General features: G+C 68.0%; 51 protein-coding genes (2 of these 51 cut by a window edge). 23 read left to right on the forward strand and 28 right to left on the reverse strand.

Translation table 11 applies throughout. The features are described from left to right. A protein-coding gene (locus tag CBM2594_RS08065) for a SurA N-terminal domain-containing protein (protein ID WP_116356369.1) crosses the window boundary here: on the forward strand, positions 1-1,288 show its 3' portion. Its footprint begins 647 nt before the window's first position; 1,288 of the gene's 1,935 nt are visible here — the last part of the coding sequence; its start codon lies off the left edge, out of view; its stop codon occupies positions 1,286-1,288. A gap of 68 nt (positions 1,289-1,356) precedes the next feature. On the opposite strand, the gene CBM2594_RS08070 is transcribed toward CBM2594_RS08065, so the two are convergent. Then, a complete protein-coding gene (locus tag CBM2594_RS08070) occupies positions 1,357-2,043 on the reverse strand; it encodes a GDSL-type esterase/lipase family protein (RefSeq protein WP_116356370.1) in 687 nt (228 codons plus the stop codon). Here CBM2594_RS08070 and CBM2594_RS08075 point away from each other — a divergent pair. After that, positions 2,042-2,740, forward strand: coding sequence for an ABC transporter ATP-binding protein (locus tag CBM2594_RS08075; protein WP_062799100.1), 699 nt, complete (start codon positions 2,042-2,044; stop codon positions 2,738-2,740). The genes CBM2594_RS08070 and CBM2594_RS08075 overlap by 2 nt on opposite strands. 4 nt (positions 2,741-2,744) lie before the next feature. Here CBM2594_RS08075 and pgi read toward each other — a convergent pair whose 3' ends face one another. The 11 genes from pgi to CBM2594_RS08130 all read right to left on the reverse strand — a co-directional run bounded on the left by pgi (position 2,745) and on the right by CBM2594_RS08130 (position 14,376). Further along, positions 2,745-4,388 (reverse strand): glucose-6-phosphate isomerase, encoded by a 1,644-nt coding sequence (gene pgi, locus CBM2594_RS08080; RefSeq protein WP_116356371.1) that lies wholly within the window; start codon positions 4,386-4,388, stop codon positions 2,745-2,747. Positions 4,389-4,594: 206 nt separating this feature from the next. Beyond that, entirely contained in the window at positions 4,595-6,184 is a 1,590-nt protein-coding gene (locus CBM2594_RS08085) for an NAD(P)H-hydrate dehydratase (RefSeq protein WP_116356372.1), read from the reverse strand. 7 nt (positions 6,185-6,191) lie between these two features. Further along, positions 6,192-7,496, reverse strand: coding sequence for a D-amino acid dehydrogenase (locus tag CBM2594_RS08090; RefSeq protein WP_116356373.1), 1,305 nt, complete (start codon positions 7,494-7,496; stop codon positions 6,192-6,194). A gap of 45 nt (positions 7,497-7,541) precedes the next feature. Further along, positions 7,542-8,852 (reverse strand): TRAP transporter large permease, encoded by a 1,311-nt coding sequence (locus CBM2594_RS08095; protein ID WP_116356374.1) that lies wholly within the window; start codon positions 8,850-8,852, stop codon positions 7,542-7,544. Next, positions 8,852-9,403, reverse strand: a complete 552-nt coding sequence (locus tag CBM2594_RS08100) for a TRAP transporter small permease subunit (protein WP_116356375.1) — start codon at positions 9,401-9,403, stop codon at positions 8,852-8,854. The genes CBM2594_RS08095 and CBM2594_RS08100 overlap by 1 nt, the downstream gene beginning before the upstream one ends. A gap of 95 nt (positions 9,404-9,498) precedes the next feature. After that, positions 9,499-10,464 (reverse strand): TRAP transporter substrate-binding protein, encoded by a 966-nt coding sequence (locus CBM2594_RS08105; RefSeq protein WP_116356376.1) that lies wholly within the window; start codon positions 10,462-10,464, stop codon positions 9,499-9,501. Positions 10,465-10,587: 123 nt separating this feature from the next. Next, positions 10,588-11,952: an amidase gene (locus tag CBM2594_RS08110; RefSeq protein ID WP_116356377.1), complete on the reverse strand. Its 1,365-nt coding sequence runs from the start codon at positions 11,950-11,952 to the stop codon at positions 10,588-10,590. A 156-nt stretch (positions 11,953-12,108) separates the two neighbouring features. Continuing rightward, positions 12,109-13,224 (reverse strand): sensor histidine kinase, encoded by a 1,116-nt coding sequence (locus tag CBM2594_RS08115; RefSeq protein WP_116356378.1) that lies wholly within the window; start codon positions 13,222-13,224, stop codon positions 12,109-12,111. Between the two features lie 91 nt (positions 13,225-13,315). Next, on the reverse strand, positions 13,316-13,534 hold the full coding sequence (locus CBM2594_RS08120) for a DUF2188 domain-containing protein (RefSeq protein WP_116356379.1): 219 nt from the start codon (positions 13,532-13,534) through the stop codon (positions 13,316-13,318). A gap of 270 nt (positions 13,535-13,804) precedes the next feature. Beyond that, complete coding sequence (locus CBM2594_RS08125) at positions 13,805-14,125, reverse strand: hypothetical protein (protein WP_116356380.1); 321 nt, start codon at positions 14,123-14,125, stop codon at positions 13,805-13,807. A gap of 2 nt (positions 14,126-14,127) precedes the next feature. Next, positions 14,128-14,376 carry a hypothetical protein gene (locus CBM2594_RS08130; RefSeq protein WP_116356381.1) on the reverse strand — a complete coding sequence of 83 codons (249 nt, stop codon included), beginning with the start codon at positions 14,374-14,376 and terminating at the stop codon, positions 14,128-14,130. A 233-nt stretch (positions 14,377-14,609) separates the two neighbouring features. Between CBM2594_RS08130 and CBM2594_RS08135 the strand changes: the two genes are divergently transcribed. Continuing rightward, positions 14,610-15,212 (forward strand): winged helix DNA-binding protein, encoded by a 603-nt coding sequence (locus tag CBM2594_RS08135; RefSeq protein ID WP_116356382.1) that lies wholly within the window; start codon positions 14,610-14,612, stop codon positions 15,210-15,212. A gap of 189 nt (positions 15,213-15,401) precedes the next feature. Continuing rightward, entirely contained in the window at positions 15,402-19,448 is a 4,047-nt protein-coding gene (gene purL, locus CBM2594_RS08140; protein ID WP_116356383.1) for a phosphoribosylformylglycinamidine synthase, read from the forward strand. 83 nt (positions 19,449-19,531) lie between these two features. On the opposite strand, the gene CBM2594_RS08145 is transcribed toward purL, so the two are convergent. The 8 genes from CBM2594_RS08145 to CBM2594_RS08180 form a co-directional block, all read right to left on the reverse strand. Continuing rightward, positions 19,532-20,254 carry an Imm52 family immunity protein gene (locus CBM2594_RS08145; protein ID WP_116356384.1) on the reverse strand — a complete coding sequence of 241 codons (723 nt, stop codon included), beginning with the start codon at positions 20,252-20,254 and terminating at the stop codon, positions 19,532-19,534. A gap of 1 nt (position 20,255) precedes the next feature. Beyond that, positions 20,256-20,843, reverse strand: a complete 588-nt coding sequence (locus tag CBM2594_RS08150; RefSeq protein WP_198048114.1) for a Tox-REase-5 domain-containing protein — start codon at positions 20,841-20,843, stop codon at positions 20,256-20,258. Between the two features lie 545 nt (positions 20,844-21,388). Next, a complete protein-coding gene (locus CBM2594_RS08155; protein WP_116356386.1) occupies positions 21,389-21,688 on the reverse strand; it encodes a hypothetical protein in 300 nt (99 codons plus the stop codon). 42 nt (positions 21,689-21,730) lie between these two features. After that, positions 21,731-22,525 carry a peptidylprolyl isomerase gene (locus CBM2594_RS08160; protein ID WP_115680161.1) on the reverse strand — a complete coding sequence of 265 codons (795 nt, stop codon included), beginning with the start codon at positions 22,523-22,525 and terminating at the stop codon, positions 21,731-21,733. A gap of 4 nt (positions 22,526-22,529) precedes the next feature. Beyond that, the gene (locus CBM2594_RS08165; RefSeq protein ID WP_062799129.1) at positions 22,530-22,856 is read right to left on the reverse strand and encodes a BolA family protein; all 327 of its coding nucleotides are present in this window, start codon (positions 22,854-22,856) and stop codon (positions 22,530-22,532) included. A gap of 32 nt (positions 22,857-22,888) precedes the next feature. Beyond that, a complete protein-coding gene (locus CBM2594_RS08170; RefSeq protein WP_116356387.1) occupies positions 22,889-23,428 on the reverse strand; it encodes a septation protein A in 540 nt (179 codons plus the stop codon). A gap of 46 nt (positions 23,429-23,474) precedes the next feature. Beyond that, on the reverse strand, positions 23,475-23,930 hold the full coding sequence (gene msrB, locus CBM2594_RS08175; protein ID WP_116356388.1) for a peptide-methionine (R)-S-oxide reductase MsrB: 456 nt from the start codon (positions 23,928-23,930) through the stop codon (positions 23,475-23,477). A 111-nt stretch (positions 23,931-24,041) separates the two neighbouring features. Continuing rightward, positions 24,042-25,619, reverse strand: a complete 1,578-nt coding sequence (locus CBM2594_RS08180) for a protein adenylyltransferase SelO (protein ID WP_116356389.1) — start codon at positions 25,617-25,619, stop codon at positions 24,042-24,044. Positions 25,620-26,046: 427 nt separating this feature from the next. On the opposite strand from CBM2594_RS08180, the gene CBM2594_RS08185 reads away from it, so the two are divergent. The 16 genes from CBM2594_RS08185 (at position 26,047) to CBM2594_RS08260 (ending at position 45,293) form a co-directional block, all read left to right on the forward strand. Next, a complete protein-coding gene (locus tag CBM2594_RS08185) occupies positions 26,047-27,672 on the forward strand; it encodes a 3-(methylthio)propionyl-CoA ligase (RefSeq protein ID WP_116356390.1) in 1,626 nt (541 codons plus the stop codon). A gap of 170 nt (positions 27,673-27,842) precedes the next feature. Then, positions 27,843-29,093, forward strand: a complete 1,251-nt coding sequence (locus CBM2594_RS08190) for a branched-chain amino acid ABC transporter substrate-binding protein (protein ID WP_116356391.1) — start codon at positions 27,843-27,845, stop codon at positions 29,091-29,093. A 209-nt stretch (positions 29,094-29,302) separates the two neighbouring features. Next, entirely contained in the window at positions 29,303-30,250 is a 948-nt protein-coding gene (locus tag CBM2594_RS08195) for a branched-chain amino acid ABC transporter permease (RefSeq protein WP_116356392.1), read from the forward strand. A gap of 4 nt (positions 30,251-30,254) precedes the next feature. Further along, positions 30,255-31,568 carry a branched-chain amino acid ABC transporter permease gene (locus CBM2594_RS08200; protein ID WP_116356393.1) on the forward strand — a complete coding sequence of 438 codons (1,314 nt, stop codon included), beginning with the start codon at positions 30,255-30,257 and terminating at the stop codon, positions 31,566-31,568. Beyond that, the gene (locus tag CBM2594_RS08205) at positions 31,565-32,341 is read left to right on the forward strand and encodes an ABC transporter ATP-binding protein (RefSeq protein ID WP_116356394.1); all 777 of its coding nucleotides are present in this window, start codon (positions 31,565-31,567) and stop codon (positions 32,339-32,341) included. Before CBM2594_RS08200 ends, CBM2594_RS08205 begins: the two co-directional genes overlap by 4 nt. After that, positions 32,341-33,054: an ABC transporter ATP-binding protein gene (locus CBM2594_RS08210; protein ID WP_116356395.1), complete on the forward strand. Its 714-nt coding sequence runs from the start codon at positions 32,341-32,343 to the stop codon at positions 33,052-33,054. The genes CBM2594_RS08205 and CBM2594_RS08210 overlap by 1 nt, the downstream gene beginning before the upstream one ends. A gap of 652 nt (positions 33,055-33,706) precedes the next feature. Further along, on the forward strand, positions 33,707-35,788 hold the full coding sequence (locus tag CBM2594_RS08215; protein WP_116356396.1) for a 3-hydroxyacyl-CoA dehydrogenase NAD-binding domain-containing protein: 2,082 nt from the start codon (positions 33,707-33,709) through the stop codon (positions 35,786-35,788). A gap of 30 nt (positions 35,789-35,818) precedes the next feature. After that, on the forward strand, positions 35,819-36,463 hold the full coding sequence (gene pncA, locus CBM2594_RS08220) for a bifunctional nicotinamidase/pyrazinamidase (protein WP_116356397.1): 645 nt from the start codon (positions 35,819-35,821) through the stop codon (positions 36,461-36,463). A 47-nt stretch (positions 36,464-36,510) separates the two neighbouring features. Next, a complete protein-coding gene (locus tag CBM2594_RS08225) occupies positions 36,511-37,689 on the forward strand; it encodes an acetyl-CoA C-acyltransferase (protein ID WP_116356398.1) in 1,179 nt (392 codons plus the stop codon). 245 nt (positions 37,690-37,934) lie between these two features. After that, positions 37,935-39,797 carry an acyl-CoA dehydrogenase gene (locus tag CBM2594_RS08230; RefSeq protein ID WP_116356400.1) on the forward strand — a complete coding sequence of 621 codons (1,863 nt, stop codon included), beginning with the start codon at positions 37,935-37,937 and terminating at the stop codon, positions 39,795-39,797. 43 nt (positions 39,798-39,840) lie between these two features. Further along, complete coding sequence (locus tag CBM2594_RS08235) at positions 39,841-40,623, forward strand: SDR family oxidoreductase (RefSeq protein WP_116356401.1); 783 nt, start codon at positions 39,841-39,843, stop codon at positions 40,621-40,623. A gap of 120 nt (positions 40,624-40,743) precedes the next feature. After that, the gene (locus CBM2594_RS08240; RefSeq protein WP_116356402.1) at positions 40,744-41,181 is read left to right on the forward strand and encodes a PaaI family thioesterase; all 438 of its coding nucleotides are present in this window, start codon (positions 40,744-40,746) and stop codon (positions 41,179-41,181) included. A 93-nt stretch (positions 41,182-41,274) separates the two neighbouring features. Further along, positions 41,275-42,285 carry an NADP-dependent oxidoreductase gene (locus CBM2594_RS08245; protein WP_116356403.1) on the forward strand — a complete coding sequence of 337 codons (1,011 nt, stop codon included), beginning with the start codon at positions 41,275-41,277 and terminating at the stop codon, positions 42,283-42,285. 183 nt (positions 42,286-42,468) lie between these two features. Continuing rightward, positions 42,469-43,317: a class II aldolase/adducin family protein gene (locus CBM2594_RS08250; RefSeq protein ID WP_116356404.1), complete on the forward strand. Its 849-nt coding sequence runs from the start codon at positions 42,469-42,471 to the stop codon at positions 43,315-43,317. Positions 43,318-43,377: 60 nt separating this feature from the next. Beyond that, positions 43,378-44,280 (forward strand): SDR family oxidoreductase, encoded by a 903-nt coding sequence (locus CBM2594_RS08255; protein WP_116356405.1) that lies wholly within the window; start codon positions 43,378-43,380, stop codon positions 44,278-44,280. A gap of 65 nt (positions 44,281-44,345) precedes the next feature. Beyond that, complete coding sequence (locus CBM2594_RS08260) at positions 44,346-45,293, forward strand: alpha/beta fold hydrolase (protein ID WP_116356406.1); 948 nt, start codon at positions 44,346-44,348, stop codon at positions 45,291-45,293. A 51-nt stretch (positions 45,294-45,344) separates the two neighbouring features. On the opposite strand, the gene CBM2594_RS08265 is transcribed toward CBM2594_RS08260, so the two are convergent. Continuing rightward, positions 45,345-45,866 carry an O-acetyl-ADP-ribose deacetylase gene (locus CBM2594_RS08265; RefSeq protein WP_116356407.1) on the reverse strand — a complete coding sequence of 174 codons (522 nt, stop codon included), beginning with the start codon at positions 45,864-45,866 and terminating at the stop codon, positions 45,345-45,347. Between the two features lie 88 nt (positions 45,867-45,954). Next, positions 45,955-47,103 carry an iron-containing alcohol dehydrogenase gene (locus CBM2594_RS08270; protein ID WP_116356408.1) on the reverse strand — a complete coding sequence of 383 codons (1,149 nt, stop codon included), beginning with the start codon at positions 47,101-47,103 and terminating at the stop codon, positions 45,955-45,957. 357 nt (positions 47,104-47,460) lie between these two features. On the opposite strand from CBM2594_RS08270, the gene CBM2594_RS08275 reads away from it, so the two are divergent. From CBM2594_RS08275 to CBM2594_RS08285, 3 genes are all read left to right on the forward strand, one after another. Next, a complete protein-coding gene (locus tag CBM2594_RS08275; RefSeq protein ID WP_116356409.1) occupies positions 47,461-48,474 on the forward strand; it encodes an alpha/beta hydrolase in 1,014 nt (337 codons plus the stop codon). An 82-nt stretch (positions 48,475-48,556) separates the two neighbouring features. Beyond that, the gene (locus CBM2594_RS08280) at positions 48,557-49,540 is read left to right on the forward strand and encodes a tripartite tricarboxylate transporter substrate binding protein (RefSeq protein ID WP_116356410.1); all 984 of its coding nucleotides are present in this window, start codon (positions 48,557-48,559) and stop codon (positions 49,538-49,540) included. Between the two features lie 142 nt (positions 49,541-49,682). Then, positions 49,683-50,120: a YbgC/FadM family acyl-CoA thioesterase gene (locus CBM2594_RS08285; protein ID WP_116356411.1), complete on the forward strand. Its 438-nt coding sequence runs from the start codon at positions 49,683-49,685 to the stop codon at positions 50,118-50,120. 211 nt (positions 50,121-50,331) lie between these two features. On the opposite strand, the gene denD is transcribed toward CBM2594_RS08285, so the two are convergent. From denD to ltnD, 6 genes are all read right to left on the reverse strand, one after another. Further along, a complete protein-coding gene (gene denD, locus CBM2594_RS08290) occupies positions 50,332-51,306 on the reverse strand; it encodes a D-erythronate dehydrogenase (RefSeq protein ID WP_116356412.1) in 975 nt (324 codons plus the stop codon). Between the two features lie 28 nt (positions 51,307-51,334). Beyond that, positions 51,335-52,117 (reverse strand): 2-oxo-tetronate isomerase, encoded by a 783-nt coding sequence (gene otnI, locus CBM2594_RS08295; protein WP_116356413.1) that lies wholly within the window; start codon positions 52,115-52,117, stop codon positions 51,335-51,337. A 26-nt stretch (positions 52,118-52,143) separates the two neighbouring features. Next, positions 52,144-53,508: an MFS transporter gene (locus tag CBM2594_RS08300; RefSeq protein ID WP_116356414.1), complete on the reverse strand. Its 1,365-nt coding sequence runs from the start codon at positions 53,506-53,508 to the stop codon at positions 52,144-52,146. Between the two features lie 145 nt (positions 53,509-53,653). After that, positions 53,654-54,307, reverse strand: coding sequence for a 3-oxo-tetronate 4-phosphate decarboxylase (gene otnC, locus CBM2594_RS08305; RefSeq protein ID WP_116356415.1), 654 nt, complete (start codon positions 54,305-54,307; stop codon positions 53,654-53,656). Continuing rightward, positions 54,307-55,584: a 3-oxo-tetronate kinase gene (gene otnK, locus CBM2594_RS08310; protein ID WP_116356416.1), complete on the reverse strand. Its 1,278-nt coding sequence runs from the start codon at positions 55,582-55,584 to the stop codon at positions 54,307-54,309. The genes otnC and otnK overlap by 1 nt, the downstream gene beginning before the upstream one ends. Positions 55,585-55,596: 12 nt before the next feature. Continuing rightward, a protein-coding gene (gene ltnD / locus CBM2594_RS08315; protein WP_116356417.1) for an L-threonate dehydrogenase crosses the window boundary here: on the reverse strand, positions 55,597-56,387 show its 3' portion. The gene runs 130 nt beyond the window's last position; the window shows 791 of its 921 coding nt (coding positions 131-921); the start codon falls outside the window, past its right edge; the stop codon is at positions 55,597-55,599.

The following is a 56,387-nucleotide window of genomic DNA, read 5'->3' on the forward strand; positions in this document are numbered from 1 at the left end:
GAAGGCCTACTATGACAGCCACCAGCAGGCCTTCTCGGTGCCGGAGCAGGCCCAGGTGGAATACCTGGTGCTGTCGGGCGAAGCGCTGGCCGCATCGCAGGCGGTGACGCCGGAAGAGCTGAAGTCGTACTACGAAAGCAATATCGCGCGCTTCCGCGTCGACGAGCAGCGCCGCGCCAGCCATATCCTGATCAGCGCGCCGAAGGATGCGCCGGCGGCGCAGCGCCAGGCCGCCAAGGACAAGGCCGCCAAGCTGCTGGAAGAAGTGCGCAAGCACCCGGACACCTTCGCCGAGGTGGCGCGCAAGAATTCGCAGGACCCGGGTTCGGCCGAGAAGGGCGGCGACCTCGGCTTCATGGGCCGCGGCGCGCTGGTCAAGCCGTTCGAGGACGCCATGTACGCGCTCAAGGAAGGCCAGATCAGCGACGTGGTCGAGACCGACTTCGGCTACCACATCATCAAGCTGACCGGCACCAAGCCCGCGGAAACCAGGCCGCTGGAGGCCGTGCGCACGGAACTCGAAGCCGAGCTGCGCAAGCAGTTCGCCGACAAGAAGTTTGCCGAGCAGGCCGATGCCTTCGGCAATACCGTCTACGAGCAGGCCGACAGCCTCAAGCCCGCCGCCGACAAGTTCAGGCTGACCATCCAGACCGCCGACAACGTCACGCGCCAGCCGAATCCGGCGCTGGGCGCGCAGAGCCCGCTGAACAACGAGAAGCTGCTCAAGGCGCTGTTCAGCGATGACGCGATCAAGAACAAGCGCAACACCGAAGCCGTGCAGGTTGCGCCGAACACGCTGGTGGCCGCGCGCATCGTCGCGTACCGCCCGGCGACCGTGCGCAAGTTCGAAGAAGTCGAAGCCCAGGTGCGTGAAGGCTATATCGCCCAGGAAGCGGCGGCACTGGCGCGCAAGGATGGCGAGGCGCGGCTGGCCGCGCTGAAGCAGGCCGACAGCGCCGAGGGCTTTGGCCCGGCGCAGACGGTGTCGCGCACCAAGGCCGAGGGCATGACGCCGCAGGCCGTCGAAGCGGTGATGCGCGCCGATGCCGCCAAGCTGCCGGCGCTGGTCGGTGTCGACCTGGGCGCGCAGGGCTATGCGGTCTATCGCATCACCAAGGTCAGCCAGCCGGCACAGGCCAATCCGGCCCAGCGCCAGGCCGAGGCACAGCAACTGGCGCAGCTGGCCGGCCAGACCGACCTGCAGGCGTTCTATGAAAGCCTGAAGGCGCGCGCCAAGGTCAAGCTGCTGGCGCCGGCGGGCGCGACGCCGGAGCCAGGCGCCGAGTGATCCGAGCCAGGCCGGCGGCCACGCCGCACGCGTAAATCAAAAACCCCTGCCACGCGGCAGGGGTTTTTTCATGATCCTTTCGCGGCGCCGCGCTTGAGCAGCGGCTTGAGCTGCGGCCAGACCGTATCGAGCAACGCGGGCTGCGCCGCGGCGGTCGGGTGGATGCGGTCGGGCTGGAACCAGTCCTGCCGCGCGATCACCTGATCGAGGAAGAAGGGCACCAGCCGCACCTTGTACTCGCCCGCCAGCTTCGGATACAGCGAGACGAACTTCTCGGTGTAGTCCTGGCCATAGTTGGGCGGGATGCGCATGCCGATCAGCAGCACGCTCGCACCCGCCTTCTGCGCCGTGGTGACGAGGTTGCGCAGGTTGGCCTCGGTGGTCTGCAGCGGCAAGCCGCGCAGCGCGTCGTTGGCGCCGAGCTCGATCACCACGATGGCGGGGCGGTGCCGCGACAGCAGCTCGGGCAGGCGGGTCTTGCCGCCGATGGTGGTCTCGCCGCTGATGCTGGCATTGACGACGCTATAATCGAAGCGCTCTTGCCGTAGCCGGTCCTGCAGCAGCGTGACCCAGCCCGCGCCGCGCGCGATGCCGTATTCTGCCGACAGGCTGTCGCCCAGCACCAGCAGCGCGGGGCCGGTGGCCTTGGCCGGCGTGCTGGCCGGAGCCTGTGCCTGTGCCGCGGCCGATATCGCCAGCGCCATGCCGGCTGCCAGCAGCAGCCTGCGCCTTTTCCCTCGGATCCCTATATCCATGTCTTCTTCCATTCTTGCAGTCGAATCCCTCGGAAAGACCGTGGCCGACACGACCGGTTCGCTGACGATTTTGCACGACGTGACCTTTTCCGTCACGCCGGGCGAAACACTGGCCATCGTGGGCGCGTCGGGATCGGGCAAGTCGACGCTGCTGGGGCTGCTGGCCGGGCTGGACCTGCCCAGCACCGGCACGGTGCGGCTGCAGGGCCAGGACCTGTACGCGCTGGACGAAGACCAGCGCGCCGCGGTGCGTGGACGGCATGTCGGCTTCGTGTTCCAGTCGTTCCAGCTGGTGGGCCACCTGACCGCGCTGGAGAATGTGATGCTGCCGCTGGAACTGCGCGGCGAAACCGCGCAGGTGCGCGAGCGCGCCGTCGACATGCTGCAGCGCGTGGGCCTGGGCGCGCGCCTGGGCCACTACCCGCGCACGCTGTCGGGCGGCGAGCAGCAGCGCGTGGCGCTGGCGCGCGCGTTCGTCGCGCGCCCGGACATCCTGTTCGCCGATGAACCCACGGGCAGCCTCGATACCGCCACCGGCGAAGCGGTGATCGCGCTGATGTTCGAACTGAACCGCGACGCCGGCTCGACGCTGGTGCTGGTCACGCATGACCGCTCGGTGGCGTCGCGCTGCGGGCGCGTGCTGACCATCGATGCCGGCCGCGTGGCCAGCGACGAATGGATCGGCGCCGAGGTCTAGCCGGCTAGCTGGCCGCGCCCGCCTTCAGCACCGCGCGGGCGCGCGCGATCAGCGCGGCGGTGGAGGCATCGTGCTGGCCGGTGGCGGTGCCGGTCAGTTCGGCCTCGATCGGGCGGGCCAGGATCTTGCCCAGCTCCACGCCCCACTGGTCGAACGAGTTGATGCGCCACACCACGCCCTGCACGAAGGTGCGGTGCTCGTACAGCGCAATCAGCGCGCCCAGCACATTGGGCGTCAGGTCCTCCATCAGCAGCGTGTTGCTGGGGCGGTTGCCGTCGAACACCATATGCGCGATGCGCACGTCATCCTTCAGTCCGGTGGCGCGCAGCTCGTCGGCGCTGCGCCCGCGCATCAGCGCCTCGGCCTGCGCGAAGCAATTGGCCAGCAGCTTGGCGTGATGGCCCGGCAGCCGGCGCGGCGGCACCAGCGGCGCGACGAAATCCACCGGCACCACCTGCGAACCCTGGTGGATCTGCTGGAAATAGGCGTGCTGGCCGTTGGTGCCGGCCGTGCCCCACACCACCGGCGAGGTATGCGTGCGGATGGGCTGCCCGTCGAGCTGCACCGACTTGCCGTTGCTTTCCATCTCCAGCTGCTGCAGGAACGCGGGAAACAGCTCAAGCGAGGTGGAGTAGGGCGCCATGCAGCTGGTGGGCAGGTTCCAGAAGTTGCGGTACCAGATGCCCAGCATGCCGAGGATCACCGGCATATTGCGCTCCAGCGGCGCGCTGCGGAAGTGCTCGTCCATCGCGCGCCCGCCGGCCAGCAGGTCGGCAAAGGCATCGAAGCCCAGCGCCAGCGTGATCGACAGGCCGACCGACGACCACAGCGAAAAGCGCCCGCCGATCCAGTCCCAGAACTCGAACATATTGGCCGGGTCGATGCCGAATTCGCGCACCGCCTCGGTATTGGTCGAGACCGCGACGAAGTGCCTGGCCAGGTCCTGCTCGGCCACGCCGCTGGCGACAAACCAGGCGCGCGCGCTGCGCGCGTTGGCCATGGTCTCGAGCGTGGTGAAGGTCTTGGAGCAGACGATCACCAGGGTGCGCTGCGGATCGAGCCGCGCCAGGGTCTCGGCCAGGTCGGTGCCGTCGACATTGGAGACGAAATGCATGCGCGGCGCGGTGTGGCCGTCGGCATCGGCCAGGTGCGACAGCGCCCGGCACACCATGCGCGGCCCCAGGTCGGAGCCGCCGATGCCGATGTTGATGACATCGGTGATGCGCTCGCCGGTCGCGCCTTTCCACGCGCCGCTGCGCACGCGCCCGGAGAAGTCGCGCATGCGCGCCAGCACCTGGTGGATCGCCGGCATCACCGCTTCGCCGTCGACCTTGTAGCCGGCGCCGGCGTCGGCGCGCAGCGCCACGTGCAGGGCCGCGCGGTCTTCGGTGGTGTTGATATGCTCGCCCGCGAACATCGCGTCGCGGCGCCGGGCGACGCCCGCCTCGGCAGCGAGCTGCATCAGCAGCGCCATGGTTTGCGCGGTGATGCGGTTCTTCGAGTAATCGAGATAGAGGCCGGCGGCTTCCAGCGAGCATTGCGTGACGCGTTGCGCGCCTTCGCGATCGAACCAGTCGCGCATCTGGGCGTCGCGAAGGGTGTCATGGTGCCGCAGCAGGGCGTTCCAGGCGTGAAGGTCAGTGGGCATGCAGGACTGCGTGCAGGACTAGCAAGGTTGCAGGGCGCGAGCCGCGTGGCATTGCCGGCTTGCAAGGCGGAGCGGTAAGTATATCGCCAGCGATTGCGGCATCGCGCCTCGCGGCGGCGTCATATCGTTACCACTTGCAACATAGCAGCCGGGGTGCGGCGCGGGTATCGGGCGTTGTCTGACGGCAGGTGCGGCGAACGCGCGCTTCACGTGCGCGCTGCGCCCAGCAACTGGTTGAATATTCCGCGTGCCGGCGCATACAGTTCGCTGGCGGTGACGCCTGCCGGGCCCGTGCCTTGCGCGACCAGCACATCGGCGGCACGGCCATGGATCCACACCGCCGCCTGCGCCGCGGCCAGCGGCGCCATGCCTTGCGCCATCAGCGCGCCCAGCATGCCGGCCAGCACGTCGCCGGTGCCGGCGCTGGCCAGCGCCGCGTTGCCGGTGGGGTTCAGCGTCCACGGGCTGCCGTCGGGCGCGGCGATCACGCTGCCCGATCCCTTCAGCACCACCACGGCCTGCCATTGCGCGGCCAGCGCCGCCGCGGCGGCGGGCCGGTCGCGCTGGATCTCGGCCACCGGCACGCCCATCAGCCGCGCGGCTTCGAGCGGGTGCGGCGTCATCACGGTGGCTGCGCCGCGCGTGGCCAGCGCGCCGGCAAGCGACGGATCCGAGGCCAGCAGGTTCAGCGCATCGGCATCCAGCACCAGCGGCAGCGTCGTGGCCTGCAGCAGCCGCGCGAACTGCTGGCGCGCGTTGGCATCGGTGCCCATGCCCGGCCCGATCACCAGCGCCGACATCGACGCGAGCGCCAGCGCGTCCACCGCATGCAGCATCAGCTCCGGATGCAGCGGATCGAACAGCGGCGCCGGCTGCGCCAGGAAGCCGACATGCACCTTGCCCGCGCCGAGCCATTGCGCGGCGCGGGCGCCGAGCAGCGGCGCGCCGGTCATGCCGAGGTTGCCGCCGATGATCGCCAGCGAGCCATGCGTGCCCTTGTGGCTGCCGTGGTGGCGGCGCGGCAGCGCGGCGCTGAACAGCGCAGGGCCGTTCACCAGGCCCTGCGGTATTTCATGCGGGGGATAGTCCAGGCCGATCGGCGCGATGTCGACCGCGCCGGCGCAGTCGCGGCCGTCCAGCGTCAGCAGGCCGGGCTTGGCGGCGATGAAGCTCAGCGTGCGGTGCGCGCGCACGGCAGGCGTGCCGGCGCCGGTGTCGGCGTGCAGGCCGCTGGGAATGTCCAGCGCAAACACCGGCAGCCCGGCGCGGTTCAGTTGGGCGATCCACCATGCCATGGCGCCGTCGGCGGCGCGGTTCAGGCCGATGCCCAGCAGGCCGTCGATGAGCGCGGCGGTGCCGGCGGGCCATGGCGCATCCTGCGAGGTGTCCACGTCCGCCATCACAGTCAGCGGCACGCCCGCGGCCTGCGCCTGCTGCCACGCGGTGGCGGCATCGGCGGGCAGGCGCCGCGGATCGGCGGCCAGCCAGACCTGCACCGGGCGGCCGGCGCGGTGCAGCTGCGTGGCGGCGACCAGCGCATCGCCGCCGTTGTTGCCGGGACCCGCAAGGAACAGCAGCGGGCCGTCGGGCGCATGACGCGCGAGCCAGTGCGCCGCCGCCGTGCCGGCGCGCGACATCAGCGTGAAGGCCGGCAGCTGCGCCAGCGCGGCATGCTCGATGCGGCGGATGGCGGCCACGCCGTAGAGCGGCACCGGTTCCGGCGCGGCGGCATCCAGCGCCAGCCAGCCTTCACCAGGGTCCGTGGGCGCGATGGCTGGGGAGGCAGAGGTGGTCATGTCGGGCTTACTGGGTGGGCCCCAGCCCGTAGCGGTCCGGCAGCAGGCCCTCCATGTCGATCTCGGGGCCGCCGCTGCCGGATGCGCCGGCGCTGGCGGCAATCTGGTCAGCCGCAATCTTGCCCGATCCGCAGCTCATCGCCCAGCCCGTCGAGCCATGGCCCAGGTTCAGGAACAGCCCGGGCACGGCGGTGGGGCCGATCAGCGGCGGGCCGTCGGGCAGCATCGGCCGCGCCCCGGCCCACTGCGTGGCCTCCTGGTAGTTGCCGGCGACCGGGAACCAGTCGCGCGCCACCTTGACCAGCGTGTTCAGCGCGGCGGGGCGCAGGTCGAGCCGACGCGAGCCCAGCTCCGCCGTGCCGGCGACGCGCAGACGGTTGCCCATGCGCGTCATCGCGACCTTGTACGACTCATCCATCAGTGCGCCCAGCGGTGCCTGCAGCTCGTCGCGGATCATCACCGTCACCGAATAGCCCTTGACCGGATACAGCGGCACGCGCAGCCCCAGCGGGCGCAGCAGCGCCGCGCTGTCCGCGCCTGCGGCGACCAGCACGCGGTCGGCACTGAGCACCGGGGCCGTACCCTGGCCGCCAGTGCGGGACAGCTCGATCTCCAGCTTGCCGTCCTTCTCGGGCCGGATGCGCGTCACCTGTGTCTCGAAGCGGAACGACACCCCCGCGGCCTCGGCATGCCGGTGCAGCGCGCGCACGAACATCGGGCAATTGCCGGATTCGTCTTCGGGCAGGTGCAGCCCGCCGGCCAGCGGCGTGCCCGCAGCCAGCCCCGGTTCGATCTGGCGGCATTCGCTGGCGCTGACCAGCCGGTGCGGCACGTTGTTCTCGCGCAGCAGGGCGATCGCGGGTCCGGCCAGGTCCAGGTCGCGCGCGGTGCGGAACAACTGCAGGTAGCCTTGCGACTGCTCGTAGTCGATTTCCAGTTCGCTGCGCAGCCGGTGCAGGCAGGCGCGGCTGTAGAACGCCAGCCGCTGCATGCGCAGCTTGTTGGCCCGGTAGCGCTCCAGCCGGCATTCGCGCAGCCAGCGCGCGATCCAGCGCCACATGGCCGGGTCGGCGGCGGGGCGGAACAGCACCGGCGCCTCGCGCGCAAACAGCGTGCGCAGGATCTTGGCGGGCATGCCCGGCGCAGCCCAGGGCGTGACGTAGCCCGGCGCGATCACGCCGGCATTGCCGAAGCTGGCTTCCTGCGCCGGCGCGCCGCGGCGCTCGAGCACGGTCACGTCGAAGCCGGCCTGCCGCAGGTACCAGGCGGAACTGACGCCGATCGCGCCGGCGCCGATGACGATCACATGCATCGGTGTGGGAACCTCCGTGCGGGTCCATTGCCGTGGCGGCGCATGCTATTTGACTTCCTGCTGCATCACCGTGTCCGGCAGCCACGTGACCACAGCCGGCCAGATCGTGACGATGGCGATCGCCACCACCATCATCATGAAGAACGGCAGCGAGACCCGCGCGATGTAGTTGCTGTCCTTGCCGGTCATGCTCTGCAGCACGAACAGGTTGAAGCCGACCGGCGGGGTCACCTCGGCAATCTCCACCAGCAGCACGATAAAGATGCCGAACCAGACCAGGTCGAAGCCGGCCGCCTGCACCATCGGCAGCACCGTGGCGGTGGTCAGCGCGATCATCGAGATGCCGTCCAGCGCCGTGCCCAGCACGATGTAGATCACCGTCAGCACCGCGATCAGCGCCCACGGCGACAGCTGCAGCGCGGCCACCCACTCGGCCAGCGCGCGCGGGATGCCGGTAAAGCTCATGGTCACCGACAGGAACGAGGTCGCGCCCAGCACGAACATGATCATCGCGGTCAGCCGCGTCGCCGACATCAGGCTGTCCCAGAACGCCGCGCGCGTGAGCGAGCCGCCGGCCCACGCCAGCGCCAGCGACGCGACCACGCCATAGGCGGCGGCTTCGGTCGCGGTGGAGTAGCCGGTCACCATGATCGCGGTGATAAAGGCGATCAGCACGATGCACGGCAACAGCTGCCGGATCGACGCCAGCCGCGCGCGCCAGTTGAAGTGCTCCGACGCCGGGGTCTTGTCCGGGTTGGCCAGCGCCCAGACCACGATATAGCCCGAGAACAGCAGCATCAGCAGCAGCCCCGGGATAAAGCCGGCCAGGAACACGCGGATGATCGACACGTCCGCCGACACCGCGTACACCACCATCGTGATCGACGGCGGGATCAGGATGCCGAGCGTGCCGGCGCACGACAGCGAGCCCAGCGTGACGCGCTCGTCGTAGCCGCGCCGCGTCAGTTCGGGCAGCGCCGACTTGGCGATGGTGGCGCAGGTGGCCGCCGACGACCCCGACACCGAGCCGAAGATGCCGCAGCCCAGGATATTGACGTGCATCAGCCGCCCGGGCAGCCAGCTCAGCCACGGCGACAGCCCGCTGAACATCTGCTCCGACAGCCGCGTGCGGAACAGGATCTCGCCCATCCACACGAACAGCGGCAGCGACGCCAGCGTGTACGAGGCGCTCGACGACCACCACGCATTGGCCAGGCTGACCAGCGCCTCGCGGTCCGAGAACACCACCAGCCCGACCCACGACGTGACCGCGATGGCCACGGGGATCCACGCCCCCAGCGCGAGGAAGACGATCAGCACCAGCAGCAGGATCAGTGCGACGACGACCGTGCTCATCAGACCGTCTCCCCGAAATGGCCGGCGGCCAGCTTGGCTTCCTGCGCCAGCTGGTAGCGCGGCTTCTGCCCGCGCACCACGCGCAGCCATTCGTCTGCGACCGCCAGCAGGAAACCGGTACTGCCCAGCACCGCGAAGCTTTGCGGTATCCACAGCGGGATCACGATCTGGCCCTGCGAGACATCGCCGATCTCCCAGCTCTGCCAGGCAAAGGTGCCCAGCGCCCAGGCGGCATAAGCGGCAAACACCAGGCAGATGCTCAGCGAGACCAGTTCCAGCAGCCAGCGCCGGCGCGGGCCGACTGCCGACAGCAGCATCTCCACGCGCACGATGCCGCCATGCTGGAAGGTCTGGCCGAGCACCAGGAAGGCGGAGGCGGCGCACAGCCAGGCCACGATGTCGTCGCCGCCCTTGAAGATCACCGAGGTTTCACGCGACAGCGACATCAGGATCATGATCACGCAGACGGCGAGGATGCATAGCGCGCCGAGCGCGGCAAACAGGTCCAGCAGGCGGTCGAGCCAGCGCTTGGAGGAGGGGGCAGTTGGCATGATGGGCGGCGCAAGGGGAGGATGGGCGCCCTGCATGGCAGCCTGCGCGGCCGCATTGCAGGGCGCGGGAGATCGGTGGACGCGGGTCCGCGGGCTTACTTGCGGTAGGCGTCGAGGATGGCCTTGCCGTCAGGGCCCGCGCTCTTGGCCCAGTCGTCGACCATGGTCTGGCCCAGCTTCTGCATGTCGGCCTTGAGCTGCGGCGAGGGCGGCTGCACCGTCATGCCGTTCTTGGCCAGCGTCGCCAGGTATTCCTTGGTCTTTTGCTCGGATACCTGCCAGCCGCGCTTCTCGGCATCGGCGACGGCCTTGAGCAGCGCGTCCTGGGTGGGCTTGTCGAGCGCGGCGAAGGCCTTCTTGCTGACCACCAGCATGTTCTTCGGCAGCCAGGCATCGACCGCATAGAAGTACTTCACGCTCTCCCACACCTTGGTGTCGACGCCGGTCGCGCCCGACGACATGAACGAGTTGACGGTGCCGGTGGCGAGCGCCTGCGCCAGGTCGGCGGCCTGGATCGTGACCGGCTGCGCGCCGACCAGTTCGGCGATGCGCGAGGTGGCGGGATTGTAGGCGCGCCACTTCAGGCCCTTCATGTCGGCGGCTGAGTTGATCGGCTTGTTGGCGTAGATGCCCTGCGGCGGCCAGGCCACCGCGTACAGCAGCTTCAGCCCCTGCTTGTCGAGCACCTTCTCGGTGACCGGGCGCGAGGCCTGCCACAGCTTGTAGGCATCGGCATAGCTGGTGGCGAGGAACGGCACCGCGTCGACGCCGAACACCGGGTTCTCGTTGGCCAGCAGCGACATCAGGATCTCGCCCATCTGCACCTGGCCGGTCTGCACGCCGCGCTTGATCTCGTTGGCCTTGAGCAGCGACCCGTTGGGGTGCAGCACGATCTTGAGCTTGCCGCCGGTGGCCTTGTCGACGTCGGCGGCCATCTGCTGCAGGTTCTCGGTGTGCAGGTTGGCGACGGGGTAGCCGGTGGGCAGGTCCCACTTGGTGTCCGCCTGTGCCGCCACGGCGGCCAGCATCAGCGTGGCCGCGATCATTGCCTTGACTCGCATCTCGATCTCTCCTGGTGTGCGCGCGGGGGCGCGGTTGTACAGCGGGTTGCGTACTACCTGGTGCCACGCGCGGGCCCGGCCCGTGGGCGCGCGCGGCGCAAGATCAGCGGCGCGGCAGCGGGCTCAGTCGTCGCGCGGTGAGGGTTGCACGATGCGCTCCAATGCAAGCGCCGTGCCGAGCAGCCCGGCGTCGCGCATCGGTCCGTGCGACAGCATCAGGCCCACCGGCAGTTCGTCCGGCGCGTGGCAGGGCATCGACACCGAGCAGCCGTCGAAGAAATTGAAGGCCGAGGTATTGCGCAACAGCAGGGCATTGACGCGGAAGAAGTGCGCGTCATCGGTGCGCAGCGGCGCGATCTCGGGCGCGACCATCGGCACGGTGGGGCAGACCACCGCGTCGAAGCCGGCCAGGCGCGCTTCCATGCGGGCGATCCAGTCCAGCCGCGCGCGGCCCAGGTCGATATAGTCGGCGGCGCTGATGCCCGCGCCGCGGTCGATGCGCGACGCCACGCGCGCATCGTAGCGGTCGCGGCGCGCCGCCAGCACGTGGCGGTGGATAGCATAGGCCTCGGCCGCGCTGAAGCCGCCGTGCGCGTTCAGCGCGGCCAGTTCGACGAGTTCTGGCAGGTCGACATGCTCCAGCCGCACGCCGGCGGCCGACAGCCGGCCCAGCGCGCGGTCGAAGGCGCGCGCCACCACCGGGTCGAGATCGTCCAGCAGCAGCTGGCGCGGGATTGCCAGGCGCGTGGCGGCGGCATCGGTCACGCGCGGCAGCACCGCGCTGTCGGCAATCACGCTGTCCACCGCAATGCAGTCGCCGACCGTGCGCGCCATGGCGCAGGCGGTGTCGAGCGTGTACGACAGCGGGAAGGCGCCGGTCAGCGGCACGCGCCGCGCGGTGGGCTTGAAGCCGGTAATGCCGCACAGCGCGGCCGGGATGCGGATCGACCCTCCGGTATCGCTGCCCAGCGCGGCGACCGCCAGCCCCAGCGCCACCGATACCGCGGCGCCCGACGACGATCCGCCCGGGATGCGCGCGGCGCCATCGCCGCTGGCCGGATTGACCGGCGTGCCGTAATGCGGATTGATGCCCACGCCGGAGAACGCGAACTCGGTCATGTTGGTACGCCCGACCAGCGCCGCCCCGGCCGCGCGCAGCCGCGCCACCACCGCGGCGTCGGCGGCGGCCGGCGCGGCATCGGCGCGCACCAGCGAGGCGGCACGGGTGACCTCGCCGGCGACGTCATACAGGTCCTTGATCGAAACCGGCAGGCCCGCCAGCGGATGCAGCGCCTTGCCGGCGCGGCTGGCGGCATCGGCGGCGCGCGCCACCTGCGCGGCGGCGTCGAAGGTGCTGTGCAGGAACACGGCCTCGGCCGCCGGCGTGGCTGCCCGGGCCGCGGCCTGCTCGACGATCTGCGCGCGGCTGGTGGTGCCGTCGCGCAGGCGGGCGTTGAGGGTGTCGAGGTCGGGAAGCATCAATGGCATGGGGTCTGCATGGGTGGTGCGGGCAGGCTGGCAGCGCGCGGGGGGCGGGGCCGCCGGGTGAAGCCCGGGAGCCTCAAGGGTAGCAAGAAGCCCGGCAAGGTGACAGGTAGGGAAGGCCTCTAGGTGCGCCGGCCGGGGGGCGGCTGGGGGAGCCGGCTAGGGGCGGCGCGGCAGTTGCACCTCGAACACGGTGCCGCCCGGATCGGAGCGGGCGTCGATCGCGCCGTGGTGGGCGGTGGCGATTTCCTTCGCGATATACAGCCCGAGCCCCAGCCCGGGCGCGTTCCTGTCGTGCCGGTCCTCGCCGCGCCTGAGCGGGTTGAAGATCTGGCCCAGTGTCTGCGGATCGATCGGCGGGCCGCTGTTCCAGACCGCGACAAGGACCTGCGCATCCTGGCCCGTCACGACAACGCGGACCGGCGCGTCCGCCGTGCCGTACGTGACGGCATTGGTGACCAGGTTTGAGAGCAGCTGCTGCAGCCGCAGGCCGTCCCAGGTGCCCTGCACGTTGCCATGGACCGCGAATTCGATGCGGTGGCGCGGGTGGGCGGCGCGCAGCTGGTCGACGGCATCGCCGAAAACCTGCGCCAGGTCGATCCCGGCAGGCGCGATATTGATGCCCAGGCCAAGCTTGGTCCGGTTGAAATCGCACAGGTCGTCCAGCAGCGAATTCATGCGGGCGCCGCTGCGGATCAGGCGCGCCGCGGCTTCCGAGACTTTCTCGCCGGCATTCAGCGCCGCCAGGAACTGGGCGGTGGTCTGGATGGTCTGCAGCGGGCTGCGCATGTCGTGTCCCAGCATGCCGAGCAGCAGGTTGCGCGCCTGCTCGGCCTGCGCATCGAAGAAGGCCACGGATTCCGCGACCGCCTGGTCGATGGCCTCGTTGAAACGCATCATGTCATCGAGTTCGGGCGGGGCCGGATGGCAGGCATCGAGCCACAGGCACAGCACGCTGGCGCGCAGGGCCCGGTACTCGCTGACCATCTGGTTGATGCTGAAGCCATGGCGCGCCCGCAGCAGCGCGTGGGTCTGCGCCGCGGTTTCCGGTGCATCGGAGAGGCGCGGCGCACGCCCCTGGGACTTCTCGCGCTGGGCGTGTCGCGTTTGCGGGGTCGACAGGTCCCTGGCCACGGCCTGCAGGATCTGCTGCGCGTGATCGCGCAGCGCGGGCGCATCCATGTGTCTGGCGGCCGGCATCAGGGTGGCAGCAAACGACTCCCATTCGGTCAGGATTCGGCCCATGTCGCGCAGGATGAAATCGGCAAGTCGCATATGTGCTCCGGCAGGATGGGGCGAACCCGTCTGTGCACCCGGGTCGGATCCATCTTACGCTGATTGCGGGCGCGTCCGGCCCGCCGCGGTCTCAGCCTTGGGGTTCGTCGCCGCTGCCGGCGGCGGCGCGCAGGCGTATGCCGCCGTCGTGGCGATGGATATGCAGTTCGCCGTTCTCGCGCCTGGCCTGCGCCCAGCCCGCCGAGATGGCGTCCTCGAGCGTCGGGAACCGTTGCGGCTGTGCAAGGCTTTCGGAGTCGAGTGCCCAGCCGGAGTCGGCCGGTGTAACGCGAATGATTCGCGCTTGCATATTGCCTCCCGGATCGGGGCGCAAAAAAAGCGCCCGCTAGATGCAGCGGGCGGTCGAAGCCGAATGGGTGAACGCATTCGACAGTTCGATATTGCGCGCTGTGTTCGCCATAGCATATCCCTACTCAAGCGGTAGCGTGGCAGAAGTGCATCACGTCTTGATGCTTGCTGGTGCCTGCAACAAGGGCCACGCTTGCGCCCGGGCCGAGCCGGCAGGTAGTGCGATGGCCGGCGCGCATCGTGGCACGCCGGGAGCAGGCCGGGCTGGGCTTCACGCGGGTTCCGCGCGGTAGGCCGACCAGTAATAGTGGCTGTGCCGGTTATGGCGCGCAAGCTTCTTCACGATAAAGAGCCGGACCGTGCCGAGATGGCCGGCTTCGACCAGCACCTCATGGTGATTGGGCGCATTGGCCGTGGCGCGCGGCAGGGTCTGCAGCGCGGCGGCGACATGGTGTCCCTGCACTTGCGCCAGGATGCCGTTCGCCCCGGGGACCGGATACGTGGCAGGCGTGGAGGGCGTGGAGGGCGTGGCCGATGTTGCGGGCGCTGCCGCCGGCAGCTGGCAGCCCACCGCGCGTTTGCTGTTGCCCATGCTCACCTCCGCCCGGGCACGATGCGCACGCCGTCCCGGCACACCTCGATCTGCGGCTGGTGGCCGTAGGCGCGCAGCAGCCGGACATCGTTCCTGGCGGAAGCCGGCAGGTCCTGGCGGCACGCCAGCGCCCCGCGGCTGATGCGGAAGGCGCCGCAGGCGGGGCAGAGATAGAGATAGCCGCGGGGCGCGGCGCGCGTGCGCTCGGCAGCAGCGCCGCAGAGGGGGCAGTTTGCGGGTTCGGGCGACATGGGGGGCTCGGGTGAGTACTGTATGGATATACAGTATAGCGTTTCCCTGCCGCTTGGCGAGGGTCCGCGGCGCCGTGCGGCCCATCCGTTACCCACGCCGGAACGAAACGCCCGAAATGTCGTTTTATTCGTGGTAATTCGCCGATAAACTGTCAGGCCAAAGGCGGTGGCGATACGGTTCGCGCCCCAAGTCTGGCCGCCGCCCAATGCCCCCATCGAAAGGAATCTCCCGCATGTCACGCAAGCCAGCCGAAAGCGCGCCCGCCGCCGTGTCCGCCGACACCCCCGCCGACGCCCCCGCCGGCAGGCCGGCCACCGCGCTGTCGCGCGCCGCCGGCGCGAATATCGTGTCGTCGTCGCACCTGGTGTCGGTGCGCAGCCCCGAGTTGTCGGAATTCGAGTTCGGCCTGAACACGGCCTACAACGCCTACAGCCGCTGGGTGGTGCGCTGCATGGGCGCCGCCGGCGTGCGCGACTTGACCTTCCTGGATGTGCTGGTGCTGCATCACGTCAACCACCGTGGCCGGTCGAAGCGGCTGGCCGATATCTGTTTCGTGCTCAACGTGGAAGACACGCACCTGGTCACCTACGCGCTGAAGAAGCTGCAGGGACTGGGGCTGGTCAGCGGGGAGCGGGTCGGCAAGGAGGCCACGTATTCGACCACCGAGGCCGGCGCCGAGGCGTGTGCGCGCTACCGCGAGATCCGCGAACAATGCCTGACCAGCAACTTCACCGCGGGCAGCGAAGAAAATGCCGAAATCGGCGAACTGGCCCGGCTGATGCGGGTGCTGACCGGGCTGTACGAGCAGGCTGCGCGGTCGGCGACGTCACTCTGAGCCCTCTGGCGACGTCAGGTGACGCATAAGCATTATCACGCCAGATCATAACACAGCACGGCGACGATGTCGCAGTGCAAAATCCGGGTCCCGGCAAGGTACAATAGCGGTTTCCCGCCAGCCGGCACCCCATGCAGCGGTGCCGGCCAAGCTGCAGCCCCTACCTCTCGCCTCCCGACCGCTACGATCATGGCGCATTTCTCGTGCTTCCCCGGCGCTTTGGCGCTTTCCGCCTTCCGTCAGCAACGCCTGCTTACCGCACTCCGGCAAATCGATGCCGATATCGAGTCGGTGCATGGCCAGTTCCTGCATTTTGTTGACGCGCAGACGCCGCTGTCGGCCGACGACCAGTCGCGCGTGGCGGCGCTGCTGACCTACGGCGCGCCGTTCGCCGATCAGCCCGAGGGCGACCGCTTCGTGGTGATCCCGCGCTTCGGCACGATCTCGCCGTGGGCCAGCAAGGCCACCGATATCGCCCACAACTGCGGCCTCACGCATATCCACCGCATCGAGCGCGGCATCGAAATCACGGTTATCTGCAAGAAGGGCCTGCTGCGCGGGCGCAAGACGCTGGACGCGGATACCCGCGCCGCGGTCGCCGCGCACCTGTTCGACCGCATGACCGAGACCGTGGTCGCGTCGCGCGACGATGCCGCCGGCCTGTTCCAGGAACTGCCGGCCAAGCCGCTGCGCTTTATCGATATCTCGGCCGGGCGCAGCGCGCTGGCCGCGGCCAACGTCGAGATGGGCCTGGCGCTGTCCGAGGACGAGATCGACTACCTGGTCGAAGCCTACGGCAAGCTGGAGCGCAACCCGACCGATGTCGAGCTGATGATGTTCGCGCAGGCCAACAGCGAACACTGCCGCCACAAGATCTTCAACGCCACCTGGACCATCGACGGCGTGCAGCAGGACAAGTCGCTGTTCGCGATGATCCGCAATACGCACCAGCTCAATCCGCAGGGCTCGATCGTGGCCTACTCGGACAACTCGGCGGTGATGGAAGGCGACGTGGCCGAGCGCTGGTTCCCGCGCGGCGACGACCACAAGTACGGCCGCCACGAGGCGCTGACGCATACGCTGATGAAGGTGGAGACGCACAACCACCCGACCGCGATCTCGCCGTTCCCGGGCGCCTCCACGGGAGCCGGCGGCGAAATCCGCGACGAGGGCGCGACCGGCCGCGGCGCCAAGCCCAAGGCCGGCCTGACCGGCTTCACGGTGTCCAACCTGATGCTGCCGGATGCGGTCGAGTCCTGGGAAAACGACCGCGATACCGCCCAGCCGGTGGCGCACCGCAACCCCGACCACAAGCCCGGCGTGACCGGCAAGCCGGACCGCATCGCCTCGCCGCTGCAGATCATGATCGACGGCCCGCTCGGCGGCGCCGCGTTCAACAACGAATTCGGCCGCGCCAACCTGGGCGGCTACTTCCGCGTCTACGAGCAGAACGTGGGCGGCACCGTGCGCGGCTACCACAAGCCGATCATGATCGCGGGCGGCATCGGCAATATCGACGCCTCGCACACGCACAAGAACCCGCTGCCGGCCGGCACGCTGCTGATCCAGCTGGGCGGCCCGGGCATGCGCATCGGCATGGGCGGCGGCGCCGCCAGCTCGATGGCAACCGGCACCAACACCGCCGACCTGGACTTCGATTCGGTCCAGCGCGGCAACCCCGAGATGGAACGCCGCGCGCAGGAAGTGATCAACGCCTGCTGGCAGCTCGGCGACGCCAACCCGATCCTGTCGATCCACGACGTCGGCGCGGGCGGCATCTCCAACGCCTTCCCGGAACTGGTCGACGGCGCCGGCCGCGGCGCGCGCTTCGACCTGCGCCAGGTGCACCTGGAAGAGTCCGGCCTGTCGCCGGCGGAAATCTGGTGCAACGAGTCGCAGGAGCGCTATGTGCTGGCGATCGCGCCGGACAGCTTCCCGCAGTTCCAGGCCATGTGCCAGCGCGAGCGCTCGCCGTTCGCCGTGGTCGGCATCGCCACCGAAGAAAAGCAGCTGCAACTGGTCGACGCCAGCGTCGACGCCGCGCTCAAGGAACACTACGCCGTCGACATGCCGATGGACGTGCTGCTGGGCAAGCCGCCGCGCATGCACCGCGACGTCAGGCGCGTCGAGCAGGAACTGCCGGCGGTGGACGTGACCGGCATCAGCCTGGAGCAGGCCGTGCGCGACGTGCTGCGCCACCCGACCGTGGCCAGCAAGTCGTTCCTGATCAGTATCGGCGACCGTACCGTCGGCGGCATGAACGCGCGCGACCAGATGGTCGGCCCGTGGCAGGTGCCGGTGGCCGACGTGGCCGTGACCACGCTGGACTACAAAGGCAGCGCAGGCGAAGCCATGACGATGGGCGAGCGCACGCCGCTGGCCGTGATCGATGCCCCGGCCTCCGGCCGCATGGCGGTCGGCGAGGCGCTGACCAACCTGGCCGCCGCGCCGGTCAAGGACCTGGGCAAGGTCAAGCTGTCGGCCAACTGGATGGCGGCCTGCGGCGTGGAAGGCGAAGATGCCAGGCTGTATGACACCGTGCACGCCGTCGGCATGGAACTGTGCCCGGCGCTCGGCATCAGCATTCCGGTCGGCAAGGATTCGCTGTCGATGCGCACCAAGTGGCAGGACCAGGGCGTCGACAAGGAAGTGGTCGCGCCGGTGTCGCTGATCATCTCGGCCTTTGCCGCGGTGGACGACGTCAACCGCACGCTGACGCCGCAACTGCGCACCGACGCCGGCGACACCGTGCTGATCGCCGTCGACCTCGGCCGCGGCAAGAACCGCATGGCCGGCAGCATCCTGGCGCAGGTGACGCAGCAGGTGGGCGACAGCGCCCCCGATGTCGACAACGCCGAGGACCTGAAGAACTTCTTCAACGTGATCCAGCGCCTGAACCGCGAAGGCAAGCTGCTGGCCTACCATGACCGTTCCGACGGCGGCTTCATGGCCACGCTGGCCGAGATGGCCTTTGCCGGCCACTGCGGCGTCTCGCTCAACGTCGACATGCTGGCGCTCGATCCGCAGCAGGAACAGGACTACGGCGACGCCAAGAACTGGGCCCAGCAGATCGCCGAGCGCCGCAACGACCAGACCCTGCGCGCGCTGTTCGCGGAAGAACTGGGCGCGGTGGTGCAGGTGCGCATGGAAGACCGCGACGCGGTCTTCGCGGTGCTGCGCGAAGCCGGCCTGTCGGCATGCAGCCACGTGGTGGGCAAGCCCAACGCCACCGACCAGGTCGAGATCTACCGCGACGCGAAGAAGGTGTTCGGCGCCTCGCGCACCGACCTGCAGCGCAACTGGAGCGAAGTCAGCTGGCGCATCGCGCGCCTGCGCGACAACCCCGTTTGTGCAGACAGCGAATACGACCGCCTGCTGGACGCCGCCGACCCCGGCATCAGCCCGGTGCTGACGTTCGATCCGGCCGAGGACATCGCCGCACCGTTCATCGCGACCGGTGTCCGTCCGCGCGTGGCGATCCTGCGCGAGCAGGGCGTCAACTCGCAGATCGAGATGGCGTACAGCATGGATCGCGCGGGTTTCGACACGCACGACGTGCATATGAGCGACCTGATCGCGGGCCGCGCCAACCTGGCGGATTTCCAGGGCTTCGTCGCCTGCGGCGGCTTTAGCTACGGCGACGTGCTGGGCGCGGGCGAGGGCTGGGCCAAGACCATCCTGTTCAACGGGCAGATGGCCGAGCAGTTCGCGGCGTTCTTCAACCGGCAGGACACGTTTGCGCTGGGTGTCTGCAACGGCTGCCAGATGATGAGCAACCTGGCCCCGATCATCCCGGGTGCGGGTGCGTGGCCCAAGTTCACGCGCAACCAGTCGGAGCAGTACGAAGCGCGCTATGTCACGGTCGAGGTGCAGTCCTCGCCGTCGATCTTCTTCGCCGGCATGGAAGGCAGCCGCATCCCCATCGTGGTCGCGCACGGCGAAGGGTTTGCGGACTTCTCGCAGCAGGGCAATATCGACCAGGCCCACGTGGCGCTGCGCTTTGTCGACAACTACGGCGCGGTCACGCAGACCTATCCGCTCAACCCGAACGGCTCGCCGGACGGCATCACCTCGGTGACCACCGTCGACGGCCGCTTCACCGTGCTGATGCCGCACCCCGAGCGCGTATTCCGCGCCGCGACCATGAGCTGGGCGCCGGACGCGTGGAAGCAGGTTGCCGACGGCGGCAGCCCGTGGATGCGGATGTTCCGCAATGCGCGGAAGTGGGTGGGGTAAGGCCCACCGACGCCCGCGTGTCGGGGCAGTTGAGTCAGTAAGCCACCGGCTGGGCCGGTGGCTTTTTGCATGGCGGGTGTGCGCTACTGGTCTGCGTAGCGTGGCAGCAGGTCCTGGTCGACGAGGCGGACTTCGATCCTGTTGGCGATGCGGACGTGGTCGGGATTGTCGGCGGAAAAAGGCGCATCGGCGACGCTGATGATGAGGGTGCCGGCCTGCTTGCGCGGTTGGCCCATGACAGGGAGCAGGGTGGCTGCTTCCGGGACCTGCTGCACGGTAAGCACGGTGGGCACATAGAGCATCCAGCCGGCGCCCGGACGGTCAGGAAAGACTTTCATCCGGGTCTGGTATCGGATCGGCGCGACCTCCAGCGTCCTGGCCTGCCAAATTTGCAGCAGGCCCTGAACCACCGTGACGACATTCCGTGTGTCCTGCAAGGCGTCGACGCGCTTCGCGTTCAGCCGCAGCGTGCAATTGGGAAGATACGGGTCAACCGACAGCGCGTTGACGCAGACCACGCCGCCAGGTCCTTCCGTTCCGTTCCAAACCGCAGTGTCACGGCGCCAGGGCGTCTGCAGCGCCTGCATCTCCGCCTTGAGAATCGCCACGGCGGCAGGGGCCGGCCCGTTGTCGTCGAACGCGGGGTTGAGCAAGGAATGCTCGGGGGTGTCGGCGGGGGGATACCAGCGGCTGATTGGAAAGCCGAGTGGTTGCAGCAGCCTGGCGACTCGCCACAGGTCATGCAGTTGTTCGGTTTCGGTGGGGAGGGTATTCCTGCCCAGGCGGAAGGTCAGTGTGATGTTCATGTTATGGCTGCAGCAAGGTGCGAATGCCAAGGCCATCGAGCAGGAAAAGCCGGGTGAAGTACTCACAGGCGATGGGCTCCATGAAGTACCAGTTCAGCCGGCTCGGCGGATTTGCACGCGTGACCCTGGCCTGCGCCGATGCCTGCCTCATGATCTTTCGCTCACCGCCGCTAAGGCTGAAAAAGAGCCGCGGTTCGCCATCTTCCGGGTCAAAGAACTGGTCATACCTTGCTTTCGCTTCCTGCAGCAGGCATTCCGACGAACGAAAACCGTCGAAATCGATGCCCTCGAAGTTCCATTCCGTGAACGGCGCAAAGCCGGTAATCCGGGCCTGGTAGTCGCGCGCAACGTCCGACATGTTCCAGTTCCGCTCGACCAGACTTCCACAGTCGGGCGGGCATGGCTGGCAGCGCTTGCGTGGCTGCGTGGGGGCATCGGTGTGGGCAATCGGCGTATCCCTGGAGCGCTCGGCCTCCTCGGCACGCCGCCGGGCGACTTCGGCTGCAGTGCCGGCTGCAGCGCCGGCACCCAATGCAATGAGGATGCGTGTGGCAAGCCCCTCGAGGAATGGCCATGCAAGTGCGGCCATCACGGTTCTCGGGCTACGACGGTAAAGAGTTCTGGGATCAAGGAGGCCTCCGCGGGTGGGCTGCAATCGTCGGCATGGTAGAACCCGCGGCAGGTGCCGGTGACGCGAAAATTCAGCAGGGCATGGTCGCAATTTCTCTGTTCGCTGCATGCTGATTTTTCTTCGATGCATGCGGCCAGAGCGGGGATGCAGAGGGCAATTTCGCCTCAGCTCTTGGAACTGTCTCTCACCTTTTTCAGGTCGTCGCTGTTACGGCGTCTACGGACCGCTGAAGGTTGGCGCTGTGCTGCTTGCCGGGGGGATCAGACGGGCAGGACACGCACTGCCATCTGACGGTCATCACTTCGTTGATACGCCCGCCCTCACCCCAACCCTCTCCCGCAAGCGGGAGAGGGAGCACACGAGCGGACATTGCAAAGCCCGAAGAATCCGACGCAGCCGAGGGTTTGCTCCCCTCTCCCGCTTGCGGGAGAGGGGCCGGGGGTGAGGGGCCGGCGCATCAACGAAGTCAGGGCCCTGCACCCCGCTGCACCAGCACCTGAACATCAGGCCGCAGCCACGCTCCGCGGCCTGGAACTCCACGCCACATACGCATACGTCAGCATCCGCGCACCCTGATATCCGCGCGCAGGCAGCAGCTTGCCGTTGGCCAGTTGATAGGCCACGACCGCATGCAAGGTCTTTTCCGGGGAATACCGATCCCGCAAGGGGAGGTGGGGATGGAGCCGGCGCCAGCCGGGGGCGGCGCCGTCCAGGGTGGTCCAGGCCAGTGCGCAGTAGCACAGGCCGCGGGACGAGAGATGCCAGAGTTGCCAGTAGCGGCCGGTCGTCTGCACGCGCTGCATCCGTGATGGCTGCAGGGCCGGCGGGGGCGACCGGCCCGCGGCTTACTGGACCTTGGCCTTGTCCTTCAGGGCCTTCATCATGGCCTGGAACTGCTCGCGCTGCCAGTTCTGGTCGCCCATCAGCATCTGCGTGAGCTGCGGCTTCACTTCTTCGAACGACGGGATCTTGGCGTCGCGCACGTCGACCAGCTCGATGATGTGCCAGCCGAACTGGGTCTTGACCGGGGTGTCGGTCATCTGGCCCTTCTTCAGGCCGGTCATGGCGGCGGAGAACTCGGGCACGTAGCTGCTGCTGTTGGCCCAGTCCAGGTCGCCGCCGTTGGCGGCCGAGCCCGGGTCCTTGGACGCGGCCTTGGCCTGGTCCTCGAACTTGGCGCCGCCCTTGATCTTGGCGATGATGGCCTTGGCGTCGGCTTCCTTTTCCACCAGGATGTGGCGGGCGTGGTATTCCTTGCCGTTGCCGAACTGCGACTTGATCTTGTCGTATTGCTTGCGCAGCTCGGCGTCGCTGGCGCCGTGGGTCTTGACGTAGTCTTCGAACACCGCGCCGGCCAGCACGTTCAGGCGCGCCTGTTCCAGTTGCTCCTGCACGTCGTCGCGCTGGGTCAGGCCGCGCTTGTTGGCTTCCTGCACGAGCAGTTCGCGGTCGATCAGCATGTTGCGGGCGCGCGTGCGCAGCTCCGGGCTGTCGGGCTGGCCGGTGCCGGCGATCAACTTGTCCAGCTTTGCCGACGGAATGGCCTTGCCATTCACGACGGCGGCATTCTGGGCGATGGCCGGCAGGCTGCCGGCAGCAAGCACAGCCGCCAGGCTGAACGAGAGGACGGTGGTCTTCATGGAATCAGGTCTGAGAGTTGCTGGAAGAATCGCGTGAGGGTGCGAGGGATTGTGCGCGGGATTGGTACTCTTGGTCGGTGAACGCAGTCACGGCGAGGGCGTGGATCTGCGTGGGGAACAGACCGCGCAGCGCATCATACACCATGCGGTGTCGGGCAACCCGGTTGTGACCCGCAAAGCGCTCGCTGACGATTGTCACGTCGTAATGTCCGCCGCCGGACGCGGCGCCGGCATGTCCGGCATGCAGCGCGCTGTCGTCGCGCACGGCCAGGTGGCTGGGGGCGAGCGCTGCGCGCAGCATTGCCTCGATCGTAGCGGGATCGGCTGCCATCAGTGGTTTCCTTCGGTGAGTGGAGAGTGCCGTCAGTCCCGGCTGTTTTCCGGCATGTGGCGCGACAGCCAGACGCTTTGCGCGACGATGAAGACCAGCATCAGCCCCATGCTGCCGAACAGCTTGAAGTTGACCCAGGCCTCGGTCGAGAACTGGTAGGCCACGTACAGGTTGAGCACGCCCATGGCGGCGAAGAAGCCGGCCCAGGCCACGTTCAGCCGTGCCCACACCGGGTCCGGCAGCGACACCTGCTTTTCCATCATGGCGCGGATCAGGTTCTTGCGCCAGACCAGCACCGAGCCCAGCAGCGCGGCCGCGAACAGCCAGTACAGCACGGTTGGCTTCCACTTGATGAAGGTCTCGTTGTGCAGCACCAGCGTGGCGCCGCCGAACACCGCGATGATCAGCAGGCTGACCCACTGCATCGGTTCGACCTTGCGGTGGCGGAACCAGACCCAGGCGATCTGCAGCACGGTGGCGCCGATGGCCACGGCGGTGGCGGTGTAGATGTCGGCCAGCTTGAACGCGGCAAAAAAAAGGATGACCGGGAACAGGTCGAACAGGAATTTCATGCGGGTCCAGGTTGTGTCCGGCATCGTTGCCGGACAAATTCAGGCATCAGGGCTGCGGGTCGTGTTTAGGCGCATCGGTCGCGTGGGCATCATCCGCCGCACGCTCGGCCGGGTCGCGATCATCGAATTTTAGCGCAGCCGAGTTGATGCAATAGCGCAGGCCGGTCGGCGCCGGGCCATCCTCGAACACGTGGCCCAGGTGGCTGCCGCATTCCTTGCAGCGGACTTCGACCCGCGTCATGCCGTGGCTGTGGTCGACATGCTCGGCGATCACCTCGCCGTTGATCGGGCGGAAATAGCTGGGCCAGCCGCAGCCGGCATCGAACTTGGTGGCGGATTCGAACAGCGGCGTGCCGCAGCCCACGCAATGGTAGATGCCCTGGTCCCAGTGGTCCCAGTAGCGTCCGGTGAACGGACGCTCGGTGGCGGCCTCGCGGGTGACGCGGTATTCGATCTCGGAGAGTTGTGCACGCCACTCGGCGTCGGTCTTGGTGGTGGTCATGGTTTTCCTCGCGGTGTTCCTTGGAGCGGATCGCCGGTCAGGCGTTCGTCATCCGCGTTGGTCGTGGCAATGGCGCGAACCTTACACCGGCTCGCGCCAGCCTGCAGGCGCTCACGACGAGCAGCTGACCTCCAGCCCCGCGGCCCAGTCGGGCGGCAGCGCCGCGTAGTGCTCGGCCTCGGGCTGTTCGTCGAACGGGCGCGACAGCACCGCCAGCAGCCGGTCCACTTCGCTGAAGTCCTTGTCGCGCGCGCGGCGGATGGCGGTTTCGGCCAGGTGGTTGCGCAGCACGTATTTGGGGTTGACCGCCAGCATTTCCAGTTCGCGCGCGGCATCGTGCGAGGACTCGGCGCGCAGGCGCACGCGGTAGTCGGACACCCATGCGTCGAAGGCGGCGCGGTCGAGGAACAGGTCGCGCACCGGCGCGTCGCGCGAGGCGTCGGTCGACGAAATGCCGCACAGCTTGCGCCAGAACAGCGTGTAGTCGACGCGCTGCCCGTGCAGCAGCTGGAACAGGCTGCTCAGCAGGGGCTCGTCGGACTTGTCCTCGCCGCCGGCGGGCGGGCGCAGGCCCAGCTTGGCGCGGTAATGGCGGAAGAATGCCGCGGCATAGCGGTCGCGGAACGGGTCCAGCGCGGCACGCGCGGCTTCAACCGCGGCGTCGCGCGCGCCTTCCTTGTCCGCATCTTCCGGCGCCAGCCACAGCGGCAGCAGCGCCTGCGCCAGGCAATGCAGGTTCCAGAACGCCACCTGCGGCTGCTGGCTGTAGGCGTAGCGGCCCTGGGTGTCGGAGTGGTTGCAGATATGGTTGGCGTCGAACGCATCGAGAAAGCCGAACGGGCCGTAGTCGATGGTCAGCCCCAGGATCGACATATTGTCGGTGTTCATCACGCCGTGGCAGAAGCCCACCGCCTGCCAGTGCGCGATCAGGTCGGCGGTGCGCAGCGAGACCTCGCGCAGCAGCGCCTGATAAGGCTGGGCGTCGTCGCGGCAGGCCGGCATGAAGTTGTCGATGACGAAGTCCGCCAGCTTGCGCAGCGCGGCGACGTCGTCGTGCGCGGCGAAGTGCTCGAAGTGCCCGAAGCGTATGAAGGTGGGCGACAGCCGGGTCACGACCGCGGCGGTCTCGATGGTCTCGCGCCGCACCGGCGCATCGGACCCCATGATCGACAGCGCCCGCGTGGTCGGCACGCCCAGGGCGGCCATGGCCTCGGAGCAAAGATACTCGCGGATTGACGAGCGCAGCACCGCGCGCCCGTCGGCCATGCGCGAATAGGGGGTCAGCCCCGCGCCCTTGAGCTGGATTTCCCAAGGCCCGGTGGCGGTCTGCGCCTGCGCCAGGCGGATGGCGCGGCCGTCGCCGAGCTGGCCGGCCCAGACCCCGAACTGGTGTCCGGAGTAGACCGTCGCCAGCGGATCGGCCCAGTCCGGCACCTGGTTGCCGATGAAGGTCTCGATGAAGTCCTGCCGGCTGCCGGCGCTGGCGTCCCAGCCCAGCAGCGCCGCCGCGGCCGGCGCCACGCTTACCAGGTACGGCGACGGCAGCGGCGTGGGCTGCAGGCGCGTGAAGAACTGCGGGCCCAGTTCGGCAAAGCCGGGCGCGGTAGCGAAGGGCGCGGGCAGCGTCGACTGCGTGATGGCCGGGGCAGGGCCGGGTTGAGGAGCGTGCGGCTGGGGCGTATCTGGCATCGCGTAGGGGCGCTAGGGCGCCAGGTGGCAGTGCGCTTTCGGTGCGTTCGGCGCGGTGCCGCGGCACGCGTCTGAGGCGGTGCGGCGCGGCATGCGGAAGGCACGAAAATGCGATGGTGGCTAGGGAAAACGACATGTTGAGGTGCAACATGCCACGCAGTATTGTACGTCCTCAACGGCACGAGCCCGCGCCCCCGCCGGACTTGCCGCCATGCACCGCAAGGTTATTTCCTGCCTTCACTGCGCCCATGAATCCGGTGCATGGACTTCCGCAGAATTGCGGCCCCGACCACAGCAACGCGACGACAGTACGGCAGTGCACGACCGGATCGGCTCCATGCCGGTTCCATGCGCGAACGACCGTCCAAAAATAGTACGGTTGTTCGTTTTTTCGGTGGCAACAGACCAGAATTCAGGAGGCAGGTTCATGGCATTGATGGGTCAAATGATGAGCGCACCGCTGCTCATTTCCTCCATCATCAAACACGCCGCGCGTTATTACGGCAGCACCGAGATCGTCTCGCGGCGCACGGAGGGCGACCTGCATCGCTATACGTACCGCGATTGCGAACTGCGCGCGCGCAAGCTGGCGCAGGCGCTCGGCGCGCTCGGCGTGAAGCAGGGCGAGCGTGTCGGCACGCTGGCCTGGAACGGCTACCGCCACCTGGAGATCTACTACGGCGTGTCCGGCATGGGCGCGGTCTGCCATACCGTCAACCCGCGCCTGTTCCCCGAGCAGATCGCCTATATCGTCAACCACGCCGAAGACGGCTATGTCTTCTTCGACCTGACCTTCCTGCCGCTGGTGGAAGGTGTCGCCCCGCATTGCCCCAACGTCAAGGGCTGGGTGGCGATGACCGACCGTGCGCACATGCCGGCCGAAGCCAAGGTGCCGCTGCTGTGCTACGAAGAACTGCTCGACGCGCAGGACGGCAACTACGAATGGCCGCAGTTCGACGAGAACCTGGCGTCGAGCCTGTGCTACACCTCGGGCACCACCGGCAACCCGAAGGGCGCGCTGTACTCGCACCGCTCCACGGTGCTGCACTCGTATGCCTCGGCCATGCCGGATGCGCTGGGCTGCTCGGCCAGCGACGTGATCCTGCCGGTGGTGCCGATGTTCCACGTCAACGCCTGGGGCCTGCCGTACTCGGTGCCGCTGGTCGGCGCCAAGCTGGTGCTGCCGGGGCCCAAGCTGGACGGCGCCTCGCTCTATGAGCTGTTCGAGCAGGAGAAGGTGACCTTCTCCGCCGGCGTGCCGACGGTGTGGCTTGGCCTGCTGCAGCACGTGCAGGCGAACCAGCTGAAGTTCTCCACCTTCCGCCGCACCGTGATCGGCGGCTCGGCCGCGCCGCCGGCGATGATCCGCGCGCTCGAGGCGCTGGATGTCGAGGTGATCCACGCCTGGGGCATGACCGAGATGTCGCCGCTGGGCACCGCGAGCAAGCTGCTGGCCAAGCACCACGACCTGTCCGACGCCGAGCGCCACAAGATCCAGGAAAAGCAGGGCCGCGTGATCTACGGCGTCGACATGAAGATCGTCGACGGCGAGGGCAAGGAGCTGCCGTGGGACGGCAAGGCCTTCGGCGACCTGCTGGTGCGCGGGCCGTGGATCATCGACCGCTATTTCCGCAATGACGCCAGCCCGCTGGTCGACGGCTGGTTCCCCACCGGCGACGTCGCCACCATCGATGCCGACGGCTTCATGCAGATCACCGACCGCAGCAAGGACGTGATCAAGTCCGGCGGCGAATGGATTTCGTCGATCGATATCGAGAACGTTGCCGCCGCGCATCCCGCGGTGCATATGGCGGCCTGCATCTCGGCCTACCACCCCAAGTGGGACGAGCGCCCGCTGCTGGTGGTGGTGAAGAAGCCCGGCGCCGAGGTCACGCGCGAGGAACTGCTGCAGTTCTTCGAGGGCAAGGTCGCCAAGTGGTGGATTCCGGACGACGTCGCCTTTGTCACCGAGATCCCGCTGACCGCCACCGGCAAGATGCAGAAGCTGCGGCTGCGCGAGCAGTTCAAGGACTACAAGCTGCCGGCTGCCTGAGGCCGGCAGGCCAGCATCCGGCGCACCGGGCCAGCTTGCGGCACGGTGCTGCCGGGGCCGGCCGCGCGGCGCGAACGGGAGGGCGCCACGCGGCCGGCCAAAATCGGCGGGATCGACAAGATCGACGACGAACCAACGACAAGCCAACGACAAGAGTGAAGGAGACAGGTATGACCAAAATGCGTCCGCTGGTGGCCGGTGTGGCCATGTTTGCCGCACTGGGTTCTGCGCTGGTTTCGGGGTCCGCACTCGCGGATACGGTGAAGATCGCCTTTATCGATCCGCTCTCGGGGCTGATGGCCCCGGTTGGCCAGAACCAGCTCAAGAGCTGGCAGTACGTGGCCGAGGTTGCCAACCAGAAGGGCTGGGCCGGTCCGCACAAGTTCGAGGTGGTGGGCTTCGACAACAAGCTGTCGCCGCAGGAAAGCCTGACCATTTTGAAGCAGGCGATCGACCAGGGCATCCGCTACGTCGTGCAGGGCAACGGCTCGTCGGTCGGCCTGGCGCTGCAGGATGCGGTGGCCAAGCACAACGAGCGCAACCCGGGCAAGGAAATCGTCTACCTGAACTACGCCGCGGTGGATCCGGACATGACCAATGCCAAGTGCAACTACTGGCATTTCCGGCTCGATGCCAACTCGGACATGAAGATGGAGGCGCTGACCACCTTCCTGGCCAAGGACCCCAACGTCAAGAAGGTCTACCTGATCAACCAGAACTATTCGTTCGGGCACCAGGTGGCCAAGGCCGCTAAGGACTACCTGAAGCGCAAGCGCCCGGACATCCAGATCGTCGGCGAAGACCTGCACCCGCTGGCCCAGGTCAAGGACTTCGCGCCCTATGCCGCCAAGATCAAGGCTTCGGGCGCCGATACCGTGATCACCGGCAACTGGGGCAGCGACCTGGCGCTGCTGATCAAGGCCGGCAAGGACGCCGGCCTGACCACCAACTATTACACCTACTACGCCGGCACCACCGGCGTGCCGACGGCGATGGGCGCGGCCGGGGCCGAGCGCGTCAAGTACGTGGGCTACTACAACCCGAACAACAAGGGCTTCCGCGGCGCCGACATCGTCGAGGGCTACAAGAAGAAGTACAACGACGACTTCTACGTGATGGCCTCGTACACCGGCATTGCCATGCTCAGCAAGGCGATGAAGGACACCAATTCCACCGATCCGGTCAAGGTGGCCAAGGCGCTGGAAGGCATCAAGGTCGACAGCATGAACGGCACGGTCGAGATGCGCAACACCGACCACCAGGCGCAGCAGCCGCTGGTGGTGGCCACCTGGACCAAGGTCGACGGCAAGGAAATCAAGTACGACCAGGAAAACACGGGCTACGGCTGGAAGACCAACGCGCTGATGGACCAGTACGTGTCGGCCCAGCCGACCTCGTGCCAGATGAAGCGGCCGGGCTGACCCAGGCCGCGGCGCGCGGCCACGCTGACAAAGTGGCCGCGCCGCCTGCATACTTCCGGTCTTTCCGGCCGACATTCCGGTCTTTTTCCAGACCATAACGGGGAGTGTCCGGGGGCGATGTCCGCCCCTGGCGGAGGCGCTCACCCTCGATCGACCCGGACGGATGCCGGCATGCGCGCGCATGGCGGCACCAGCTTGAAGGACACGCTGTGGAATTCTTCGTCATCTCACTGCTGAACGGGATCAGCTACGGGCTGCTGCTGTTCATGCTGTCGTCTGGCCTTACGCTGATCTTCAGCATGATGGGCGTGCTCAACTTCGCCCATGCCAGCTTCTACATGCTGGGCGCCTACTTTGCCTACACCATCGCCACCAAGATCGGCTTCTGGCCGGCGCTGATCTTCGCGCCGCTGCTGGTGGCGGGCGCGGGCGCGCTGGTGGAGCGCTTCGGCCTGCGCACGGTGCACAAGTACGGCCATGTGGCCGAGCTGCTGTTCACCTTCGGGCTGGCCTACCTGATCGAGGAGGGCGTCAAGCTGGTGTGGGGCCTGGCGGCGGTGCCGTACCGGATTCCCGCGGAGCTGGACGGGCCGCTGTTCACGGTGTTCACCTCGTCGTTCCCCAAGTACCGCGCCTTCATGATGCTGGTGTCGCTGGGCATGCTGGTGGCGATCTACCTGGTGCTGACGCGCACCCGCATCGGGCTGGTGATCCAGGCCGCGCTGACGCATCCGGAAACGGTCGAGGCGCTGGGCCACAACGTGCCGCGCGTATTCATGATGGTGTTCGGCGGCGGCGCCGCATTGGCCGGGCTGGCGGGAGTGATCGGCGGCAACGCCTTCGTCACCGAGCCGTCGATGGCCGCGGCGGTGGGATCGATCGTGTTCGTGGTGGCGGTGGTGGGCGGCATGGGCTCGCTGGTGGGCGCGTTTATCGCGTCGATCCTGATCGGCGTGCTGCAGACCTTCGCCGTCACCATCGATGCCTCGCTGGCGGGCCTGCTGACCAGCCTTGGGCTGGCCGTCAGCGAGGCCACGCCGTTCTATTCGCTGTGGAAGCTGACGGTGGCCCAGGTGGCGCCGGTGCTGCCATACCTGCTGCTGGTGGTGATGCTGATCTTCCGCCCGCGTGGACTGATGGGAACCCGGGAGAGCTGACGCCATGGAGCAAGCGATGCAACAACCGCGCGAGCCGGTGGTGACCGGCCGCACCCTGCGCTACCGCCCGCTGAACCTGGCGCGCTGGATTATCTGGAGCCTGACCATCCTGTTGATGCTGGTGCTGCCGTTGTACTTCACCGGGGGCTTCGCCATTACGCTGCTGTCGCAGATGGGCATCATGATCATCTTCGCGCTGTCGTACAACATGCTGCTGGGGCAGACCGGCATGCTGTCGTTCGGCCACGCGGTGTATTCCGGGCTGGGCGCGTTTATCGCCGTGCACGTGCTGAACATGGTCGGCGCCGGCAAGGTGTGGCTGCCGGTGTCGATGCTGCCGCTGGTGGGCGGGCTGGCGGGCGCGTTTTTCGGCGTCATCTTCGGCTACGTCACCACCAAGAAGGCCGGCACCACCTTCGCCATGATCACCATGGGCATCGGCGAGATGGTCTTTGCCAGCTCGCTGATGTTCCCGGAGTTCTTCGGCGGCGAGGGCGGCATCTCGACCAACCGCGTGGTCGGCGACCCGTTCCTGGGCCTGACCTTCGGGCCGGGGCGCCAGGTCTACTATCTGATCGCGGTGTGGTGCCTGGTGTCGATGGTGGCGATGTACGCGTGGACGCAGACGCCGCTGGGCCGCATTGCCAACGCCGTGCGCGACAATCCCGAGCGGGTCGAGTTCATCGGCTACAACACCCAGCGCGTGCGCTACCTGGTGCTGATCCTGTCGGCGTTCTTCGCCGGCATCTCGGGCGCGCTGGCGGCGATCAACTTCGAGATCGTCTCGGCCGAGAACGTCAGCGCGGTGCGTTCGGGCGGCGTGCTGCTGGCGGTGTTCATCGGCGGTGCCGGGGTGTTCTTCGGACCGATCATCGGCGCGGTGGTGTTCGTGCTGTTCGCGGTGGCGCTGTCGGACCTGACCAAGGCCTGGCTGCTCTACCTGGGCCTGTTCTTCGTGCTGATGGTGATGTTCGTGCCGGGCGGCCTGGCGAGCCTGCTGCTGATGCAATTGCCGTTGCTGGGCAAGGGCAAGCTGGGCCGCATGCTGCCGTACTACGCGCGTGCCGGCGGCGCCGGCGTGGTGCTGCTGCTGGCGATGATCGTCACGGTCGAGCTGGTCTACAAGGTCCAGGTCGACAGCGCCAACGGCACCGCCATGAAGCTGTTCGGCATAGGCTTCGACGCGGCCAACTGGGGCCCGTGGCTGGCGGCGGCGGCACTGTGGGCGGTGGGGCTGGCCGCGTGGCGGCTGGCGGTGCGCGCGTCGCGCGCGCAGTGGGACAAGGTGCAGGCAGAAATCGCAGGAGGCAGGGCATGAGCGCGGCGGCACTGGAACTGACCGATGTACGCAAGAAGTTCGGCCAGACGGAGATCATCCGCGGCGTGAACCTGAGCATCCCCAGGGGCGAGCGCCATGCGCTGATCGGCCCCAACGGGGCCGGCAAGTCGACCACCTTCAACCTGATCTCGGGCCGCTTTGCGCCGAGCAGCGGCACGGTGCGGCTGAACGGCGCAGAGATCGGCGGGCTGCAGCCCTTCGTCATCAACCGCATGGGGCTGTCGCGCAGCTTCCAGATCACCAATATCTTCCACCGGCTGTCGGTGTTCGAGAACCTGCGCTGCGCGGTGCTGTGGTCGCTGGGGTACAAGTATTCGTTCTGGCACCGGCTCACCGGCCTGCGCGACGCGCGCGAGCGCGCCGAGGACGTGCTCGAGCTGATCGGCATGCAGCATCGCCGCGATACCCAGGCCGGCCTGCTGACCTATGCCGAGCAGCGCGCGCTGGAGATCGGCATCACCATCGCCGGCGGCGCCGAGGTGATCCTGCTGGACGAGCCCACCGCGGGCATGAGCCGCTCGGAATCGGACCACGCGGTCGAACTGATCCGCAAGGTCACGGTGGGCAAGACGCTGGTGATGGTGGAGCACGACATGAGCGTGGTGTTCGGGCTGGCCGACCGCATCTCGGTGCTGGTCTACGGCGAGGTCATCGCCACCGATACCCCGCAGGCGATCCGCAACAACCGCAAGGTCAAGGAAGCCTACCTGGGCACCACGCTCGACGAAGCCGCCACCGAAGGAGCGCACTGATGGGCAAGCGCATGCTGGAAGTCACGGGCCTGCACGCCTATTACGGCAAGAGCCATATCCTGCACGGCGTCGACGCGCATATCGACGAGGGCGAGATCGTGGCGCTGCTGGGGCGCAACGGCGTGGGGCGCTCGACCATGGCCAAGGCCATCCTGGGCATGGTCAAGGCGGAGGGGTCGGTGAAGTTCCGCGGCGAAGAAATCCTGGGCCGGCGCACCTTCGAGATCGCGCACCTGGGCATCGGCTACGTGCCGGAGAACCGCGATATCTTCCCGACGCTGACGGTGCGGCAGAACCTGCTGCTGGGCGAGAAGCGCAATCCGCGCCAGCCCAGGCCGCGCTGGTCGGTGGAGGACATGTTCAGCATGTTCCCGCGGCTGAAGGAACGCGAGAATACGTCGGCCGGCGTGCTGTCCGGCGGCGAGCAGCAGATGCTGACGCTGTGCCGCACGCTGATGGGCGACCCCGACCTGATCCTGATCGACGAACCGACCGAAGGGCTGGCGCCGATGATCGTGGCGCTGGTGGGGGACTACCTGAAGACGCTGAAGGAGCGCGGCGTGTCGGTGCTGCTGATCGAGCAGAAGCTGGCGATTGCGCTGGATATCTCGCAGCGCGTCTACGTCATGGGCCACGGGCATATCGTGTTCGAGGGCACGCCCGCCGAGCTGAAGGCGAACGGGCAGATCAGGAAGGAGTGGCTGGAAGTGTAGGCCCCTTGTGTCCCCGCTTGTTTTCTCCCCGCTCGCGGGAGAGTAGCCCGCACGCTGGCCGTGCCGACTTGCTCCCGCTAACCGACACGTCGTCCCCGCGTAGGCGGGGACCCAGTGTCTTTGAAGCGCAAGCGCTTCTTAAAGTCGCTGGTTTCCCGCTTTCGCGGGAATGACGGTGGAAACCGCCCGGCATCTTGTGACGGCCGGCGCCTCCAAACGAAAAGCCGCGAGCCCGCGGCATCTGCGCCGGCGATTTCCCGTTACTGGTCAAATAAAGTCCGATACTGGTCTGAAGACGGCGTGCAAGGCGTGCCCGCAAGTGCCTTAACCGGCATCACCACGCACGCCGCTGCGGCCGTTAAGCACCGGCTCCATGCAGGCCGATCAGGGGCGGCATTCGCATTGCGCATGGCCGTGGAAATCTTCGGAAATTAAAATTGAACGACCGTGCTATTTTGTGTATGCTTGTTTCGCCCAAGCGCCGGAGGGCGTTGTGGGGCGCGGGATAGCGGCGGATCGGGTCAAGGGTTAACCCGCCCGTGACGGCCGCTACCGGGGCAGAGCCGGCGCCAGCCGCCATGCCCCGCGCTGTAGAGAACATTCATTCGAGAATTCGAATCCCGAGACAACTTCTGACACCAAAGGAACCAGCATGACAGCGCAGTATCAGGTTCAGGACGGCGTGGCCGTCATCACGCTCGACAATCCCCCTGTCAACGGCCTGGGTCACAGCACCCGGCTTGGCATCGTCGAAGGCATGACCCGTGCGCTGGACGATGCCGCCGTCAAGGCGATCGTCATCACCGGCGCTGGCAAGGCTTTCTCGGGCGGCGCCGACATCCGCGAATTCAACACGCCCAAGGCCATGCAGGAGCCGACGCTGCACTCGGTGATCCGCGTGCTGGAAGCGTCGTCCAAGCCGGTGGTGGCGGCTGTGCACTCGGTGGCGATGGGCGGCGGCCTGGAACTGGCGCTGGGCTGCAACTACCGCGTGGCGTCCAAGGGCGCGCAGATCGCACTGCCGGAAGTCAAGCTGGGCCTGCTGCCCGGCGCCGGCGGCACGCAGCGCCTGCCGCGCGTGATCGGGCTGGAAGCCGCGGCCAACATGATCGTGTCGGGCACCGCTGTGCCGTCCGAGAAGTTCGCCGGCACCAAGCTGTTCGACGAGATCGTCGACGGTGATGTCCTGCCCGCCGCGATCAAGTTCGCGCAGAACGCGGCGGCCGCCAACGGCCCGCATCCCAAGGTGCGCGACCTGAAGGTGCGCCACGAGAACCCGGAAGGCTACCTGGGCTTCGCGCGCAACACCGTGGCCGCGATGGCCAAGAACTTCCCGGCGCCGCTGAAGTGCCTGGAAGCCGTGGCCGGCTCGCTCAAGCCGTTCGAGCAGGGCCTGAAGCAGGAGCGCGAGGGCTTCCTGTTCCTGGTGACCACGCCGGAATCGCGCGCGCTGCGCCATGCGTTCTTCGGCGAGCGTGCCGCCAGCAAGATCCCCGACGTGCCCGAAGGCACGCCGACCCGCAAGATCGAGAAGGTCGCGGTGATCGGCGCCGGCACCATGGGCGGCGGCATCAGCATGAACTTCCTCAACGCGGGCATTCCGGTCACCATCCTGGAAACCAAGCAGGAAGCGCTCGACCGCGGCGTCGGCATCATCCGCAAGAACTACGAGAACAGCGCCAAGAAGGGCAAGCTCACGCAGGAGAAGGTCGAGCAGCGCATGGGCCTGCTCAGCACCACGCTGTCCTATGACGAGATCAAGGACGCGGACATGGTGATCGAGGCCGTGTTCGAGGAAATGGGCGTCAAGGAAACCGTGTTCAAGAAGCTGGACGAAGTGATGAAGCCCGGCGCGATCCTGGCCTCGAACACGTCGACTCTGGACGTCAACAAGATCGCCTCGTTCACCAAGCGTCCGCAGGACGTGGTCGGCATGCACTTCTTCAGCCCGGCCAACGTGATGAAGCTGCTCGAAGTGGTGCGCGGCGACAAGACCGGCAAGGACGTGCTGGCCACGGTGATGCAGGTCGCCAAGAAGATCAAGAAGACCGCGGTGGTGTCGGGCGTGTGCGACGGCTTTATCGGCAACCGCATGATCGAGCAGTACAGCCGCCAGGCCGGCTACCTGCTGGACGAAGGCGCGCTGCCCGAGCAGGTCGACAAGGCCATCGAGAAGTTCGGCTTTGCCATGGGCCCGTTCCGCATGGGCGACCTGGCCGGCAACGATATCGGCTGGGCCATCCGCAAGCGCCGCGCGGTGGACAAGCCGGACATCCAGTATTCGAAGACCGCCGACCTGCTGTGCGAAATGGGCCGCTTCGGCCAGAAGACCGGCGCCGGCTGGTACGACTACAAAGCGGGCGACCGCAAGCCGTACCCGAACCAGCAGGTCAACGACATGATCGTGCAGCATTCGAAGGACTTGGGGCTGACGCGCCGCAAGATCTCGGATGAAGAGATCGTCGAGCGCCTGGTGTTCGCGCTGGTCAACGAAGGCGCCAAGATCCTGGAAGAAGGCATTGCTTCCAAGGCCTCGGATATCGACATGGTGTACCTGACCGGCTACGGCTTCCCGCTGTTCCGCGGCGGCCCGATGCTGTACGCGGACCAGGTCGGCCTGTACAACGTGGCGCTGGCGATGAAGCGCTACGCCAAGGGCTACCACGGCGAAGCCTGGCAGGTCGCGCCGCTGCTGCAGAAGCTGGCGGACGAAGGCAAGGGCTTCAACGGTTGATAAAGCCAAGCGGTTCAGCCTGGAGCTGAGATGAACCCCACCATCGGACCCGACGATTGCCTGCTGGTGATCGACGTGCAGAACGACTTCATGCCGGGCGGCGCGCTTGCCGTGCCCCACGGCGATGAAGTGGTGCCCGTCATCAACCGGCTGGCGCGCGCGTTCGGGCACGTGGTGCTGACGCAGGACTGGCATCCGGCCGGGCATGTCTCGTTTGCCGCCAACCATGCCGGCACGCAGCCGTTCCAGACCCTGGCGCTGCCGTATGGCGAGCAGGTGCTGTGGCCGGTGCACTGCGTGCAGGACACGCCTGGCGCCGCGCTGCATGCGGGCCTGCAGGTGCCGCATGCGCGGCTGGTGATCCGCAAGGGCCATCACGCCGATGTCGACAGCTACTCCGCCTTCCTGGAGGCGGACCGCACCACGCGCACCGGGCTGGCAGGGTACCTGCGCGAGCATGGCGTGAAGCGCGTGTTTTGCGCGGGTCTGGCGACGGACTACTGCGTGGCCTGGAGCGCGCTCGATGCGCGCGCCGCCGGCTTCGACGCCGCGGTGATCGAGGATGCGTGCCGCGCCATCGACCTGCAAGGGTCGCTGGCGCGGGCATGGCAGGACCTCGGCGCCGCCGGCGTCGCGCGTGTCACGTCCGCCGATTTGCTCAAGGGCCAGGGCTGAACCGAACCACCGAACTGAACGACACAAGAGATTCCGAGGAGCAAGACATGAACGAAGCAGTCATCGTATCCACCGCGCGGACCCCTCTGGCCAAGAGCTGGAAGGGCGCCTTCAACATGACCCACGGCGCCACGCTGGGTGGCCATGCCGTCCAGCACGCCATTGCCCGCGCCAAGATCGAGGCCGCCGAAGTGGAAGACGTGCTGATGGGCTGTGCCAACCCGGAAGGTGCCACCGGCGCCAACATCGCGCGCCAGATCGCGCTGCGCGCCGGCTGCCCGGTCACCGTGCCCGGCGCCACCGTCAACCGCTTCTGCTCGTCGGGCCTGCAGACCATCGCCATGGCGGCGCAGCGCGTGATCGCCGACGAGGGCGACATCTTCGTTGCCGGCGGCGTGGAGAGCATCTCGTGCGTGCAGCAGGAGATGAACCGCCATATGGTCCAGGAAAGCTGGCTGACCAAGCACAAGCCGGAAATCTACTGGAACATGCTGCAGACCGCCGAGAACGTGGCCAAGCGCTACAACATCTCGAAGGAGCGCCAGGACGAATACGGCGTGCGCAGCCAGCAGCGCGCCGCGGCCGCGCAGGAAGCCGGCAACTTCAACGACGAGATCGTGCCGATGACGGTGCTCGCCGGCGTCGCCGACAAGTCCACCGGCCAGCTGGTGACGAAGGAAGTCACGATCGACCGCGACGAAGGCATCCGCCCGGACACCACGCTGGAAGGCGTGGCCAAGATCCGCAGCGCCGTGCCCGGCGGCGTGATCACCGCCGGCAATGCCTCGCAGTTCTCGGACGGCGCGTCGGCGGCGGTGGTGATGAATGCGCGCGTCGCGGCGGCCCGCGGCCTGCAGCCGCTGGGCGTGTTCCGCGGCTTCGCCGTGGCCGGCTGCGAGCCCGACGAGATGGGCATCGGCCCGGTCTTTGCCGTGCCCAAGCTGCTGAAGAAGGCCGGCCTGAAGGTCGACGACATCGGCCTGTGGGAACTGAACGAGGCCTTCGCGGTGCAGGTGCTGTACTGCGCCGACACGCTCGGCATCCCGATGGACCGCCTCAACGTCAACGGCGGCGCGATCGCGGTGGGCCATCCGTACGGCGTGTCGGGCGCGCGCCTGGTCGGCCATGCGCTGATCGAAGGCAAGCGCCGCGGCGTCAAGTACGTGGTGGTGACCATGTGCATCGGCGGCGGCCAGGGCGCTGCCGGGCTGTTCGAGGTCCTGTAACTGCCGACAAGGCCGGCAAGGCTGCCGGTTTGCTCCCCTCTCCCGCTTGCGGGAGAGGGGCAGGGGGTGAGGGCAGGCGCTGGCAGACCGACACGCTGCACTTCGTCGAGACTCCCGCCCTCACCCCAACCCTCTCCCGCAAGCGGGAGAGGGAGCACCCATAGGGTGATTCAAAACCCCGGCGGCTCGCACCAGAAGACAAAAGAACTCGCGGCACGCCACGCAGTGCGCCGCATGGAGACACCATGTCGATGATCCTTTCCCGCCGCGACCTGAACTTCATCCTGTATGAATGGCTCAAGGTCGACGAGCTGACCCGCATCCCGCGCTACGCCGACCACTCGCGCGAGACCTTCGATGCCGCGCTGGATACCTGCGAGAAGATCGCCACCGACCTGTTCGCGCCGCACAACAAGAAGAACGACCAGCACGAACCCGAATTCGACGGCGAGACCGTCAGCATCATCCCCGAGGTCAGCACCGCGCTGAAGGCGTTCTGCGACGCCGGCCTGATGGCCGCGGGGCAGAACTACGAGCTGGGCGGCATGCAGCTGCCGGTGGTGGTGGAAAAAGCCGGCTTCGCCTACTTCAAGGGCGCCAACGTCGGCACCAGTTCCTACCCGTTCCTGACCATCGGCAACGCCAACCTGCTGCTCACGCACGGCACGCCGGCGCAGGTCGAGACCTTCGTCAAGCCGGAGATGGCAGGGCGCTTCTTCGGCACCATGTGCCTGTCGGAGCCGCAGGCGGGCTCGTCGCTGTCGGACATCACCACGCGCGCCGAATATGAGGGCGAATCGCCGCTGGGCGCGCAGTACCGGCTGCGCGGCAACAAGATGTGGATTTCCGCCGGCGAGCACGAGCTGTCGGAGAACATCGTCCACCTGGTGCTGGCCAAGATCCCCGGCCCGGACGGCAAGCTGATCCCGGGCGTGAAGGGTATCTCGCTGTTTATCGTGCCGAAGTACCTGGTCAACGCGGACGGGTCGCTCGGCGAGCACAACGACGTGGTGCTGGCCGGCCTGAACCACAAGATGGGCTACCGCGGCACCACGAATTGCCTGCTGAACTTCGGCGAGGGCATGAAATACCAGCCGGGCGGCAAGGCCGGCGCGATCGGCTACCTGGTGGGCGAGCCGCACAAGGGCCTGGCCTGCATGTTCCACATGATGAATGAGGCGCGCATCGGCGTGGGCCTGGGCGCGGTGATGCTGGGCTACACCGGCTACCTGCACGCGCTGGACTATGCGCGCAACCGCCCGCAAGGCCGCCCGGTCGGCCCCGGTGGCAAGGACGCCGCCAGCCCGCAGGTGAAGCTGGTCGAGCACGCCGATATCCGCCGCATGCTGCTGGCGCAGAAGAGCTATGTCGAGGGCGGCCTGGCGCTGAACCTGTACTGCGCGCGGCTGGTCGACGAGGAAGAGGCCGCTGCCGCCGCCGGCGACGACGCAGCGCATGCGCGGCTGGCGCTGCTGCTCGATATCCTGACGCCGATCGCCAAGAGCTGGCCGTCGCAATGGTGCCTCGAGGCCAACAACCTGGCCATACAGGTGCATGGCGGCTACGGCTATACGCGCGAGTACAACGTCGAGCAGTTCTACCGCGACAACCGGCTGAACCCGATCCACGAAGGCACGCACGGCATCCAGGGACTGGACCTGCTGGGCCGCAAGGTGGTGATGAAGGACGGCGCCGCGTTCAAGCTGCTGGGCGAGCGCGTGCAGGCCACCATCGGCCGCGCGCTGGCCGCCGACGATGCCGGACTGGCGCAGCAGGGACATGCGCTGGGCGCGGCCGCCAGGCGCCTGGCCGAAGTCACGCAGGCGCTGTGGAGCGCGGGCGATGCCAGCGTGACGCTGGCCAACGCGTCGGTCTACCTCGAAGCCTTCGGCCATGTGGTGGTGGCGTGGATCTGGCTGGAGCAGGCGCTGCTGGCGCAAGCCGCGCTGGCACGGGCCAGCGGCCAGGAAGACCAGGACTTCTATCGCGGCAAGCTGGCCGCGGCGGCGTACTTCTTCCGCTTCGAGCTGCCGAAGGTCGGCCCGCAATTCGACCTGCTGGCCTCGCTCGACCGCACCACGCTGGACATGCAGGACGCCTGGTTCTGAGCGCCTGCCACATCATTCGAAAGACAACCAGGGAAAAGACAATATGCGCACCATCCAGCAACTGTTTGACCTGAAGGGCAAGACCGCGCTGATCACCGGCGGCTCGCGCGGGCTTGGCCTGCAGATTGCCGAGGCGCTGGGCGAGCAGGGCGCGCGCCTGGTCTTGTCGGCGCGCAAGGCCGATGAACTGCAGGCGGCGCAGGCGCACCTGAAGTCGCTCGGCATCGAGGCCGACTGGATCGCCGCCGACGGCTCGCAGGAAGCCGAGATCGCGCGGCTGGCCGACGAGGCCATCGCTAAGCTGGGCCACGTCGACATCCTGGTCAACAATGCCGGCGCCACCTGGGGTGCGCCCGCGGAAGACCATCCGGTGGAAGCGTGGGACAAGGTGATGAACCTGAATATCCGCGGGCTGTTCCTGCTGAGCCAGCGCATCGGCAAGCTGTCGATGATTCCACGCCGCCATGGCCGCATCATCAACGTGGCGTCGATCGCGGGCCTGGCCGGCAACCCGCCGGGCACCATGGAGACCATTGCCTACAACACCTCCAAGGGCGCGGTGGTCAACTTCACGCGCACGCTGGCGGCGGAGTGGGGCGAGCACAACATCACGGTCAACGCACTGGCGCCGGGCTTCTTCCCGTCGAAGATGACCAAGGGCTCGCTCGAGCGCATGGGCGTCGAGGCCATGTGCGCGGGCGTGCCGCTGCACCGCCTGGGCGACGACGAAGACCTGAAGGGCGCCGCGCTGCTGTTTGCCAGCGATGCCGGCAAGCACATCACCGGGCAGATCCTGGCGGTGGACGGCGGCGTCAGCGCGGTCTGACGCAGGCCAGGCGGCACTGCGTTGCGTGCCGCTTGGCGCAACGCCGGATTGCCTGCAAACTTGGGGCCGGCGCGAGGCCCGCAGCCTCGCGGGCATCTTATCTTCAGACTTGCATCGCATATGAACCAGTTCAAAGGCCCCCTGACTCACATCCCATTCCTTGCCGATCTTGGCGTGACCTGCACCTTCGCCGAGGGCGGGCGCGCCGAGATCGCGCTGCCGATCGAGAAGCGCCACCAGAACAGCTGGGACATGGCGCACGGCGGCGTGATCATGACGCTGCTCGACGTGGCCATGGCGGTGGCCGGCCGCAGCAGCGACGCCGACGGGCGCGGCGTGGTCACGATCGAAATGAAGACCAGCTTCATGGCACCGGGCCGCGGCCACCTGACCGCGCGCGGCACCACCGTGCACCGCACCACCACCATGGTGTTCTGCGAAGGCGAGATCGTCGACGCCGACGGCAAGACCGTGGCGCGCGGCTCGGGTACCTTCAAGTACATCCGGCGCATGCCGCCGCAGCGCCCGGGTGAAGCCGATACCGGCGCCGACGGCTGAGCGCCGGCGCCAGGACAGGCGGGGCGCTGCCACGCATAGCCCCGCACCAGCAGTTTCCATGCAGTTTCCATCTCCCATTGGAAGGAACCCACCATGTCCAACACGTTCAAGCGCATCGTCCTGGCCTCGCGTCCCGAAGGAGCGGTCACGCCGGCCAATTTCCGCCTGGAAGAGGTGCCCGTGCCGCAGATCACCGACGGCCAGGTGCTGGTGCGCAACCACTACCTGTCGCTCGATCCGTATATGCGCGGCCGCATGAACGACAGCAAGTCCTACGCCGCGCCGCAGCCGCTCGATGAGGTGATGATCGGCGGCACCGTCGGCGAAGTGGTGGAAAGCAAGAACAGCAAGTTCAAGCCCGGCGACAAGGTAGTCGGCATGTTCGGCTGGCAGGAGCTGGGCGTCAGCGACGGCACCGGGCTGCAGACGGTCGATACCACGCATATCCCGCTGTCGGCCTACCTCGGTTCTGTCGGCATGCCGGGCGTGACCGCGTGGTATGGGCTGAACAAGATCATCCAGCCGAAGGCGGGCAAGACCATCGCGGTCAGCGCCGCGTCGGGCGCAGTCGGCAGCGTGGTGGGGCAACTGGCCAAGCTGGCCGGCTGCCGCGCGGTCGGCTTTGCCGGCGGCAAGGAAAAGTGCGACTACGTGGTCAACGAGCTGGGCTTCGATGCCTGCATCGACTACAAGGCGGCCAGGGATCCCAAGGATCTCTATCGCATGCTCAAGGAGGCCACGCCCGACGGCATCGACGGCTATTTCGAGAACGTCGGCGGCGAGATCTTCGACGCCGTGCTGGCGCGCATGAACGCCTTCGGCCGCATCGCCATGTGCGGCATGATCGCGGGCTATGACGGCCAGCCGCTGCCGCTGAAGAACCCGCAGCTGATCCTGGTCTCGCGCCTGACCATCGAGGGCTTTATCGTCTCCGAGCACATGGAGGTGTGGCCGCAGGCGCTGAAGGAGCTGGGCACCGCCGTCGCGCAGGGCAAGCTCAAGTTCCGCGAGAGCATCGCCGAAGGCCTGGCCAGCGCGCCGGAAGCCTTTATCGGCCTGCTCAAGGGCAAGAACTTCGGCAAGCAGCTGGTCAAGCTGGTGTAAGTAGCGGCCATGCTGACGAGGTTTCAATAGCCCGCACGTCGTCCCCGCGAAGGCGGGGACCCAGTGACTTTCAAAGACGCTGGATTCCCGCCTGCGCGGGAATGACGAGGTAGGGCGCGTAGTTTTTCACTCCAATAAGACGTTGCGGTCCATGGCGGACTGCTGACACAAGAGGAGACACCGATGAATGCCCCGCAAGCCCCGCAAATCCAGAGCGACGACGAGATCGGCGCCGGCCTGCCCGAAGAGGTCAAGGCCCGCTACCGCAACCTGCCGCGCCCGCCGCAGTTCGCCACCGTGGCAGAGGAGCGCCTGCACCGCAAGCAGCGCCTCGCCGCGGCCTTCCGGCTGTTTTCCAGGTTCGGTTTCGACGAAGGCGTGGCCGGCCATATCACCGCGCGCGACCCCGAATTTCCCGATACCTTCTGGGTCAATCCCTTCGGCGTGCATTTCAGCCAGGTCAGCGTTTCCAACCTGATCCGCTGCGACCACCACGGCGACGTGGTCGAGGGCGACTACCCGGTCAATGCCGCGGCCTTCGCCATCCATTCGCGCGTGCACCAGACCCGCCACGACGCGGTGGCCGCCGCGCATTCGCACAGCACTTATGGCCGCGCGTGGTCGACGCTGGGCCGGCCGCTCGACCCGCTGACGCAGGACGTGTGCGCGTTCTACAACGACCATGCGGTCTATGACGATTTCGGCGGCGTGGTGGTGGAACTGGACGAAGGCCAGCGCATCGCCAACGCGCTCGGGCAGAACAAGGCCGCGATCCTGCAGAACCATGGCCTGCTGACGGTCGGCAAGACCGTCGACGAAGCGGCGTGGTGGTTCATCACCATGGAGCGCTCGTGCCAGGTGCAACTGCTGGCCGAAGCCGCCGCGGCGCGCACGCAGGCGCCGCTGAAGCGGATTGCCGACGCCGCCGCGCGCCAGGCCTATTCCATCGTCGGCACGGCGCAGGCGGGCTGGTTCCAGTTCCAGCCGCTCTATGCGCGCATCGTCAAGGAACAGCCTGACCTGCTGGACTGAACCACAGGGCCGCCGCGCGGCCGGCATCCCCCATTCGATTCACGCGACAGGACAGACGACATGAAGGATTTCTCCAACAAGGTGGCTGTCATTACCGGCGGCGCCTCGGGCTTCGGCAAGGAATTTGCCCGCATCGCGGCGGACCTCGGCATGAAGCTGGTGCTGGCCGACGTGCAGGAAGACGCGCTGGACGCGACCGTCGCCGAATTCCAGGCGCGCAACGTGCCGGTGATCGGCCTGCGCACCGACGTCTCGCGCGCCGAGCAGGTGCAGGCGCTGGCTGATGCCGCCATCGAGGCCTTCGGCCAGGTCAACCTGCTGTTCAACAATGCCGGCGTCGGTGCCGGCGGCCTGGTCTGGGAAAACTCGGTGCAGGACTGGGAATGGGTGATGGGCGTCAACCTGTACGGCGTGGTGCACGGCGTGCGCATCTTCACGCCGCTGATGCTCGCCGCCGCGGAGCAAGACCCGGCGTTCCAGGGGCATATCGTCAACACCGCGTCGATGGCGGGCTTGCTGAATCCGCCGGCGATGGGCGTGTACAACGTGTCCAAGCATGCGGTGGTGGCGCTGTCGGAAACGCTGTACCAGGACCTGGGGCTGGTGACGCAGCAGGTGCGCTGCTCGGTGCTGTGCCCGTACTTCGTGCCGACCGGCATCAGCCAGTCGCAGCGCAACCGGCCCGCGGATCTCGCCAACCAGGCGCCGCCGACGCGCTCGCAGCTGGTGTCGCAGGCCTTGTCTGACAAGGCCGTCGGCTCCGGCAAGGTGACCGCGGCCGAGGTCGCGCAGCTGACCTTCGATGCCATCCGCGACGACAGCTTCTATATTTATTCCCACCCCCAGGCGCTCGCCCCCGTGCGCCAGCGCTTCGAGGAAATCGTCGGGCAGCGCAATCCCGGCGCTGCCTTTGCCGACAAGCCCGAGGTCCGCGCGACCCTGGTTGCCGCGCTGCGCGGCTGAGCTGACGTTCGCCAGCCTCGCTTGCCAACCCGGCCAGCACCACGCCACCACGAGGAGGACCGCATATGGAGAACCACATGGCAGCCCCCGCCGCCTTGATCCGCCACCTGCAGTACGCCACGCTGCCCAACGGCACCCGGCTGCACTACGCCAGCGCGGGCGAGCGCGGCAAGCCGCTGATGCTGTTCGTGCACGGCTTTCCGGAATTCTGGTTCGAATGGGAGGCGCAGCTGGCCGAGTTCGGCCGCACGCATTTCGCCGTGGCGCCGGACCTGCGCGGCTTCAACCTGTCGAGCAAGCCCGGCGACGTAGCCGCCTACCGGCCGCGCCATATCGTCGAAGACCTGGTGCAGCTGGTCGGTGCGCTGGGCTATGACCAGGCCGTGGTGGTGGCGCACGACTGGGGCGGGGCGATCTGCTGGAACCTGGCGATCCAGTTCCCGCAGCTGGTGCGCCAGCTGGTCATCGTCAATTCGCCGCACCCCTACCTGTTCGCGCGCGCGCTGGCCACCGATCCGGCGCAGCAGGCCGCGTCGGCCTACATGAACTGGCTGCGCAAGCCGGGTTCGGAACAGGCGCTGGCGGCCAACGACTTTGCGCTGCTGGACCGGATGCTGTCCGACGACGACGGCAAGCCAGCGGCGTGGTACACGGCCGAGACCCGCGCCAGGTACCACGCGGCGTGGTCGCAGCCGGGCGAAGGCAAGGACGCCGCCGTGCATCCGCTTACCGGCGGGGTCAACTTCTACCGCGCCTCGCCGATGCATCCGCCGGGCGAGGGCGAGCCGCCGCCCGATATTTCCCGGCTGGACCCGGCCGCGTTCATGGTCAGGGTGCCGACGCTGGTGATCTGGGGCGAGCGCGACCGCGCGCTGCCCAAGTCGCTGGTCGACGGCCTGGCCGATTTCGTGCCGGACCTGCGGCTGGAACGCATTCCCGAGGGCAGCCACTGGGTCATCCACGAACAGCCCGAACGGATCAACCAGCTGATCCGCAGCGCACTGCCGGCGTGAGGAACGCGGGCAGCGCGGCTGGGGAGGGTGCCGCGCGCGGCGCGGGCGTGGTCAGCTCAGCCGCTCGCGGTACAGCCGGTAGTTCTCGTCGTCGAAGCAGACGAAGGTAACCTGCTCGATCCCCGGCGCCGCGGCCAGCGCCTCGCGCACCGCGGCGATGGCGATATCCGCCGCGCGCTCGCGCGGAAAGCCATAGATGCCGGTGCTGATATTCGGGAAGGCCACCGTGCGCAGGTGGTGCTGCGCCGCCAGCCGGATGCTGTTGCGGTAGGCATTGGCGAGCTGCTCGTCTTCGCCCTGGGCGCCGCCTTGCCAGACCGGCCCGACCGCGTGGATCACGTAGGGCGCCGGCAGCCTGCCGCCGGTGGTCAGCACCGCCTCGCCGGTGGGGCAGCCGCCCTGCGCGTCGCGGATCGCGCGGCAGGCCTCCTTGATCGCGGGGCCGCCGGCCCCGTGGATGGCGCCGTCGACGCCGCCGCCGCCAAGCAGGCCGCTGTTGGCCGCATTGACGATGGCGTCGACTTCCATCCGGGTGATGTCGCCATGGACTACCTGCAAGTGCTCGCCGCTCATGGTGTCTCCTGCGCTGTGGAGGGAGGGCCGCCGGACCGCCGCCTGGACGGCCGGACCGGCGGGAAGCCGCTGGGTGCTACGCGGTGTGCTACATGGACTGCTCAAGCATACGCCGATAATCCGCGGCGCTGGCTGCTTTCGGGTTGGTCTTGTGGCAGTGGTCGAGCATTGCGCCGGCGATCACCTTGTCGAACATGGCTTCGGTGACACCCATCTGGCGCAGCCCGGTGGGCAGGCCCAGGCGCGCGGTCATGTCGTGCACGGCCTGCGCAAGGTCGGCGCCGTCGGGCAGGTGCATGGCGCGGCGCAGGCGCGCGTAGCGGTCGTCGCGCACCACGGTGGGCGCGTCGGCGTTGAAGCGCAGCACCGCCGGCATCACCACCGCGTTGAGCGTGCCGTGGTGCAGGCCGGTGCGGCCGTCGATCTTCAGCCCGCCCAGCGGGTGCGACAGCGAATGCACGCAGCCCAGCCCCTTCTGGAACGCCATCGCGCCCTGCATCGACGCGCTCATCATGTTCAGGCGCGCGTCGCGGTCGCGGCCGTCGCGGGTGGCGCGCTCGATATGGGCCCAGCCGCGCTCCAGGCCGTCGAGCGCGATGCCGTCGGCGGGCGGGTTGAAGGCGGGCGCCAGGAAGGTTTCGATGCAGTGGGCGATGGCGTCCATGCCGGTGGCGGCGGTCAGCCCGGCGGGCAGGCCCAGCGTCAGTTCGGGGTCGCACACCGCAGACTTGGGCAGCAGGTGCCAGGAGTGGAAGCCCAGCTTGCGGCCGTCGTCCAGGATGATGATGGCGCCGCGCGCGACCTCGCTGCCGGTGCCGGAGGTGGTCGGCACCGCGATCAGCGGCGCGGCCTGGTCGGTGATCCTGCCGCTGCCGCCCTCGATGGTGGCATAGCTGGTCAGCTCGCCCTCGTGCGTGGCCAGGATGGCGATGCCCTTGGCCAGGTCGATCGACGAGCCGCCGCCCACCGCCACCAGGCCGTCGCAGCCTTGCTCGCGATACTGCGCGGCGGCCTTGCGCACCATGGCCTCGGTCGGGTTCGACGGGGTCTCATCGAACACCGCCACCGGCAGGCCCTGCATCGCGTCGATGGCGCGCTGCGCCACGCCGGCCGCGACCACGCCCTGGTCGGTCACCAGCAGCGGCCGGCGGATGCCGATGCGCTCGCATTCCGACTTCAGCACGCTGACCGCGCCGAAGTCCAGGTGGATGTGGGTCAGATAGTAGATGAACGCCATGGTTGCTTGTCTCCTGCCGGGATCTGCCGTGAAACCGTTTGAATTCGTTGTCATCATGGGCCGGGCACGGTGGCTGGCACCGTGCGCCATGATGGGGTTCAATGGGGGTTCAATGGGACTGCCGCATCGTTTCCACCATGCTCTCAGGCCCGCTGCAGCCGATCATCGCGCAAAAACTTGCCGCGCGGCACGGCGGCTAGGACTTTTCCGGGTTATCTCGGACTGCCCGGGGGTGGAAACATCTGGCATCATACTAAAATCGAACGATCGTTCACTATTCGAACTTGTCCCGATGCCGGGGTCGCGCCAGGGCTGTGCGCGGCGCCTGCGCCGGGGTTTGCGCCGCGCCACGCCCCTATGTCTGTCGTACCGTCTTCCCAACCCGCCACGCCAGGCCTGCCGGACCATCCGCTGGACCCGCAGATGGCCGCGTTGCTGGCCCTGATCGCACGCGCCAAGCGGCCGCCGATCCACACCATGGCGCCGGAAGACGCCAAGATCGCCTACGAGAAAAGCGCGCCGATCCTGGATATCAACCCGCCGCCGGTGCATACCGCCGAAGACCTGCTGGTGCCGGCCCGCGACGGCCACGCCATCCCGGTGCGGCTGTACACCCCGCGCGAGGCCAGCTGGACCGAGCCGCTGCCGCTGCTGGTGTATTTCCATGGCGGCGGCTTCACGGTCGGCAGCATCGATTCGCACGACCCGCTGTGCCGGCTGCTGTGCGGCCAGGCCGACTGCATGGTGCTGTCGGTGGATTACCGGCTCGGGCCGCAATGGCGCTTCCCGACGGCGGTCAACGACGCCTTCGACGTGCTGCACTGGGTCTTTGCCGAAGCCGACAAGCTCGGCGCCGACCCGGCGCGCATCGCCCTGGGCGGCGACAGCGCCGGCGGCACGCTGGCCGCCGCGTGCGCGGTCGAGGCACGCGATGCCGGGCTGGCGCCGGTGCTGCAGCTGCTGGTCTATCCCGGCACCTGCGCGCGCCAGGATACGCCGTCGCACCGCGCGCTGGCCGACGGCTACCTGCTGACCGCGGACATGATCCGCTGGTTCTTCGCGCAGTACCTGGACCAGGAAGCCAGCCGCGACGACTGGCGCTTTGCCCCGCTGGACGGCGGCGGCACCGGCGCCGACGTGGGCGGGGTATGCCCGGCCTGGATCGCGGTGGCCGGCTACGACCCGTTGCATGACGAGGGCGTGGCCTACGCCGCCAAGCTGCGCGCCGCCGGCGTGGCCGCGACGCTGGCCGACTACCCCGGCATGATCCATGATTTCTTCAAGCTGGGCCGCTTCGTGCCCGCGGTGGCGCAGGCGCATGCCGATGCCGTTGCCGCGCTGCGCACCGCGTTCGGCGCAGCGCAGGAATAAAACCGCCTCGCGGTCGTGCCTGGTTCATCATCGACCCGCCATTTTTCAAGCAGTGATTTGCAGTATTAGGAGACCTCGTCAAATGCAACGCCGCCACTTCCTCGCCCGCGCGGGCCTCGCCGCCGCCACCGCGGCCCTCGGTCTTGCCGCCATGCCTGCCCAGGCCCAGGCCGACAAGTTCCCGCAGCGCCCGATCCGGCTGGTGATCGGCTACACCGCCGGCGGCTCCACGGATATCCCGTTCCGCGTGCTGGCCGACAACGCCTCGAAGATCCTGGGCCAGCCCGTGATCGTCGAGAACAAGCCCGGTGCCGGCGGCGTGCTGCCGGCGCAGCTGATGCAGAGCACCGCGCCCGACGGCTATACGCTGGCGCAGGTGGCCATGCCGGTCTACCGCCTGCCGTACACCACCAAGATCAACTGGGATCCGGTCAAGGACCTGAGCTACATCATCAACCTTGCCGGCTATTCGTTCGGCCTGGTGGTGCCGGCCGATTCGCCGATCAAGACCATGCAGGAGTACATCGCCTACGCCAAGGCCAACCCGGGCAAGCTGACCTACGGCACGCCCGGCTCGATGACCACGCTGCACCTGACCATGGAAGAACTGGCGATGAAGCAGGGCGTGCAGTTCTCGCACATCCCCTTCAAGGGCAATTCGGAATCGATGCAGGCGCTGCTGGGCGGCCACGTGATGTCGGTGGCCGACACGCCGGCGTGGGCGCCGTACGTGGAGCAGGGCAAGCTGCGCCTGCTGTCGACCTGGGGCGAGAAGCGCTCGGCGCGCTTCCCCAACGTGCCGACGCTGAAGGAACTGGGCATCGGCATCGTGCAGACCTCGCCGTTCGGCCTGGTCGCGCCCAAGGGCACTGACCCGAAGATCGTGCAGAAGCTGCATGACGCCTTCAAGAAGGCCATGGAAATGCCCAACTACCGCGAGTCGCTGGCCAAGTTCGACATGGAGCCGTTCTACATGAGCACCCAGCAGTACGCGCAGTTTGCCGCCGACACCGTCAAGAAGGAAAAGGCGATCATCGAGAAGCTGGGGCTGGCCAAGCCGCAGTAAGCGCCCAGTAAGCGCGCAGTAAGCGCGCAGCCATCCGGCACCCTGCACGCACTCAGGCCGCCACGCCTGCCGGTCTTGCCCCGGCGGGCGCGGCGGCCTGATGCATTGCGGGGGCCAGAACAATCAAGAGGAGACCACGTCAATGGCCAAAGAGGAATTCCGCCACACCGTCCCGCTGCGCGTGCGCTGGTCCGAAGTCGATCCGCAATCGATCGTCTTCAACGCGCACTACCTGACGTACTGCGATATCTGCGTGACCGAGTACTGGCGCGCGCTGGGCATCCGCTATCCGGAAGACGTGCTGCACGCGCACGGCGTCGATATCTTCGTGGTCAAGTCCACGCTGGAGTACCACGCGTCGGCGCGCTTTGACGATGAACTGGAGATCCGCGGCCGCATGGCGCGGCTGGGCCGGTCCAGCATGCTGTTCAGGGTGGAGATGTATCGGGGCGACGAGCACCTGATCACCGGCGAGATCGTCTATGTGTGCGCCGATCCGGCGACGCAGAAATCGGCGCCGATCCCGGGGGTGGTGCGGGAGGTGATCGAGGGGTATGAGGTGGTGAAGCCGGCGGGTTGATGCCGTGCTGACGGGTCTTCAAATCCCGCTTGCTTGCTCCCCTCTCCCGCTTGCGGGAGAGGGGTTGGGGGTGAGGGCAGGCGGGTGCCTTGCGGCAAACGGTGCAAGGATGCGACGCGCTGGCCCTCACCCTAACCCTCTCCCGCAAGCGGGAGAGGGGACCGGCCCTCAGTCAATGAAAAGGCCGTCGCCAATGCGAAGGGCGATCGCCTTACTTGGCCAGCCCCGCATCCTCCATATAAGCCCGAATCACCTCGTCAAAGCTCGCATCGCTCTCGAACCCCAGCGCCCGCGCGCGCTCCGCGTTCCACGCCGCCGGCCACGTGCCGACGATCTTCTCGACTCGCTCCTCGCGTTCCCACGTCACCAGGTCCGCCACCGCATCGCCGGCGACGCGGCGCAGCGCATCGACCATGCCCGCCGCCGTGACCGACAGCCCGGGCAGGTTCACCACGCGGCGGTTGCCCAGCCGTTCGCCGGCCAGTTCGATGCCGTTGACCAGCGCCGCCACCGCCGCGCGCGGCGACAGCAGCCATAGCGGCGTTTGCGGTGCCACCGGGCAGTTGGCAGCAACACCAGACAGCGGCTCGCGGATGATGCCGCTGGCGAACGACGAGGCCGCCGCGTTGGGCTTGCCGGGGCGCACGCTGATGGTGGGCAGGCGCAGCACGCGGCCGTCGACGAAGCCGCGGCGGCTGTAGTCCGACAGCAGCAGTTCGCCGATGGCCTTCTGCACGCCGTACGACGATTGCGGGTTCAGCGCGGTGTCGTCCTGCACCACCGGCGGCAGCTCGCCGCCGTAGACCGCGACCGAGCTGGTGAACAGCACGCGCGGCTTGTGGCCCAGTTCGCGGCAGGTTTCCAGCAGCGCGCGCGACGCGTCCAGGTTGACGCGCATGCCGAGGTCGAAATCGGCCTCGGCCTGGCCGCTGACCACGGCGGCGAGGTGGAACACCGCGCCGGTATCGGTGTCGATGGCCTGGCGCAGCACCGCCGGATCGGACAGGTCGCCGGTGACCACGCGCACGCGCGCGTCGTCGAGGCCTTGCGGCGCGACCACGTCGAGCAGCGTCAGGCGCTCGAAGGCAACGGCCTTGCCGTCCAGGTTCAGGGTGCCGCGTTGCAGCAGCAGGCGCGCGAGCTGCAGGCCGAGGAAGCCGGCGCCGCCGGTAATCAGTACGTTCATGGCAAGAGATCTCTGATGGTGTGTGGGATCAGCGGCCGAGGTAAGGCTTGAGCCAGCCCAGGCCCGCCGACGTGCCGGCGCGCGGCCGATATTCGCAGCCGATCCAGCCGGCGTAGCCGAGCGCGTCGATGACGTCGAACAGGTACGGGTAGTGCAGCTCGCCCAGGTCCGGCTCATGGCGCTCGGGCACGCCGGCGATCTGGATATGGCCGATGCCGGCGATGTCGCGCCTGAGCTTCATCGCGACATCGCCCTCGACGATCTGGCAGTGGTAGCAGTCGAACTGCACCTTCAGGTTGGGCGCGCCGGCTTCCTTGCAGATCGCCTGGCCTTCGTCCTGCCGGTTCAGGAAATAGCCCGGCATGTCGCGCGTATTGATCGGCTCGATCAGCACGGTCACGCCTTGCGCGGCCGCCGCGCTGGCGGCGAAGGCGAGGTTCTCGAGGTAGGTGGCGCGGCAGCGCGCGGGGTCGGCATCGGCGGGGACCAGCCCGGCCATCACATGGATGCGGTCATTGCCGATCACGCCGGCGTATTCGAGCGCGCGGCCGATGGTGCCGCGGAATTCCGCCTCGCGCCCCGGCAGCGCGGCCAGGCCGCGCTCGCCAGCGGCCCAGTCGCCCGGCGGGGCATTGAACAGCGCCTGCGCGAGGCCGTTCGCGTCGAGGCGCGCGCGCAGCTCGGCGGCGGGGTGCTCGTACGGGAACAGGTACTCGACCGCCTGGAAGCCGTCGGCCGCGGCAGCGGCAAAGCGGTCCAGGAAGGCGTGCTCTTGGTACATCATCGACAGGTTGGCGGCAAAGCGCGACATGGGAAACTCCGGAAGCGAAAGCGGGTTCAGCGATTGACCAGTTTAGCGGGCGTCAGCCACACCAGCGCGGCGCCGACCACCAGGATCGCCGACAGCACGTACATCGGCAGCTGCGTGCTATGGGTCAGGTCCTTGAGCGCGCCCACCATGTACGGCGACACGAAGCCGGCCAGGTTGCCCACCGAGTTGACCACCGCGATGCCCGATGCGGCGGCGATGCCCGACAGGAACGAGGTGGGCAGCGACCAGAACAGCGGCGCGCAGGTCAGCACGCCGGCGGCGGCCAGCGACAGCGCGGCAATGGCCACGGTCGTGTTGTCGGTGAACGAGGCGGCGATGGCAAAGCCCGTCGCACCCATCAGCGCGGGGACGATCAGGTGCCAGCGGCGCTCGCGGCGCGCATCGGCGCTGTGGCCCAGGATGTTCATCACCACCACCGCGCACAGGAACGGAATCGCGGACAGCAGGCCGATGTTGAAGTTGCCGGTTACGCCGCTGGATTTCACCAGCGTCGGCATCCAGAACGTCAGCGCGTACTGGCCGGTGACGAAGCAGAAGTAGATCAGGCACATCCACCACACGCGGCTGTCTGCGAACACCGCGCCCAGCGAGTGGCCATGCCCGGTGCCGGCGGCGGCGCCGGCATTGCGCTGGTCTTCCTCGATATTGCGCTTGAGCACGCGCTTCTCGTCGGCGTCCAGCCACGGCGCCTTGTCGATGCCGTCGCGCAGCACGAAGATCGTCATCAGGCCGATCACGAACGCGGGCAGGGCCTCGAGCAGGAACATCCACTGCCAGCCGCGCATGCCGTGGGTGCCGTTGAACGCGTCCATGATCCAGCCCGACAGCGGGTTGCCGAACATGCCGGCGATGGGAATGCCCGACATGAACAGCGCGATCATCCTGGCGCGGCGGTTGGCCGGGAACCAGTAGGTCAGGTACAGGATCACGCCGGGATAGAAGCCCGCTTCGGCCAGCCCCAGCAGGAAGCGCATCACGTAGAACTGCGTCGGCGTCTTCACGAACAGGAACAGCGCCGAGATGATGCCCCACGTGATCATGATGCGCGCGATCCAGATGCGCGCGCCGATCTTGTGCATCAGCAGGTTGCTGGGCAGCTCGAACAGGAAATAGCCGATAAAGAACAGCCCGGCGCCCAGGCCGAACACGGTTTCGGAGAAGGCCAGGTCCTGCCCCATCTGCAGCTTGGCGAAGCCGACGTTGACGCGGTCCAGGTAGGCGACCACGTAGCACAGCATCAGGAACGGCATGATGCGCCAGAACACCTTGCTGTAGGCGCGTTTCTCGATCTGGGTGTCGGCGTCGAGCCGGGCGTTGCCGCCCAGGCTGTCGAAGGCGGGCACGCTGGCCGCCGGTTGGTTGGATGGCATCGGTGGTCTCCGGGTATGGTGGTGGGTCTGGTCTTGTGATCAACGGCCACGCGCAAATTCCGGGCGTGCGCGTTCCCCGCGCGGTGGCCGGGGCCGCCGCGCCAGGATCAGGCCGTGGTGGGTCAGGGAAGCAGCGGGGCTGGTGCTACCAGCGCGCCTGGAAGGCGTCGCGCAGTTCAGCCAGGGCGCTGTCGGGCAGCGCCGCGCGGGCGGCGAAGCCCGGCACGTCTTTCATCGTCATCCATAGCTTGGCGGTCTCCTCCAGTTCTTCCAGCGCGAACGCGGCGCGCGATACGCTGGATTCCCACACCACCGGTCCCAGGCGCTCCAGCAGCACGCCGCGCACCTGCGCGGCCAGCGTGGCCACGCGCGCGGCCACGGCGGGGTCGCCCGGGCGATGGTAGGGAATCAGCGGGACATGGCCGACCTTCATCACGTAGTACGGTGTGAGCGGCGGCAGTACGTCGTCCGGTTGCCAGACGCCGGCCAGCGTCAGGGCCACGAGGTGCGTCGAGTGCGTGTGCACCACGGCGTGCGCCCCGGGGTTGTTGTCATAGACGGCGCGATGCAGCGTCAGCGTCTTGGACGGCTTGTCGCCCGAGACCCAGCTGCCGTCGCTGGCCACCTTGGCCACCGCGGCGGGATCGAGCATGCCCAGGCACGCATCGGTCGGCGTGATCAGCCAGCCGTCGTCGAGGCGCGCGCTGATATTGCCGGCCGAGCCGACGGTATAGCCGCGCTGGTACAGGCTGGCGCCGATGCGGCAGATCTCTTCGCGCAGCTTGCTTTCGCTTTGCATCAGTGGCCTCCCAGCTGGCGCAGCGCCTGGTCGAAAAAGTCCGGGCCGCCGAAGTTGCCCGACTTGAGCGCCAGCGCCAGCGGCGTGGCCTCAAGCGTCACGGTGGCCGGCACGCCCGGCGCGATCTGCGCGCCGATGCGCAAGGCGCGCACGCCCAGCGCCTGCACCACCGCTCCGGAAGTTTCACCGCCCGCCACCACGAAGCGGCGCGTGCCGCGGGCCTGCAGCCCCGCGGCGACCGCGGCCAGGCATTGCTCGACCAGGTGGCCGGCGCGCGCCACGCCCAGTTCGGCCTGCACCGCCTTGACCTCGTCGGGGCTGGAGGTGGCGTAGACCAGCACGGGCTGGTCATGCGCGGCGGCAAAGGCGAGTGCGGCGTCGGCGACGGCCTCGCCGCGCGCCAGCGCGAGCGGATCGATGCGCAGCGCGGGGCGGCCTTGCTCCAGCCAGCGTGCCACCTGGCCGTTGGTCGCGCGCGAGGCGCTGCCGGCCAGCACCACGCCGGGGCCGTCGATGGCCGGCACCGCGTCGGCGTCGGTGCGCTGCGGCAGCAGGCCGGCGCGGCGGAAATTACCGGGCAGGCCCAGCGCGATGCCGGAGCCGCCGGTGACCAGCGGCAGGCCGGCGCAGGCCTCGCCCAGCGTGAGCAGGTCCGCGTCGCAGACCGCATCGGCAATCGCCATGCGCACGCCGTCGCCGCGCAGCGCGGCGATGCGCGCCGCCGTGGCCTGCGCGCCGCGCGCCACCGCGTCGTAGCGCAGCAGCCCGACCTGATGCCGGCTCTGGCGCTGCAGCACGCGCACCAGGTTGGCATCGGTCATCGGCGTCAGCGGATGGTGCTCCATGCCGGATTCATTCAGCAGCGCATCGCCGACGAACAGATGGCCGCGGAAAATGGTGCGGCCGTTCTCGGGGAAGGCCGGGCAGGCGATGGTGAAGTCGCTGTCCAGCGCCGCCAGCAGGGCCTCGGCCACCGGGCCGATATTGCCGGCGTCGGTCGAATCGAAGGTGGAGCAGTATTTGAAGACGAACTGGCGGCAGCCCTGCGCGCGCAGCCACTGCAGCGCCGCCAGCGACTCGGCCACGGCTTCGGCGGCGGGAACGGTGCGCGATTTCAGCGCGACCACCAGCGCATCGGCGGCGCCAAGATCCGGCACCGTGCCCGCAGCGGGCACGCCGATGGTCTGCACGGTGCGCATGCCGTTGCGCACCAGCGTGTTGGCGAGGTCGGTGGCGCCGGTGAAGTCGTCGGCGATGCAGCCAAGGAGCGCGGTCATCGTCTGTGCCCCTTATTCGGCTTCGGTTGCAGCCTGGCCCGGCAGCTCGATGCCCGGGAAGATCTTGATCACCGCGGAATCGTCCTCGCCGCCGTGGCCGGCGGTCGACGCCATCATGAACATCTGGTGCGCGGCCGCCGACAGCGGCAGCGGGAATTTGCTGGTGCGCGCGGTGTCGAGCACCATGCCCAGGTCCTTGACGAAGATATCGACCGCCGACAGCGGCGTGTAGTCGCCCTTCAGGATATGCGGCACGCGGTTCTCGAACATCCACGAGTTGCCGGCGCTGTGGGTGATCACGTCATAGAGCGCGTCCGGGTCGACGCCTTCGCGCAGGCCCAGCGCCATGGCTTCGGCGGCGGCGGCGATATGCACGCCGGCCAGCAGCTGGTTGATGATCTTGACCTTGGAGCCGGCACCGTGCGCGGCGCCCAGGCGATACACCTTGCCGGCGATCGCGGCCAGCACGCCTTCGGCGAGCGCATAGGCTTCGGCGGGGCCGGAGGTCATCATGGTCATCTCGCCGCTGGCGGCACGCGCGGCGCCGCCCGAGACCGGCGCATCCAGCATCAGCAGGCCGTGTTCGGCCAGCCGCCGGCCCAGCGCCAGGGCGAACTCCGGCGGCACCGTGGCGCTGGCGATCACCAGCTTGCCCGGCTGCATCGCCGCCACGGCGCCGTCGGCGCCGAACAGCACGGCCTCGGTCTGCTGTGCATTGACCACCAGCGTCAGCACCACGTCGCAGCGGCTGCCCAGCTCGGCGGGCGAGGCGCACGGCACGCCGCCGGCATCGGCAAAGCGCT

It is taken from the genome of Cupriavidus taiwanensis (assembly GCF_900249755.1).
GTDB lineage: Bacteria > Pseudomonadota > Gammaproteobacteria > Burkholderiales > Burkholderiaceae > Cupriavidus > Cupriavidus taiwanensis_D.

Bases quoted from the DNA above. Each gene is read 5' to 3' on its own strand.
- CBM2594_RS08075 (WP_062799100.1), top strand. From the start codon at position 2,042: ATGTCTTCTTCCATTCTTGCAGTCGAATCCCTCGGAAAGACCGTGGCC.
- CBM2594_RS08070 (WP_116356370.1), bottom strand. From the start codon at position 2,043: ATGGATATAGGGATCCGAGGGAAAAGGCGCAGGCTGCTGCTGGCAGCC.
- pgi (WP_116356371.1), bottom strand. From the start codon at position 4,388: ATGCCCACTGACCTTCACGCCTGGAACGCCCTGCTGCGGCACCATGAC.
- CBM2594_RS08085 (WP_116356372.1), bottom strand. From the start codon at position 6,184: ATGACCACCTCTGCCTCCCCAGCCATCGCGCCCACGGACCCTGGTGAA.
- CBM2594_RS08090 (WP_116356373.1), bottom strand. From the start codon at position 7,496: ATGCATGTGATCGTCATCGGCGCCGGCGCGATCGGCGTCAGTTCCGCC.
- CBM2594_RS08095 (WP_116356374.1), bottom strand. From the start codon at position 8,852: ATGAGCACGGTCGTCGTCGCACTGATCCTGCTGCTGGTGCTGATCGTC.
- CBM2594_RS08100 (WP_116356375.1), bottom strand. From the start codon at position 9,403: ATGCCAACTGCCCCCTCCTCCAAGCGCTGGCTCGACCGCCTGCTGGAC.
- CBM2594_RS08105 (WP_116356376.1), bottom strand. From the start codon at position 10,464: ATGCGAGTCAAGGCAATGATCGCGGCCACGCTGATGCTGGCCGCCGTG.
- CBM2594_RS08110 (WP_116356377.1), bottom strand. From the start codon at position 11,952: ATGCCATTGATGCTTCCCGACCTCGACACCCTCAACGCCCGCCTGCGC.
- CBM2594_RS08115 (WP_116356378.1), bottom strand. From the start codon at position 13,224: ATGCGACTTGCCGATTTCATCCTGCGCGACATGGGCCGAATCCTGACC.
- CBM2594_RS08120 (WP_116356379.1), bottom strand. From the start codon at position 13,534: ATGCAAGCGCGAATCATTCGCGTTACACCGGCCGACTCCGGCTGGGCA.
- CBM2594_RS08125 (WP_116356380.1), bottom strand. From the start codon at position 14,125: ATGGGCAACAGCAAACGCGCGGTGGGCTGCCAGCTGCCGGCGGCAGCG.
- CBM2594_RS08130 (WP_116356381.1), bottom strand. From the start codon at position 14,376: ATGTCGCCCGAACCCGCAAACTGCCCCCTCTGCGGCGCTGCTGCCGAG.
- CBM2594_RS08135 (WP_116356382.1), top strand. From the start codon at position 14,610: ATGTCACGCAAGCCAGCCGAAAGCGCGCCCGCCGCCGTGTCCGCCGAC.
- purL (WP_116356383.1), top strand. From the start codon at position 15,402: ATGGCGCATTTCTCGTGCTTCCCCGGCGCTTTGGCGCTTTCCGCCTTC.
- CBM2594_RS08145 (WP_116356384.1), bottom strand. From the start codon at position 20,254: ATGAACATCACACTGACCTTCCGCCTGGGCAGGAATACCCTCCCCACC.
- CBM2594_RS08150 (WP_198048114.1), bottom strand. From the start codon at position 20,843: ATGGCCGCACTTGCATGGCCATTCCTCGAGGGGCTTGCCACACGCATC.
- CBM2594_RS08155 (WP_116356386.1), bottom strand. From the start codon at position 21,688: ATGCAGCGCGTGCAGACGACCGGCCGCTACTGGCAACTCTGGCATCTC.
- CBM2594_RS08160 (WP_115680161.1), bottom strand. From the start codon at position 22,525: ATGAAGACCACCGTCCTCTCGTTCAGCCTGGCGGCTGTGCTTGCTGCC.
- CBM2594_RS08165 (WP_062799129.1), bottom strand. From the start codon at position 22,856: ATGGCAGCCGATCCCGCTACGATCGAGGCAATGCTGCGCGCAGCGCTC.
- CBM2594_RS08170 (WP_116356387.1), bottom strand. From the start codon at position 23,428: ATGAAATTCCTGTTCGACCTGTTCCCGGTCATCCTTTTTTTTGCCGCG.
- msrB (WP_116356388.1), bottom strand. From the start codon at position 23,930: ATGACCACCACCAAGACCGACGCCGAGTGGCGTGCACAACTCTCCGAG.
- CBM2594_RS08180 (WP_116356389.1), bottom strand. From the start codon at position 25,619: ATGCCAGATACGCCCCAGCCGCACGCTCCTCAACCCGGCCCTGCCCCG.
- CBM2594_RS08185 (WP_116356390.1), top strand. From the start codon at position 26,047: ATGGCATTGATGGGTCAAATGATGAGCGCACCGCTGCTCATTTCCTCC.
- CBM2594_RS08190 (WP_116356391.1), top strand. From the start codon at position 27,843: ATGACCAAAATGCGTCCGCTGGTGGCCGGTGTGGCCATGTTTGCCGCA.
- CBM2594_RS08200 (WP_116356393.1), top strand. From the start codon at position 30,255: ATGGAGCAAGCGATGCAACAACCGCGCGAGCCGGTGGTGACCGGCCGC.
- CBM2594_RS08205 (WP_116356394.1), top strand. From the start codon at position 31,565: ATGAGCGCGGCGGCACTGGAACTGACCGATGTACGCAAGAAGTTCGGC.
- CBM2594_RS08210 (WP_116356395.1), top strand. From the start codon at position 32,341: ATGGGCAAGCGCATGCTGGAAGTCACGGGCCTGCACGCCTATTACGGC.
- CBM2594_RS08215 (WP_116356396.1), top strand. From the start codon at position 33,707: ATGACAGCGCAGTATCAGGTTCAGGACGGCGTGGCCGTCATCACGCTC.
- pncA (WP_116356397.1), top strand. From the start codon at position 35,819: ATGAACCCCACCATCGGACCCGACGATTGCCTGCTGGTGATCGACGTG.
- CBM2594_RS08225 (WP_116356398.1), top strand. From the start codon at position 36,511: ATGAACGAAGCAGTCATCGTATCCACCGCGCGGACCCCTCTGGCCAAG.
- CBM2594_RS08230 (WP_116356400.1), top strand. From the start codon at position 37,935: ATGTCGATGATCCTTTCCCGCCGCGACCTGAACTTCATCCTGTATGAA.
- CBM2594_RS08235 (WP_116356401.1), top strand. From the start codon at position 39,841: ATGCGCACCATCCAGCAACTGTTTGACCTGAAGGGCAAGACCGCGCTG.
- CBM2594_RS08240 (WP_116356402.1), top strand. From the start codon at position 40,744: ATGAACCAGTTCAAAGGCCCCCTGACTCACATCCCATTCCTTGCCGAT.
- CBM2594_RS08245 (WP_116356403.1), top strand. From the start codon at position 41,275: ATGTCCAACACGTTCAAGCGCATCGTCCTGGCCTCGCGTCCCGAAGGA.
- CBM2594_RS08250 (WP_116356404.1), top strand. From the start codon at position 42,469: ATGAATGCCCCGCAAGCCCCGCAAATCCAGAGCGACGACGAGATCGGC.
- CBM2594_RS08255 (WP_116356405.1), top strand. From the start codon at position 43,378: ATGAAGGATTTCTCCAACAAGGTGGCTGTCATTACCGGCGGCGCCTCG.
- CBM2594_RS08260 (WP_116356406.1), top strand. From the start codon at position 44,346: ATGGAGAACCACATGGCAGCCCCCGCCGCCTTGATCCGCCACCTGCAG.
- CBM2594_RS08265 (WP_116356407.1), bottom strand. From the start codon at position 45,866: ATGAGCGGCGAGCACTTGCAGGTAGTCCATGGCGACATCACCCGGATG.
- CBM2594_RS08270 (WP_116356408.1), bottom strand. From the start codon at position 47,103: ATGGCGTTCATCTACTATCTGACCCACATCCACCTGGACTTCGGCGCG.
- CBM2594_RS08275 (WP_116356409.1), top strand. From the start codon at position 47,461: ATGTCTGTCGTACCGTCTTCCCAACCCGCCACGCCAGGCCTGCCGGAC.
- CBM2594_RS08280 (WP_116356410.1), top strand. From the start codon at position 48,557: ATGCAACGCCGCCACTTCCTCGCCCGCGCGGGCCTCGCCGCCGCCACC.
- CBM2594_RS08285 (WP_116356411.1), top strand. From the start codon at position 49,683: ATGGCCAAAGAGGAATTCCGCCACACCGTCCCGCTGCGCGTGCGCTGG.
- denD (WP_116356412.1), bottom strand. From the start codon at position 51,306: ATGAACGTACTGATTACCGGCGGCGCCGGCTTCCTCGGCCTGCAGCTC.
- otnI (WP_116356413.1), bottom strand. From the start codon at position 52,117: ATGTCGCGCTTTGCCGCCAACCTGTCGATGATGTACCAAGAGCACGCC.
- CBM2594_RS08300 (WP_116356414.1), bottom strand. From the start codon at position 53,508: ATGCCATCCAACCAACCGGCGGCCAGCGTGCCCGCCTTCGACAGCCTG.
- otnC (WP_116356415.1), bottom strand. From the start codon at position 54,307: ATGCAAAGCGAAAGCAAGCTGCGCGAAGAGATCTGCCGCATCGGCGCC.
- otnK (WP_116356416.1), bottom strand. From the start codon at position 55,584: ATGACCGCGCTCCTTGGCTGCATCGCCGACGACTTCACCGGCGCCACC.